Raw genomic sequence first — 56,655 nt, 5'->3', positions numbered from 1 at the left:
ATGAGGGGTGAAGCCGGCTTCCTGGAAAATGGAATCGACCAGAGAGCGGATCGTGGATTCCTTGTACATCAGGACAAAGGGTTCGTATTTAAAATGTGAGATGTCTATGACGGAATGCTCGGAAGCTGTGGGGATGGACAGCTCAGCAAGCGGATAATTCCTGGGGATCGCCAGGATGATCTCCTCCTCCGCAATGTCTATGTAGTGGTCGTTCGTCTTATCATTGTCCCGGAGAGTCATAAAACCGATATCTAAATTCCCCTGGGCGATCAGTTTCTGCTGGTTGTGGACACTCAGCTCCATCGGCTCCACGATGACATCCGGATAGGCATGGTGGAACGCAGGGTAGACGGCAGAAAACATGGCGACGCCCCTTCCGGGTGTAAATCCTACCGACAGAGAGCCTTTTTTGCTCTCTACAATGTCGTGGATCCGGTTGAATGCCTCCCTCCTCATGCGCAGCATCTCCCGGGCAGTCTCCAAATAGATCTCACCGGCCTCCGTGGGGCGGCAGTCTCCGTGAGAACGGTAAAATAAAGGCGTGCCAAGGGAACGTTCCAGCTTTAAAAGCTGCTGGTTTAAGCCGGACTGGGTGAGAAAAAGCTTTTCAGCGGCGCGTGTGATATTGCGTTCCTCCGCGATAGTGACGATATACTCGATTTGTTTTAAATCCATAAAAGGACTCCTTTCTGCGGCAGTGTGTTAGAAGTAAAAGTAAGAGAAAAAGAAAAACTAGTAATTTTACATACTGATATATATGGTATATAATAGCACCAGTTAAGAAAATGTCAATAAAGAAATTCATTAACAAAGGAGAGGTAAAGGTATGAAAAAAAGGTTTTTATGTCTGGTGATGGCGGCGGCGCTTGCATGTACCACAACCGCATGCGGAGGAAGCTCTAAGGGAACAGAAAAGGCATCCGGCACGGAAAGCGCGGCAGGCGATGCGGCGGCAGAAGTAAAATGGCCTAAGAATGTGGAGATCATCGTGCCGGCCAGCGCCGGAGGCGATACTGATTTCAATGCGAGGCTTCTGGCACAGAAGCTGTCTGAGAAGCTGCCTGCAAACTTCGTGGTATCTAACGTAAACGGAAACGGCGGTGCCACCGGAACCCGCCAGGTGAAGGACGCGGAGCCGGACGGAAGCTCGGCAGTATTTTACCATACGGCGTTTCTGGTAAACAAAGCGTGCGGGGCGACCGACTACGGCCTTGACGCTTATAACTTTGCGGCGATCGCAGGCCAGAGCGCAGGAAACGTGGTGACGGTCAACTCTTCACTGGGCATCAATTCCTTAGAAGAGCTGATGGAGTACACCAAGAGCCATCCGGGCGAGTTAAAGATGGCGGCGCAGACCGGTGCAACTTCCTATGCGGTGGCAATGCAGATGAAAAATGCAGGATTTGACATCAATATCGTAGATGCAGGTTCTGCCGCAGACCGTCTGGCTGCACTGTTAGGCGGACATGTGGATGTGATCCTGGCTGCTTACGGATCGATCAAGGATTATGTAAAAGAGGGAACCCTGGTCCCGCTGGCGATGGATGGAGAGATGGATCTGGTAGTTGCGGATGAGGGCATCGATATCAAAGCGATCCATAACCTTGGATATGAGGAGATCAAGCTTCCGTTCTACTATTTCATCGCATTCCCGAAGGGAACGGACGATGCTCTGGTGAGCCAGTTCAACAATGCGCTGAAAGATATCATCGAGAATGATAAAGAGTATCAGGATCAGATCTATGCATCCTACTATCAGGCACCCACATTCCTTCCTGGAGAAGAAGGGCTGGCAAAATATGCCGAGATAGATGAGCTGCTCAAAAACGTTGATTTCTCTGCAAAATAATTAGGGAATGATGATTCCGGCAGGTGGGAAATCTGCCGGAATTATTTTTAGGAGAGGAGAGAAACATGAGTACAAAAAAGTTGTCAGAGGTCATACTCAGCATGGTTTTACTGATCGCAGGGATTGCCCTGTGGTTTGCTTCGCAGAGCATTGAAGTAGGCGCGGCGATGGGACAGGGCGGGGATTTCATGCCCAAGCTGTGCAGTACTGTGTGGGTGCTGATCAGTGCGCTCCTGCTGGTTTCCAACATCACCATGAAGGATGATGGGGAGAAAGAGGCGGGCATCAATCTCAAAGGTTTTTTCGCAACGCTGGTCCTTTTGTTCGTTTATGTATTTATGCTGAAACCCATAGGTTTTGTCATTTCTTCCATGGTGTACATGATGATTCAGATGCTTTTGTTTGTTCCGGCAGAGTACAGGAGCAAAAAGAATTATATCCTGTTTGTTGTGTTGTCGGTTGTGATTCCTGTTGCAGTCAATGCATTGTTCGTCAATGTATTTTCATTGATCCTGCCGACAGGCATACTATAAGGAGGGATTGGATATGGCAATGGAAGGATTGATTTCAGTATTGAATATTAGCACGGTCAGTGTTATATTGATCGGAGTTGTGATCGGTATTATTTTTGGCTCCATCCCGGGGCTGACCTCTACCATGGGCGTTGCGCTGTGCCTGCCTCTCACCTTCTCCATGTCCCCGCTCAACGGCATCTCCATGCTGGTGGCGCTGTATGTGGGCGGTACGTCAGGCGGCCTGATCTCTGCGATCCTCTTGAAAATACCGGGAACGCCGTCGTCGGTTGCGACTACCTTTGACGGTGCTCCGATGGCGGAACGGGGAGAAGGCGGACGCGCGCTTGGCGTTGGGATCCTGTATTCTTTTTTAGGTACGATCCTCTCTATCGTCGCGTTGATCTTCATCGCCCCGTCCCTGGCAAAGATCGCGCTCAAGTTCGGACCCTATGAGTATTTTGCGATCTGCCTGTTTGCGCTGACCATGATCGGCGCCATGGTGGGGGACAATCTTTTAAAAGGACTGATGAGCGGTATTGCAGGGATCACCTTTTCTCTGTTTGGAATTGCATCCATCGGAGGAGCGGAGCGTTTTACATTTGGCATCCAGGATCTGGAAAATGGGTTTCAGTAGCTTCCCGTCATGATCGGCCTGTTTGCGGTGGCTGAGATCCTGAAGGTGGGAGCCGATGGGATCAAGGCAAAGGAATCCACGGTGATGAGCTGTAAGATCAAAGGCTTTGGCATCACCATGAAAGAATTTAAGGAACAGTTCGTAAACTTTATCCGCTCCGCACTGCTGGGGATCGGAATTGGCATCCTGCCTGGCATCGGCGGCGCTACGTCCAATATTGTGGCGTACAGTGTGGCAAAGCAGCAGAGCAAACATCCGGAGAAATTCGGTACCGGTATTATTGACGGTGTGATCGCTACGGAGACGTCCAATAATGCGTCCATCGGCGGCGCGCTGATCCCGCTTCTGACCCTGGGTATCCCGGGAGATACGGTCACTGCGATGATCCTGGGAGGATTGACCCTGCACGGGATCGCTCCTGGTCCGCTGCTGTTTAAGAACAGTGGAAAGCTGGTATACGGAATCTTTGCTGCGTTTCTGATCGCAACGATCCTGATGCTGATCGTGGAATACGGCGGAATCCGTCTGTTCATCAAGGTGCTGGCTGTGCCGAAGTATATTCTTCTGCCGGTGGTACTGGTGCTCTGTATAGTGGGTACATATGGAACAAACCACAGCATGTTTGATGTGTGGACATCCTTGATCTTCGGTGTGATCGGCTTCTTTATGATGAAACACAAATTCCCCCAGGCGCCGATGATCCTTGGATTTGTGCTGGGGACGGTAGTAGAGGAGAACCTGATCCGTGGGCTGATGTACTCCAACAACAGCTTCTGGGCATTTTTCAAATCTCCGATCGCGGCAGTATTCCTGGTATTCACCATGTTCATGGTGGCATGGACTGCGTATAAACAGATAAAAGGCGCCCTGGCAAAACGCACAGCGGCATAAAGCAGAACGATAGGGAGGATAAACTTATGAAAGTAACATCAGGAGGCATGGTCACCAGGCTTTTGGCGGACACGCCCATACCCAGAATGTTCCACGCAAGACAGGACTTCCCGCGGGATGTGATCCCGGCAGATGAGATTCCCGGTGTGATCTATGAGCAGATGGGGCAGGAGCAGTTCTCCTCCCTGATAAAACCCGGTATGACCATTGCGGTCACCGCAGGAAGCCGCGGGATCCGCAATGTGGATATCATTACCAAAGCCATCGTGGATTTTGTAAAAGAAAAGGGCGCGCATCCGTTTATCGTTCCGGCCATGGGAAGCCACGGCGGCGCGACGGCGGAGGGGCAGCTGGAGGTCTTAGCCAGCTATCAGATCACGCCCGAGACCATGGGCTGTCCGATCAAATCCTCCATGGAGGTAGTAGAGCTGGGCGTTTCCGAGCGTGGAAAGAAGGTCTATCTGGACAAACATGCATATGAGGCGGACGGTATCATCGTTTCCTGCCGCTTAAAACCCCATAATGCATTCCGCGGTCCCTACGAGAGCGGCCCCTGCAAGATGATGACGGTCGGCCTGGGGAAACAGGCGGGCGCGTCCTTAGTCCACGGCGACGGCATGGATGTGATCGCACAGAATATCCCGACCATGGCAAAGGTGGTCCTTGAAAAAGCCAGGATATTATTTGCGGTCCCCTGCATTGAAAATGCTTACGACGAGACATGCAGGATTGAGGCGATCCTGGCAAAGGATATTCTAAAAAGAGAACCGGAGCTTTTAAAATACGCTTTTTCCAATATGCCGAAGCTGATCGTGGGAGAGACAGATGTGCTGGTGGTAGATGAGATCGGTAAGAATTACAGCGGGACCGGCGTGGACCCCAATATCACGGGAACCTTCTCGACCCCCTATGCATCCGGCGGGATTAAGGTACAGAGAACCTGCTTTTTGAACTTAAGCGAAGCCTCCCATGGCAATGCACTTGGCTGCGGGCTGGCCTCCGCCATCACCAAAAAGATCTTCGACGAGATGGACGTGGAGAAGATGTACCCCAACTGCATCACCAGCACGGTACTGGCTTCCGCCCGGATCCCCTGTGTTGTGGCAAATGACAAGGAGGCCATACAGATCTGTATCAGGACCTGCAACAAGATTGACACGGACCATGCCAGAGTGGTCCGCATCGCCAACAGCCTCCACATCGATCAGATCATGTTGTCCGAATCTTACTACGAGGACGTGAAGAACGGGAAATATCCGGGCATTGTGGCCCTGGATGAGCCGCAGGAGCTTGCGTTCGATGAAAAAGGGAACCTGCTGACCCCGGTCAAGTCCTGTTCCTGAGATACAAGATGCCCCCAACCGCCGCTACAACCCCTTCCGTCACCGGAACCGCCAGCCATACCCCGGTGGTTCCGGCCAGAGCGGCCAGGATAAAGGCGGCGGGTATGATCAGGAAGAATCCTCTCAGCAGAGAGACCACCTGGGCCGGAATGGCTTTTTCCGCCGAGGTGAAGAACATGGAAAGCACGATATTGAACCCGGCGAAGGGTATGGAGATAAAATACAGTTTTAGTCCCGCCTCGGCGATCTGCTGAAGCTGCATATCATTTTCGCTGTTAAAGACCGCGGTGATCGGCCCGGCAAATAGAAAGACAGCCAGGTAGATACTGCAGGAGAGGAGCAGCAAAGTGCATACCGCATATTTCAGGACCTGGTGCATCCCCTTTTTGTCACCATGCCCGTAAGCGCGGCTGGTGATCGGCTGCATCCCCTGGGCGATGCCGGTACAGATGGATGTGATCACAAGGGACAGATTGGCGATCACACCGTAGGCGGCGACGCCGATATTTCCCTCGATCCCCATGATCAGTACATTAAATATGATAATGACAATACCGCCCGCTACCTCCGTGATCAGGGAAGGAAAACCCAGGGAGAGGGTCTGGACGGATAAGGACCTGGACAGAACTGCTTTCGTATAATGAAAGCAGTTCTGTTTTTTGATCCGGTGGATGGAGAGGACGCCCATGCTGATGACCGGGGCGAACCCGGTTGCCAGTACCGCGCCGAAGATGCCCATGCCAAAGGGGAAGATAAAGATGTAGTCCAACAGGATGTTGGACATGCTCCCGGCCAGCATCGCGGTCATGGCAAGTCGTGGATTGCCGTCATTGCGCACAAAGCAGATCAGGACGTCGTTCATCATAAAAGCCGGGGCGAATAAAAGGACGACCTTCAGATAGATCCTTGTCATATCAAAAATCTCTGCATTGGCCCCAAGAAGCGCGGTGATGGTCCCGGGCAGGAACAGGCCCGCCACAACAAATACCGCAGCCAGAGCTGCGGTCAAATATACGGTATTGGTAAACACCTGATCTGCGTTTTTATACGCCTTCTGTCCCCGGAAAACAGAATATTTGGTAGAGCCGCCGATACCGAACATCAGGCCGCTTCCGTGGACGAAGCTGTAGATCGGGATCGCCAGGTTGAGTGCCGCAAGCCCGTCCGCCCCCAGCCCCTTTGCAATAAAAAAAGTGTCGGCCAGAATGTAGCAGGACAGGCCGATCATGCCTATGACGTTGAGCGCCGCGTACCGGGCGAACTCGCTGAAATTTGATTTCTGTTTGATTTTTGTTACCTCCTGAAAGCGGCATTCTCATGCCGGATATTTCTTCGCCGGGCGAGTGGATTTTGCGCCGGATATTTCTTTGCTGCACGGATGCATTCTCACGCCCAGTATTCTTTCGCCAACCGGATGAATTCCTTGGCGCCGGAGCTTAAATATGCGCTGTAGCTGTAGCTGACAGCCATATCCCAGGTGGGATGGCCGGTCAGGGAAAAGCAGGCGACCCCGGGCGAGGGGGTGCGCACATAGTAGCCGGGGATGATGCCGCAGCAGAGGGTAGATTCCACCATGGACACGATACCTCCGGTATTGTTGGTCTCAAACAGGATGTTGGGAGCAAAGCCCGCCCGGTCAAATATGGTGTCACATACAGCCCGCAGGGTGGAATTCTTGTCCATCAGCACAAACGGCTCATATTTCAGCTCCCGGATATCAAGTGTGGCAAACGGTTCCCCGGCAGGGGCCGCTTTGGAGGCCACCGGATGACCAGAGGGGATGATCAGCATCAGCTCCTCGGTGCCCAGATTGACATAGACGTCGTTGGTCCGGTCTTTTTCATGGAGCGTCATAAATCCCACATCGATCTCCCCTTTGGCGATCGCCGTCTGCTGGGCGCGCACCCGCATCTCGATTGGCTTCACCTCCAGGTTGGGGTAGCTGCGGTGCAGCTCCGGATAGATCGCTGTGAACATGCGCAGTCCCCTGCCGGGGGTCAGTCCGATGGACAGATGGCCCCGTTTTGCGTTGGCGACATCGTAGATCTGGTTGTAAGTGGTCTTCTTGATCTGGAGGGCGGCCTTCGCCCCTTCCACATAGATGCGTCCCGCCTCGGTCAGCCCCCAGTTGGCGCGGGAACGGTGAAACAGCGGGGTGCCCAGTTCCTTTTCAAGCTTTAAAAGCTGCTGGTTTAGGGCGGACTGGGTGATAAACAGTTTTTCCGCCGCTTTGGTGATGTTATTTTCTTCTGCAATCTTTAAGATATATTCAATCTGTTTTGTATCCATGGAACACCTCCGCGTTTATCTTGTGAACCTGCCGTCAGGGAGGCCCGTCCGTCATGCAGCGGTTGCGGCCTGTCAGGGCTGCCTGGTCAGCGAGTAGTTCTCCGCCATATAAGGCTGTTCGGTATTTAACTTAAAATAATCCAGAATAAATTTCATAAACAGCTTTTCAGGCTCGTTCTGTACCCAGCCCTTCCGGCAGATGACCACGTTCAGCCGGTAGAGAGCCGGGGACATGGAGTAGTATGCGATATGTTCCCGGTCCACGGAGCAGGATTCCCCGATAAAGGCCACGCCCGCATTTTTCGCGATCATATTCCGGGTGGCGGAGATGCTGTTGGTCTCGCAGAAGGCGCTGGGGGAGAAGCCGCAGGAGTCAAATACCTGGTCGCTAAGGAGCCTTAAAGAAGATCCTTTTTTTGATAAAAGGAAATTGTCCCGGGAAAAATATCCGGTTAAGTCCTCCAGGGTCATGATGCCGGAGGGGTGGCTCTGAGCGTAAGGATGCACACGGGGGATTGCAAAGAACACTTCCTCTTTGCGCAGCACCTGGGTCTGGCTCTCAAACGGCACCTGGTTCACCTCGGCGGCGATCCCCAGGTCAATGCTCTCCTCCATCAAAAGCTTTTTCAGTCCCGGAAGATTGGTCTCCGTGATCTCAATGGTGACTTCCGGGTACTGCTGCCGGAACTGGGGGATGATCTCCGAGAGCATCCGCAGGCCGAAATTGGAGGTGACGCCGGCTGTGATATGCCCGCGCTGGTTTAAGCTGTCAATATTCTGATACAGCTCCTTCTGGATCTTTACGACCTTTTTTGCAGCTTCCACATACAGTTCCCCTGCGGGAGTCAGGCTCAGTTCGTTCTTATTGCGGACAAACAGCGGGGTCCCCAGTTCCTGCTCCAGCCTGGAGATGTACTGGCTTAAGGAGGACTGGGAGACAAATAAGTCCTCCGCCGCCTTTGTCATGTTACGCCGTCCGGCAATCGCCAGAACATAATTTAAGTACTTAACATCCACAACCGTCACCTCTGGATTGATCTCTTGACCTGTCTATAAGCAAATGTGATTGTTCCAATCAGATATAAATATTGGATTAATTACCGGTAAACTTTTATTATTATGATACCAGGGGCAAAAGGTCAGAAGTCCGATGCAAGCTTGCTTGCAAGAGGACTTCTAACCTTGGGACCCGCCAAAAACATGAATAAGCAGCCATTTTTCGTAGAAAAATGAGCGGATTATGAATGTTTTTGAGGATTACGGAAGTACGAAGTGCGGAGTAATCCGGTATCATAGGGGTCAAAAGACTTTTTGACCCCAACATCATTATTATATCAGATTTTAACAGTGAAGTAAAATGATTCAGGAGGATTGGAAAATGGAAAAAGGAACCCCGGCCGTAACGGAGATGCAGGTCATCCCGGTTGCCGGCTATGACAGTATGCTTATGACTTTGAGCGGAGCCCACGCCCCGTACTTTACCAGGAACTTAGTGATCCTAAAAGACAGCGCGGGACATACGGGCATCGGCGAGATCCATGGAGGAGACTACACCTGCGACGCGCTGAAAAGCTGTATCCCCCTGGTAGTGGGACAGCCTGTGGGCAGATACCGGGCGATCCTTGACAGCATCCACAAGGCGTCCACGCGGGCCGAGGAGGATGATGGGGAAGGGATCCAGAGCCTGGATATCAGTAAGCTGAAATTTGTGGTAAAGGCTGAATGGGCCATTGAGTGCGCGCTCTTAGACCTGCTGGGACAGTACCTGGATCTCCCCATGTGCGAGCTGTTGGGCGATGGGAAACAGCGGGACAAGGTGGAGACCCTGGGCTATCTTTTTTATGTCAGCGATAAGGAAAGGGCAGAAGCTCTTGACTATTTGGATGAAAGCGGCAGCAGCGACGCCTGGTTCCGTCTTCGGAGACAGGAAATGCTGACCCCGGAGCGCATTGTGGAGCAGGCCTGTGTGCTGAACGAAAAGTACGGGTTTAAGAATTTCAAGTTAAAGGGCGGTGTCTTAAAAGGCGCGGAGGAGATGGAGGCGGTCCGGGCGCTGAAAAAGCAGTTTCCGGAAGGACGGATCAATATCGATCCCAACGGGGCCTGGAGCCTGAAGGAAGCCATTGAGATCTGCAAGCCCATGGAAGGGGTGCTGACCTACATAGAAGATCCCTGCGGCCCGGAGTCCGGCTTTAGCAGCCGTGAGGTCATGGCGGAATTTAAGAATGCCGTAAACCTTCCGGTGGCTACCAACATGATCGCTACAGACTGGCGGCAGTTTTACCATGCGGCAGCCTTAAAATCTGTGGATATCGTGCTGGCTGATCCGCATTTCTGGGGATTTGGCGGCAGCGTGAGGATGGCCCAGATCTTAAATGACTGGGGCCTGACCTGGGGCAGCCATTCCAACAACCATTTTGACATTACCCTGACTGCCTTTGCCCATGTGGCAGCGGCGGCGCCCGGTAATCCGACGGCTTTGGACACCCACTGGATCTGGCAGGATGGCCAGAACCTCCTAAAGGATACGCCGCAGATCGCAGACGGATATCTTGAGGTTCCCCAAAAACCGGGGCTGGGTGTGACCATCGATATGGACCGGGTGATGGAAGCCAACCGGCTTTATAACCGGCTTCCAGATCATGACCGGGACGACGCCATGGCGATGCAGTATCTGATTCCGAACTGGAAGTTTGATTCCAAAAAGCCCGCATTGGTGCGGTAAAATTCGCTTAAAATAATTAAGAGAAAGCTAAATATCATTAATTTTACTTCTTATAAAAACTGTGATACATTAGCAGCAGAGAAAATAATTGAAATTCTGCAACAGGGAAAGAGACAGAAATTCAATAAGAAAAGGGGATGGAAACATGTTTTTCAAAAAGTATGGTGACATCGTGGTAGGGATATTTTTTATGGTGTTATCTGCAATCATGATTGTTATGGCGCAGATGCTTCCAAAGTCAAAGGTCATGGACATCGGGCCTGATTTTATGCCGATGGTCATCGGGGTGATCACATTCGTTCTGGCGGCGCTCCTGCTGTTTTTGAGCATTAAGAACTTCAAGGTGAATGTGAAGGAGATCGATGCGGCGTCCATACCGGACTGTGATTACAAACGGGTCCTGGCAAGTATCCTGCTGGTACTGGTCTACGTGTTTATGCTGCAGCCGGTTGGATTTATCGTCTGCACGCTGGTGTTCCTCCTGCTCCAGATGCTGGTATTATCTCCGGATGATGAACGGGGTAAGAAAGATATCATTAAACTGGCAGTGATCGACGTGATATTTACCCTGGTAGTATTCTTCTTGTTCCGTTACGGATTCAAGATCGTGCTGCCGGCCGGTATATTTACCATCAACATTTAAGGGGGAGGAGAAAGATTATGCAGGCATTAGGACTTTTAGGCAACGCTTTTGTAGGTATCATGAATCCGGCTTCCATCCTTCTGATGATAGCCGGTGTGGCGATTGGTATTGTATTTGGCTCCATCCCGGGACTGTCGGCCTCTATGGCTGTGGCGCTGATGCTGCCGCTGACCTTCAGCATGACCCCGTCCCTGGGAATGAATACGCTGGTGGCTGTTTATATCGGCGGTATCTCCGGAGGACTGATCTCGGCGATCTTACTGAACATGCCGGGTACGGCTTCCTCCATTGCAACCTGTTTTGACGGACATCCCATGGCGAAGAAAGGCGAGGCTATGAAGGCCCTGGGACTGGGCATCGTGTTCTCGGCGCTGGGTTCCATCTTCTCATTCCTGATCCTGACCTTCTGCGCGCCGCTCTTAGCGGATATTGCGCTTAAGTTCACTCCGGCTGAGAACTTTGGTATCTGCTTTTTCGCTCTGACCATGGTAGCGGTCCTGTCTTCGGGAAATATGCTCCGCGGTCTGCTGGCCGGACTTTTCGGCCTGATGTTTACCTTTATCGGCATGGCGCCCATCGACGGAACCGCCCGTTTCACCTTTGGCTCCGCAAACCTGATGGCAGGCTTCGACACGCTGCCGACCCTGATCGGTATCTTCGCGATCTCCGATATCCTGTGTACCGCAGAGCAGATGGGACACGGCAAGCTGGAGACCATTCCGATCAAGAAAGTAAAAGGCTTCGGTTTTAGCGTCCAGGAGTTTATCTATCATCTGCCGAACTTCCTGCGTTCCGCTCTGATCGGTACCGGGATCGGTATCCTTCCGGGAATCGGCGGGTCCACCTCCGGTATGCTGTCCTACGTAACAGCCAAAAACATGTCCAAGCATCCGGAGGAATTCGGGACAGGCTGCCCGGACGGTATTGTAGCTACGGAGTCCGCCAACAATGCGACCATCGGCGGCGCTATGATCCCACTGTTAGTACTTGGTATCCCCGGCGACGGCGTAACGGCCATGATGCTGGGAGGCTTCCTGATCCACGGTCTGTCCGCAGGCCCCCTGCTGTTTGTGAAAAATGCGGACGTGGTTTACGGGATCTTCGCTGCATGTATCCTCTGCACGCTGATCATGCTGGTGGTGGAATGGACCTGTATCAAGGGCTTTGTACAGGTACTGAAGGTGCCGAAGCACATCCTGCTCCCGCTGATCCTGGTGCTGTGCTGCGTAGGCGCTTATGCCACCAACAACCGGATCTTCGATGTGCAGTCCATTCTGATCTTCGGTGTCGTAGGCTATATCTACCACAAGTTCAGCCTGCCCACTACGCCGTTTGTGCTCTGCTTTTTGATCGGCGAGATGCTGGAGACTTATCTAAGACGCGGCATCATGCAGTACAAATCCTTTGGGGCATTTTTCCAGAGGCCCATATTCGACGTATTCTTCTTTATCGCCGTGGGTGTGCTGGTATGGTCTGTGATGAAAGAATATAAAGCCTTTGTTGCTAAAAGAAAGGCGTAGCAAAATTTAAATTGACAGGAAACAACAGGATATATGCTCTCGCTTGGGCGAGGTTATATATAAGGGAGAACAGGGTGCATGAAGCATCCGGAAAAAGAGAAGGAGAGATATCTATGAAAAAGAGAGTGTTAGCAACAGTATTGGTTGGCGCAATGGTAATGGGGCTTGCAGGATGCGGCGGATCTGATAAGGCAGCAGCCACCACCGCGGCAGCAACTACGGCAGCAAAAGCGGAGGCTGGCGATGCAGCAGGCGCGGCTGAGGCCACGGCAACAGCCTGGGAGCCTAGCACGACTGTTTCCATTGTGGTTCCGGCAGGAGCAGGCGGCAATACGGACCTTTCCGCCCGAGTTTTCGCACAGTACGCAAAAGAGCTTACAGGCCATGACTTTATCGTTGTAAATGCAAACGGCGCAGCCGGTTCCGTAGCGGCAAACCAGGTCCTTTCCGCAGCGCCGGACGGACATACCTTCCTGTACGGGCACAATCTGGTAAACGTTGCCAATATCGCCGGCGTTACAGATTACAACTACACCGCGTTCAAGCTGGGACCGACCTTTGCAAAGGACCCGGCACAGCAGTTGTATGTGAATCCGGAGAAATATGCAGACTTAAACGCATTTATCGAGGCAGCGAAAGCGGCTCCGGGCCAGTTAAAGGCCTGTACCGAGGTTGGCGCTTATACATACTATGAGATCCTGGAGTTCGAGAAACAGGCCGGTATTGATCTGGATATCGTGGACGTGGGTTCCAACTCTGACAAGATCGCAGCGATGCTGTCCGGTCAGGTTGACTTGATGCCGGGCGCTTACATCAACTGTAAAGACTATCTGGCAGCAGGCCAGTTCGCATGCCTGGGCGTGCCTTCTGAGGAGAGATATGACCTGATCGCTGACATCCCGACCCTCAAGGAGCAGGGCGTTAACCTGGTGTATCCGGACTGCGATTTCTCCTTCTATTTCCCGAAGGATACTTCTGACGATGTGATCGCTTTCTATGAGAACCTGGTTCAGCAGATTCTTGCAGACCCGACCGCTGCAGAGGCAGTTGCCAACGTGGATATGATGCCTTACTACTTAAGCGCAGCAGATTCCGCTAAGAACGACGAAGAGATCTTCAACACCATCAAAGGGATCGCAGACGCGCTGGCTCAGTAAGCGGCATTCTGTAAAATGGATTGGAAAATAGTTAAAGAAGAGTAAAGCAGAATAAAGCAGTAAAAATAAGCAGTAAAAAACAGTAAAATCAAATAGTGAAATCAACAGATAAGCACAGTTCTATTGAATTAAAATAGGGCTGTGCTTATATTGTTATCTGATAATAAAGCGCTTTATAACATAATAAACAAATAAAAGTGCGTGTTAAGAAAAATAAACAGATAATTACACCTCCTTTATACCACCTTAATTGAACGCAAAACGGCTATAGGATATAGTAAAAAAAGAGCGTGGGAGCTCTCAAATATACAAGGAAAAAGGAGAGAAGGAGATGTTTTTTAAAAAGTATGGAGACATCGTAGTAGGGGTATTTTTCATGATTCTGTCATCCGCGCTGATCGTGATGGCAAAGATGCTTCCCAAGTCAAAGGTAATGGATATCGGGCCGGATTTTATGCCGCTGTGCATCGGCAGTGTGACGCTTGTGCTGGCGGCGCTTCTGACATTTTTAAGCCTGAAGGAATTTAAAACAAGGGTAGCCGCCCTGGATGCGTCTGATCTGCCGGACTGTGATTACAAAAGGGTGCTTTTAAGCATTATCCTGGTACTGATCTATGTGTTTATCCTTCAGCCGGTTGGGTTCATTATCTCAACACTGGCGTTTTTGATGCTGCAGATGCTGGTGCTTTCTCCGGACGATGAGAGAGGAAAAAAGGATATCTTAAAGCTGGCGGTCATCAATGTGATCTTTACAATGGTCGTGTTCTTTTTGTTCCGGTATGGATTTAAGATCGTGCTTCCGGCAGGGATCTTTACGATTAACTTATAGGAGGGATTGAGATATGCAGGCATTGGGTCTTTTGGGAAACGCGTTTGTTAGTATCATGCATCCGACCTCCATCTTTTTGATGGTAGCCGGTGTTGCGATCGGTATTGTATTTGGTTCGATTCCGGGGCTGTCGGCCTCCATGGCGGTGGCGCTCATGCTGCCCCTGACCTTCAGCATGACCCCGTCCCTGGGGATGAACACGCTGGTGGCTGTTTATATCGGCGGTATCTCAGGCGGACTGATCTCCGCGATCCTGCTGAACATGCCGGGGACCGCGTCTTCGATCGCCACCTGTTTTGACGGCCATCCCATGGCAAAGCGGGGGGAAGCCATGAAAGCCCTGGGGCTTGGAATCGTGTTCTCCGCCCTGGGCTCCATCTTTTCTTTTATCATATTGACGTTCTGCGCTCCGCTTTTAGCGGATATCGCACTGAAATTCACTCCGGCGGAGAACTTCGGCATCTGCTTTTTCGCCCTGACTATGGTGGCGATCCTCTCCTCCGGCAATATGCTGCGGGGGCTTTTAGCCGGACTGTTTGGCCTGATGTTCACACTGGTAGGCATGGCGCCTATCGACGGCACCGCCCGTTTTACCTTCGGCTCTGCGAACCTGATGGCAGGATTTGACACACTGCCGACCCTGATCGGTATCTTCGCGATCTCCGATATCCTGTGTACCGCGGAGAGCATGGGGCATGGCAAGATGGAGACCATTCCGGTGAAAAGGGTAAAAGGCTTTGGCTTCAGCATACAGGAATTCATCTATCACCTGCCCAACTTCCTTCGTTCGTCCCTGATCGGCACAGGGATCGGTATCCTTCCGGGGATCGGCGGTTCCACCTCCGGGATGCTGGCCTATGTGACTGCCAAGAATATGTCGAAGCACCCGGAGGAGTTTGGCCGCGGCTGTCCCGACGGCGTGGTAGCCACCGAGTCCGCCAACAATGCAACCATCGGCGGCGCCATGATCCCGCTCCTGGTGCTTGGCATCCCCGGTGACGGCGTTACAGCCATGATGTTGGGCGGCTTCCTGATCCACGGGTTGTCCGCAGGACCGCTGCTGTTTGTGAAGAACGCGGACGTGGTATACGGGATCTTCGCAGCCTGTATGATCTGTACGCTGATCATGCTGGTGGTGGAATGGACCTGCATCAAGGGATTTGTGCAGGTGTTAAAGGTGCCGAAGCACATCCTTCTTCCGCTGATCCTGGTGCTGTGCTGCGTGGGCGCTTATGCCACCAACAACCGGATCTTCGACGTGCAGTCCATCCTGATCTTCGGTGTCGTAGGCTATATCTACCACAAGTTCAGCCTGCCCACCACGCCGTTTGTCCTTTGTTTTTTGATAGGCGAGATGCTGGAGACCTATCTGCGGCGCGGGATCATGCAGTATAAGTCCTTCGGTGCATTCTTTAAGCGTCCGATCTTCGACGTGTTCTTCTTTGTGGCGATCGGTGTGCTGGTGTGGTCGGTGTATAAAGAGGTGAAGGCGCACCGGGCAAAGAAGGCGGCATAGTTTTAAAGCTTATTTCATCACGGCATCCGCCACCCGCAGCAGATAGGGCAGCTCCGGAAAGGGATTGGTGGAAAGGATCCTGGCGGTCATCTCCGTCCGTCCCGGAATATGGTAGGTGAACAAAAACCGGCTGCGGATAAAGATACGCAGATGTCCTCCGGAAACCTGGACGCACACCTCGCCGGGGGTGTATTCGCTTAAGCGGTGAATGGCCTTCTCCGCCTCAGCAGAAATCTCCGGTGCGTCCCTGCCGGGCTCCCAATAGAGCAGAAAAGCATCCGATAAAAGCCCCGGAGCCGGAGCTGCAGTTTTCTTGGAAAAATAATGCTCTCTGCTCTTTTCCGGCAGCAGTGCCTTCGGCCAGAGGATAAAGTCCCCGCCATCCCCCCGGAGCCGGATGTCAAAATAGCAGCCGGACATAAAATCCACCATGGCCTTTTCAGACCCGTTCGCCTGACTTTTAAAAGACTTGAAGTTGGTAGTCACGTCGGTGAGGAACACGGGCATAGCCTGATAGTCACCCTGGACCGTATCGCGGATCAACAGGTTTTTAGGAGTCTCATTAGGGAGGAGTCCCGCACCCAGGATCAGGCTGCCGTCGATGCCATCCTTCCTCTCATAAGAGATATTTTTCAGAAAAGGCCGCAGCCCCTCCTCCAGCATGGCCTGCTTCACAGCCTGACGATAAGCCTTGGTCATCTGCCGGAATAGCAGCAGATAGACAGCGATCAGCGCCAGGGTCAACATAAAACCAGTGACAGGTTTTGCAGACAGCAGGAAAATGATAACGACTCCGCAGACCACAAAGAAGATACTAAAGATCTGAAGCTGCTTTTTTAATTTGCTCAGTGCGGCAAGTTTTTCGTTCATGAAATGACCATCCTTTTAAAAATAATTTGTCGAGAAGTGTCACTATTATATCAGTTTTGAGGGCGGAAGTAAACTGACCGGCTTCGCTGCTATTGCTGAAAAATGCGGAAACCACCTCCGGCCTGCGAATCTCACAATAAGAAATTCTAATGGAAATCTAAATACTATTAATTTTACTTATTTCATATCTTTGCTATAATGAAATCAGACAGGAAAGAGGAAACAAGATTTCATTATCAATTTCATCATTATGGAGGAGGATATTTTATGGTACCGACGATCACAAAAATGGAAGTTTACCCGGTGGCAGGCAAGGATTGTATGGAGCTGAACCTAAGCGGCGCGCATGCCCCATATTTTACCAGGAACATTGTGATCCTGCACGCGGATAACGGCGAGACAGGCGTAGGCGAGGTCCCGGGTGGCAAGAAGATCACGGCGGCGCTTGAGGAGTGCATCCCGCTGGTGGAAGGCACGAAGATCTCCGAGTACAAGAGCACTCTTTTAAAGGTTAAAAAGTACCTGGATGGGAGGGGCGAGGAAGATGTGAGAGGCAACCAGACATTCGATCTGCGTACCGGCGTCCATGTGATCACCGCGATCGAGGCTCCCTGCCTGGATCTGCTGGGCAAACATCTGGGGGTTCCGGTGTGCGAGCTTTTAGGCGACGGACAGCAGCGGGACAAGGTTAGGATGTTGGGTTACTTATTCTTCGTGGGCGACCGCAACAAGACCGACCTGCCTTACGATGCGGAGCCGGATGCAGACTGTGAGTGGTACCGCATCCGCCACGAGGAAGCGCTGACTGCGGATAAGATCGTGGCTTTTGCCAAGGCAACTCAGGAGAAATACGGCTTCCAGGACTTCAAGCTGAAAGGCGGCGTGCTTGCGGGCAACGAGGAGATGGATGTGATCCGAGCCATGAAAAAGGAGTTCCCGGATGCAAGGATCGACCTGGACCCCAATGGCGGCTGGCTCTTAGAGGAGGCCGTGGAATATGTGAAGGGCATGCAGGGCATCCTGACTTACTGTGAAGATCCCTGCGGCGCTGAGGGCGTATATTCCGGCCGAGAGATCATGAGCGAGTTCCGCAGACGCACCGGATTCCCGACCGCTACCAATATGATCGCCACCGACTGGAGAGAGGTGGGGCACTCCTTAGAGTCCCAGGCCGTGGATATCATCCTGGCGGACCCGCACTTCTGGACCATGAGCGGCTCCGTGCGCGTGGCGCAGATGTGCCATGACTTTGGCTACACCTGGGGCAGCCACTCCAACAACCATTTTGATATCTCCCTGGCCATGTTCACCCAGGTGGGCGCGGCGGTGCCGGGCGAGTACAATGCCCTGGATACCCACTGGATCTGGCAGGAGGGCTTGGAGCGCCTGACCAAAGAGCCTCTGCAGATCGTGGGCGGCTGCGTGGAGGTTCCCAGGAAGCCGGGCCTCGGCATCGAAGTGGATATGGATCAGGTGAAGAAAGCCCACCAGGTTTACTTAGATCACTGCCTGGGCGGCAGGGATGATTCCATCGGGATGCAGTATCTGATCCCGGGCTGGAAGTTTGATCCGAAGAAGCCCTGCCTGGTACGGTAATATAACTGCTTTGGCAATATAACTGATATAGCAATACAACTGATACGCAGCACAAATAGCAAAAAGCGCTGCCCCGTGATACAAGATCCTGACGATCTTCCATACCGGGCAGCGCTTTTTTATATGGATTCACAGGTGCACGCACTGTTTGTCTCCATGGATGTTCAATGCTTACAATGATTTTTGCTCTTTCTCCTTCGCACAGATATTCAGGAAATCAGCAGGATTTTTAGCAAAGATCTCCTCTAACTGATACGAGAGGGTAAATGGATCATAGTCGCTGAAAATATTGGGTATGTACTGATAAAGCTTACTGGCGATATTCTCTACGTGGTCGATCTCGGTACCAGTTAAGCTGTACAGTTTCTTTTCCGTAAATATCAGCAGCCTGACAATGAATGGGCCGCCTTTTTGGCCAACCTGGGCGCATGTCCAGCAGACTTTATCCCGGGGGATGGCCGTTACCTTTGACATGCCCCTCAGGCCGTTCTTTACCCCGCAGATCAGCAGATATGAGGGAGTCAAAATAATCTTTTCCCCGGACGCCTTCTTTGGATCTGTGAAGTGATCAATATATTCGTCAACCAGGATATTTCCCTCCAGGGCTTCCGTATCAATGATGTCTGCCGCAGCGGCCTGTGTCGTCTCCTGATAAGGAAGATACAGGTTGCTGCCGTTTTGGGCAATCCGTCCGGTGGCGATCAGCTTGACCGCGCAGAGGGCCAGTGAGATCCCAATTAAAACAACAAGAAATAATACAATTGAGCCGTAGGACGGATCATTAAGATTAAGAGCGTCCTTCCCAAAAAAGTAGACTGCCAGGAAACATATTTCCACCGCCATCAATTTACAGAGGGTCTTTCGCGCGGACATATTCACTCGTTCCGATTCTCGTGCCAGAAATCCTTGTACCATGTGGTTTGCCTCCCTGGGAATTTATTTTATTACAACCTATTATATAGGGTTTTAGCCAGCTGTACAAGTTAATTCTGCGGAAAGAAATACCGGGGAAGCCCAGCGCTGTGCTTCCCGTATTCGATAGCTTCTACAGGACACCGGCAGATACAGGCCATACAGTGGGTACAGTCCTTCCCCCATATGGGTTTCCCCTCCTCCAGGTGAATATTGTTAAGGGGACAGAGTTTCGCACATTTCCCACAGGAAATGCACCGGTCCGTGGCGTAAAACTTCCGGGCATGTACAAACAGCGGGTAAAACAGATCGTTGACGACGCCGCTGTTTAGCCGGTCCGTAACGGTGAGCTTTGGTTCCGGTATGGTTTTCCCCTCCCGGATCAGGCAGGCGGCAGCTGTGATGGATGCTTCTGCCTGGTCGATGATAGACAGGGCTTTATCCCGGGTGGGCGTATCAAAAAGCGCGATATAGTTCTCCGGCATAAGGATGGAGGCACATCCCTTGTAGGAAATGCCTTTCCGGCGGCAGAGCTTTTTTAAATAAGCCCCCGCATTTCCGATGTTGCCGCCGCAGGTCATGACAAAATAGATCTCTGTGCTGCCTTCCAGGCTGGTGCGTTCCAGCCAGTCCTGCAGGATGCGCGGAATCCGCCAGGCGTAGGTGGGGCAGACGATGACCCACGGTTTATCAGAATACACATGAGAGAAATCTCTGCCCCGGATCCGCTCAAAGAGATCCATGGTTTCGTCCTGTATTTCGGCTCCGATCCGTTTTGCCGTATATTCGCTGTTGCCGGTTCCTGAAAAATATAAGATCATAGGTCTGCTTCCTCCTGACTGATGCTTTCATAGATAAGATTGACCAGATTGACGATATTCTTCCACTGGGTCTTATCGGCGCTGATATAATAATAATTCCTGGTTCCTTCTTTTCGCATATTGACAATGCCTGCTTCCTTGAGGATCTGCAGGTGATGGGAGACGGAGGGCCTTGTCAGATGGGTCTTCTTTGCGATCTCACCAACCCGTATGCCGGACAGATCGCTTTCCAAAAGTACGGACAGGATCAACTGCCGCGTCTCATCCCCAATGGCGGTGAACGCGTTTTTGCATTCACGAAAGCCGTCTGCGATTTTTTTCAGGCGTATTTCACATTCCCGTTCCATGTCCTGCCTCCTTGCATGTTGTGTTTCACAGAGTTACAGATATTTCACATCCAGCGGCTCCTTCTGGGCAGCCCGCAAAAACTTCACCCGGGGATACCCCAGGACCAGGGTGGCGGCGGCTTTTTTCCCTTTCGGGATGCCCAGGGCTTTTTTTAATTTCCGCGATATATTGGCGGCAGTGGAAAAATAGCCGCTGAACAGTACTCCTAGGCCGTGGGCTTCCGCAACAAATTCCATGTTCTGTGCAGCCAGGATCCCGTTGGTCTTATCCCTGGCAAGGATGACGATGACTATGGGCGCTCCAAAAAAGAAGAAATGGTCGTCGATCTTATTGATCCGGGCCATCGGGCTGATTAGATCGATCAGTGGTTTTACCTTCCGGAACAAAGAGACGGCTATCTGCTCCGCCGCCCGCTTTTTACGGTCAAGGACAATGAAGGATACATCCTGGAGGTTCTTGGCTGTATGGGTCAGCCGTCCCGCTTCCAGGATCTGTCCAAGAACTTCTCCGGGGATCTCTTTGTCCTGGAACTGCCGCACGGTCCGGCGGAACCGGATGACATCCAGCACGTCCTCCGGGTTTAAGCGCACCTTTTTTTCCTGTGGGACAGGGGGCTTATCATAACCGCTTATGGTTACGGCTTCCTTCGGACAGACTGCTGAACAGTGTCCGCACATAACGCATTCATCCAGTATCGTGTGCGCTTTTCCGTTTTTTATGATAATATTGTGGGCAACGCAGTCTTTTGCGCATGATCCGCAGCCGATGCATACTTCCGGGTCTATATTTACTCTGTGTTTTGCCATGATAGAACTCCTTTCGTTAATGTTCTTTAACCATTATAACAAAAGAAGGCCGGAAATCAACATTGGTAAAGAAAGAGGTTACCATTGTAAAATGACAGAGCCTCAGTGCCTGGCCGGCTTCATCTGCAGCCCGACAAGCCCTGCCATGAACATTGCGGTCCCGCCGATGATATACAGCGTGATCTTCTCATGAAAGAACAGCACACCCCAGAGGATCGCGAAGATCGCCATGGTGCTCTGGATGATCGGTACCATATAAAATGGCACCAGCGGGATCGCCTTGGCATTTAGGTAAAACCCGATCCCGGTGATGGAGCCGAAGGCCAGGATCGCCAGGATGCAGGGCAGGTCCGGGCGCAGGCCGGCGAGGGCGCCGCCCGCGACGGAAGGGGCCAGGGGAAGGGCTGCAAGCACGGCGGAGACTGCAAAGATCGATAAGTTGCTGTCGATGATATCCATACGGTCTGCGATCATTTTCTGGGACAGCACGTGGCAGCCGGCGCACATGCCAGATAAGACAAACAGTCCGGTGAGCAGGACATTTTCCTGAAAAAAGACTTCTAAGGAGCGTCCGTTCCAGGAGATGCACAGGACGCCCGACATGCAGAGGACGATGCAGAGCACCTTCCTGAAGGGCAGTTTTTCTCTGAACAGGAACACGCTTGCCAGAGTCAGAAAGATGGTCTGGGCAGGCTGGGTTACGATATTTCCATAAGAGGGACCGTGGGACAGGGCGTAGTTTTCTGTAAGGTATGCGAGCCATTTGGAAACCGCGCCGAACAGGATCCAGCCGCCGAGCATTTTAAGGGCGGCGCCCATGTCCCTGCGGAAATGCTGGCGGAGCGCCAGCTTTAAGAGCAGCAGGCACAAGACGCCCACGGCGAAGCGGAAAAAGGTGATATAGCCCGGGCCGAAGTACGGGCTGATCAGTTTCACACAGGTACCTCCGAAGCTGAACATCAGTGCGACGCAGAACAGATATAAATATCCCATGACAGATTTTCTCCTTCTGAAACGTTTTATTAGCCAATGCATTCCATTATAGCAAATACCCGGAAAATATGGTATATTATTTTCATGATAAAGTTGTTATCTGATGGGAAAGGTAGCCGTTAGTGCAGAAAAGATTGGAATATTATGAAGAAAATATTTACTTATTATCTAAGACCCTACTATCTGCGGATGGCTCTGGGGTTTTTCATTAAATTTTCCGGGACGCTTTTAGATCTGTTCCTGCCCTGGACGCTGGCTTACATGATCGATACTGTAGTCCCGGCGGGGGAGAGGGGGCAGATCCTTTTATGGGGGCTGTTTATGGTGGCCTGTTCCATCCTGGCGGCGGCCTTCAGTGTCCTGGCAAACCGCATGGCATCCCGGGTGGCAAGCGATGCCATCTATACGATCCGGAAGGATCTGTTTGCAAAGGTGATGTACCTTTCCAACCGTCAGGCGGATGTGTTCACCAGGCCGTCCCTGATCTCCAGGCTGACCTCGGATACCTACAATGTACATCAGATGCTGGGCAGGGTGCAGCGGCTGGGAGTGCGCGCTCCGATCCTGCTGGTGGGCGGGATCGTGATGACGCTGCTCTTAGACCCGGCGCTGGCCTGTGTCCTCCTGGCAACCCTGCCGCTCCTGGCAGTCCTGGTCGTGACCGTGTCCAGAAAGAGCATCCCGCTGTTCGCAGCCGTCCAGGAGAGCGCCGACCGCTTCGTGCGGCTGGTCAGGGAGGATATTGCAGGAATCCGGGTCATCAAGGCTCTTTCCAGAGAGCCTTACGAGAGCCGGCGTTTTGAAAAGATCAACCGGGAGGTGGTAGAGCGGGAGCGGAAAGCGACCGTGACGACCGCCATCACCAGTCCGTCCATGAATGTGCTTTTGAACCTGGGGCTTGTGGGCGTTGTGCTCGTCGGTGCGTTCCGGGTTGACCGTGGTATCTCAGAGGTGGGGAAGATCCTGGCTTTCATGACATATTTTACGATCATATTGAACGCTCTGATGTCCATTTCCAGAATGTTCATCGTTCTCTCCCGCGCGGCAGCGTCCGCAGCGCGTATCGATCTGGTGCTGGAGTCGGAGGATGAGCGGGAACTGTTCCAGCTGGCAAAGACGTGGGAGCAGGACGGCGGAGAGGGGCGGCAGGAGCAGACGAAAGCCTCAGATGCATTCCCTTCGTCCTCAAAAGCTCCTCACATAGAATTCAGCCACGTAACCTTTTCTTACAATAAAGTGGCGGAAAACCTGCATGATATTTCGTTTCAGCTGAACCGTGGGGAGACGCTGGGGATCATAGGAGCCACAGGTTCCGGCAAATCCACGGTCGTAAACCTGATGATGCGGTTCTACGATCCGGACCAGGGAGTGGTGCGCATTGACGGACAGGATATCCGGACCCTGGACGTGCGCGCCCTGCGGGAGCGGTTCGGAGCCGTATTTCAAAATGACGTGCTGTTTGGTACCAACATATACGAGAATATCAATATGGGAAGGAATTTGAGCGAGGAACAGGTCCAGGAGGCGCTTTTGTATGCCCGGGCAAAAGAGTTTGTGGATAAAAAAGGAGGCACAGCCGAGCACCTGGATATCCGCGGAGCCAATTTAAGCGGCGGGCAGAAGCAAAGGCTTCTTATTGCCAGGGCACTGGCATGCAGGCCGGAGTTTCTGATCCTGGATGACTCCTCCAGCGCTCTGGACTATAAAACTGACGCGGCTCTGCGGGGAGAACTGCGGGAGCATTTCGCAGATACGACCTGCATTGTGATCGCCCAGCGTATCAGCTCTGTCATGAACGCCGACCACATCCTGGTATTGGACGAGGGGCGTACACTGGGGTATGGCACCCATCAGGAACTGATGGAGAGCTGTGAGGCGTACCGTGAGATAGGTAAGTCCCAGATGGGGATCTAAGCTTAGAATGTGTCAGATGGTTGAGCAGTGAAGGAAAAAGGAGGCGGACTGCCATGGCTATGGGCGGGAGAACGGATGGCGTGGAGACGTCGGATTCCGCGTTACTATATATAAAGAAAAGAAAGCATACCATACGGCGGCTGGGCGGGTATCTGATGCAGTACCGGTTCCTGCTTTTTTGTGCTCTTTTCATGACGATTGCCAGCAATGTCTTTGCGCTGGTCGGTCCCATGCTGTCAGGTTATGCCATCGACGCCATCGAGCCGGGGCTGGGGCGCGTGGATTTTCAGCGGGTGTTTTATTATGCCAAATGGATGGCGGTTTTTTATGTGCTGTCTGCGGCGCTGTCTTATGCTCTTTCCGTCCTGATGATCACGATCAGCCGGAAAGTGGTCTTCCAGATGCGGCGGGATGTCTTTGATAAGATGCTGGCGCTGCCGGTCGGCTATTTCGACCTGCACCAGACCGGGGATATCATCAGCCGGGTTTCCTATGATATTGATACGGTCAATGAATCCCTGTCCAGCGACTTGATCCAGATGCTGACCACGGTGATCACAGTGGCCGGGGCGCTTTACATGATGCTCATGATCTCGCCCAGGCTGGTGCTGGTGTTTGCATTTACGGTCCCGCTTTCCGCCATGATCACACGCTATATCACCGGAAGGACCAGGCCTCTGTTCCGCGCCCGGTCTGCCAGTCTGGGCAGGCTCAACGGCTTTGCGGAGGAGATGGTCTCGGGGCAGAAGACGGTAAAAGCGTACTGTGAGGAGGAGGAGGTCATCCGGCAGTTTGAGGAAAAGAACCGGGATGCAGTGGAATCCTACTATAAGGCGGAATATTATGGCAGCATGGTGGGACCGATGGTGAATTTTATCAACAATTTGTCCCTTTCGCTGATCAGCGTGTTCGGAGCGTTCCTCTACCTGTTCGGACTGATGCGTATCGGCCAGATCTCTTCGTTTATTTTATATTCCAGAAAATTTTCCGGGCCGATCAACGAGGCGGCTAATATATTCAGCGACCTGCAGTCCACTATTGCGGCGGCTGAGCGGGTGTTTGCACTTATGGATGAGCTGCCGGAGCCGGAGGACGCGGCGGGAGCTGTCGAACTGGGAAGCGCAGTAGCGTCCACACCGGCCGACAGATCTATTGCGTCTAAGGTCGTCTCCGGTACCGCAGAGGCAAAGCAGAACGGCTCTGGTCCGCGGCGAGGTGGAGCTTTCCCATGTGGACTTTGGTTATGAACCGGGCCATACCATCCTTTACGATCTGTCCCTGCACACGGAACCGGGACAGATGGTTGCGGTGGTGGGGCCGACCGGAGCCGGGAAGACCACGCTGATCAATCTGCTGATGCGTTTTTACGACGCAGATGCGGGTGAGATCCGGGTGGATGGCAGGGATGTCCGCGGTGTCACGAGAAAAAGCCTGAGAAAATCCTACGCCATGGTGCTGCAGGATACCTGGCTGTTCCATGGCACGATTCTGGAGAACCTTGCCTACGGGCGGGAGGATGCGACCCTGGAGGAGGTGACGGCTGCGGCAAAGGCAGCGCACATCCATTCCTTTATCATGCAGCTTCCGGAAGGCTACAATACGGTGCTTAAGGAGGATGGGACGAACATCTCCAAAGGCCAGAAGCAGCTTCTGACCATTGCCCGCGCCATGCTCCAGGAATGCAGGATGCTGATCCTGGATGAGGCCACGTCCAATGTGGATACCCGCACGGAGATCCGTATCCAGGAGGCCATGCGCCGCCTGATGGAAGGAAAGACCTGTTTTGTGATCGCGCACCGTCTTTCTACGATCCGCGGAGCTGACTTAATCCTGGTGGTGAACCACGGCGAGGTGGTGGAGCAGGGGGCCCATGAGAGTCTGATGGAGGCCGGAGGGTTCTATTATCAGATGTACCAGGCCCAGTTCCAGTGATGGAGAAATTCCAGCGACGGAGAAATTTTGGCAGCGCAGAAGGGAGGCGCAGACTATGATCATCAATACAGGAAGCCGTACAGATATTCCCGCATATTATGGGGAATGGTTTTATAACCGGATACGGGAAGGCGGCGTGATGGTGCGCAATCCCTACTATCCGGACCAGATCACCCGCTACAGGCTGTCGCCGGATGTGGTGGACTTAATTGTGTTCTGTACCAAGAACCCGGAGCCGATGCTTGACCGGCTTGAGGAGCTTCAGGAATTCCGGCAGTTCTGGTATGTTACCATTACGCCGTATGGAAGAGAGATCGAACCAGGCGTTCCGGATAAAGATCGGGTCATGGAAGCCCTGAAACGCCTTTCCGTAAAAAACGGCGTCCGGTCCACGGTCTGGCGTTACGACCCGATATTCATCTCAGAACGGTATCCGCTGGATTTCCACGTGGAGCAGTTTGGATATATGGCGCGGACGCTGGAAGGATACACGGACCAGTGCGTCATCAGTTTCATTGACCTCTATGAGAAGGTCAGACGGAATTTTCCGGAGGCTCGGGAAGTGGCGGGAGCGGAGCGCCTTGCGGTTGGAGAGGCGTTTGCCCGGATCGGTAAGGAACATGGCATCCTGGTGCGCACCTGCTGCGAGGGGACGGACTTAGAGACTTTTGGGATCGACTGTTCCGGATGTATGACCCGGGAAGTGTTTGAGCGGGGGACCGGGATAAGCCTGCAGGTCCCCGGCGGACAACACGCCGCCCGGGAAGGCTGCGGCTGCCTTCTGGGCAATGATATTGGAGCCTACAATACCTGTTCCCATGGCTGCGTTTACTGTTATGCGAATTACAGTGGAGAGGCAGTCTGCCGAAACCGTATGGACCACATCGCAGATTCCCCGCTTCTCGTGGGGGTTCCTGGTCCTGGTGACCACATCCACGATGCAAAACAGGTGTCCTGGACAGATGGACAGCTGAAGCTTTTTTTCTGACTAAATTCCTCGTTAAATAAATATAAAATTTTTATAATGTCTATTGACAATATGACAGGGTGTCATTATAATTGGTGACATGTTGTCACGAAAAAGTGACAGCTTGTCATATTTGTTTTGCACGTTTTTCTAAGGCGTGGATGACAAGAACTACAGTATAAATAAGGAGCATGAAAAGCAGACGTGGCGCAGGACGCGTCACAGGAGAGGGGGAGAGAGTATATGCCTACGGAACGATTTTACCGTCTGCCGGAAGCGAAGAAACAGCTCATTCGGGAAGCTGCCATCAAAGAGTTTTCCAGAGTGCCGTATGAGCGGGCGTCCATAAACCAGATCATACACAACGCAGATATTTCCCGGGCAGCTTTTACACATATTTTGAAGATAAGCAGGATGTGGTACAGTTTTTATTTGAGGATAGCTGTAATCAGATGAAAGACATCTGTGATCAGGAGCTGGCCGAAAACGGCGGAGATTATTTCGCTATGCTTAAGCGGATTTTTGAAGTATTTGTGGAAAAATTGCAGGAAACCAAGAGTATGATGGATGTGGTAAGGAATGTGTTCTCTTATCAGGAGAATGCGAGGCTTATGGGATTTGGCGGACTGCCAAGTATATCGCCTGTCATATCAGAGACAGAGGACCTGCCGGTCCAGTGGGTGTTTGAGCGGGTTGACAGATCCAGGTTCCGGATCCAGGATATTCAGGATTACCGGTCGCTGATGAGCCTGGGGATGATATCGCTCATGTTTGCCCTGAAGCAGTTTTATGAGTATCCGGATGAACTGGATGCAGTCCGGGAGACCTTGGATAAGTCCCTGGATATACTAAAGCACGGCGTATATCAAAATTAAGACTATAATATGAGGAGACAGCAATGAAAAAAGGTGTAATTATCGCAGGTGTAGTAGTGGTAGCGGTAGCGGCAGCCGTGATCGTGCCGCGGGTATTAAAACCAAAAGCAGTGGTGGAGGAAGCTCCGATCCCGGTCGTGGAGGTGCAGACGCCCCAGAACGGGACCATCGAGCTGTTCCGTGACTTAGTCGGCAAGGTAGAGCCGTCCGACGTGGTCTATACATATCCGAAGATGGCGGGTGAAGTGCTTGAGGTCTATGTAAAGGCCGGAGACATAGTAAAGGAAGGCCAGGCGCTCTGCAAGATCGATACCAAGCAGGTAGACAGCGCCAGATTGTCCTTAGAGTCCGCTCAGCAGGCTTTAAGTGATGCAAAGACCAACTTATCGAGACAGCAGGCCCTGTTTGCGGCAGGCGATATCGCCAGCGCGGTATTCGAGCAGGCTCAGACCCAGGCGAAAAATGCCCAGATCAATTACGAGAATGCAAAGATCAATTATGACAATCAGATGGAGTACAGCAATATCACCGCGTCCATAGGAGGGAAGGTGGAGATCTTCGACGTGGAGGTCCATGACAATGTATCCTCCCAGAACCTGATCTGTGTCATCTCCGGCGAAGGCAGTAAGGCAGTGAACTTCTCCGTTCCGGAAAAGATCATGAAGCAGCTGAATGTGGGCGATGTTGTGACCATTGAAAAGAGCGGCAGCAGGTACGAGGGAAATATCACGGAGATTAGCAGCATGATCGATGCAGCCACCGGCCTTTTCAAGGTAAAAGCATCTGTGGACAGCGGTGATGCGCTTCCCACAGGTTCCACGGTGAAGCTTTATGTGACCTCCGACAAACAGGAGAATGTGATGACCCTGCCGGTTGACACGATTTACTATTCCGGCGGAGACGCATACGTTTATACATATGACAATGGTACGGTCCATCAGGTACCGGTAGAGGTTGGTATCTATGATTCCCAGCTGGTCCAGATCCTGTCCGGAATCAGTGCGTCTGATCAGATCATCACCACATGGAGTTCCGAGCTTTTTGAAGGCTCCAAAGTGCAGCTGCCGGGAACGGCCGGACAGACTGAGGACGCAGCGCAGACCACAAGTGCAGAGTAGAGTTAGGAGGAGACAGCAATGGGATTAACTAAATCAGTCCTCAAACGACCGGTCACAACCGTCCTGGTGATCCTGTGCCTGATTGTGTTTGGACTTCAGTCCGTCTTAGGGGCAAAAATGGAGCTGATGCCGACCATGGATATGCCGATGCTGATCATCAGCACCGTCTACCCTGGCGCCAGCCCGGAGGATGTGAACGACCTGGTAACTACGGAGATCGAAGATAATATCGGCTCCTTGAGCGGTATCAAAAAAGTACAGTCCACATCCATGGAGAACGTTTCTATCGTGGTGGTCCAGTACCAGTACGGTATGGATATGGACGACGCGTACAATGATCTGAAGAAAAAGATGGACCGGGTAGAGACGGATCTTCCCGATGACTGCGAGACACCGATGGTGGTGGAAATGAACTTGGACGATATGGCAAGCGTCTACCTGTCAGTCAATCATAAAACAGAAGCGAATCTTTACAACTATGTTAATAATAAGGTGGTTCCGGAGTTTGAGAAGATATCCACCGTAACGGATGTGGACGTGAGCGGCGGCCAGGAGGAGTATGTGAAGGTGGAGCTGATTCCGGAGAAACTGGAACAGTATCGCCTGAATATGAATTCCATCGCCACCTCCATAGGAAGCGCAAACTTTACTTACCCGGCAGGGGATACGATCGTGGGAGGCCAGAAGCTGTCTGTCAGCGCCGGTACGGAATACGACACGGTGGATCTGCTTAAGCAGATACCGATCTCCCTCGGCAACGGTAACGTCATCTATCTGGAAGATGTGGCCAATGTAGGCAATGCCCTGGAGGATGTCAGCGGTATAGCACGGTACGACGGTAAGGATACGATCTCCATCGGACTCAAGAAACAGCAGAGTGCAACGGCCATGGAGGTTTCCAAGGCCGCCCACGAGGCCATTGACAGGTTGATGGCCAGCGATCCGAATCTGGAGATCGTGGTGGTAAACGATACCAGTGATTCCATCCAGAGTTCTTTAAAGAGCGTAATGCAGACGATGGTCATGGCGGTCATCGTATCTATGATCATTATCTTCCTGTTCTTTGGGGAAATCAAGGCATCCCTGATCGTCGGCACATCCATACCGATCTCGATCCTGGCGGCGCTTATCATGATGCAGATCATGGGCTTTACGCTGAACGTGGTTACATTGAGTTCCCTGGTTCTCGGCGTAGGTATGATGGTAGATAACTCGATCGTAGTATTGGAGAGCTGTTTCCGCTCAACGAAAGGGAAGGGCATCGTCGGATACCGGGAAGCGGCACTGGAAGGAAGCGGTATTGTCATCCAGTCCATCATCGGTTCCACGGCGACAACCTGCGTAGTATTCCTGCCATTGGCACTGCTGCAGGGTATGACCGGACAGATGTTCATGCCTTTGGGCTTTACGATCATCTTCTGTCTGGTAGCGTCCCTGATCAGCGCCATGACGATCGTTCCCCTGTGCTACTGCATGTTCCGTCCGCAGGAGAAGGAAAACTCTCCGGCTGGCCCGCTGGTAAGGGCTATGCAGGACGGATACCGCAGCCTGATGAAGGTGATCCTTCCAAAGAGAAAGACGGTCATGCTGGCATCTGTGGCTATGCTGGTGTTCTCCTTCTGGATGGCTACACAGCTTCGGATGGAGCTAATGACTGCGGATGATACGGGGACTATCTCTGTTTCTATTGAGACCCGGCCGGGCCTTCAGGTGGAGGAGACCGATAAGATCCTGCAAAAGGTAGAGGCGATCGTTTCAGCAGATGAGGACCTGGAGTCCTACATGCTGACCTCCGGCGGAAGCGGTATGAGCCTTGGCGGCGGCGGAGCCAGCCTGACGGCTTATTTAAAGGATGACAGGAAACGGGAGACCGATGAGGTTGTAAAAGAATGGAAACCATTGATGAATCAGGTAATTGGTGCTAATATAACCTTGGAAGCATCTTCCTCCATGAGCATGATGTCTACGTCCGGCGGTGTAGAATACATATTGCAGAGTACCCAGTATGACGAGCTGAAGGCAGCGTCCGACCATATTGCGAAGGAACTGCTGACCCGTCCTGAGGTTACCAAGGTACACACCACCCTGGAGAACGCGGCGCCGGTTGTGAAGCTGGATATTGATGCGGTGAAGGCTAACGCGGAGAATATCACTCCTCTGCAGATTGCCGGAACGGTCAACAGCATCCTGGGCGGCACCGAGGCGACCACCCTGGATGTGGACGGCGAGGAGATCAGTGTTCAGGTGGAATATCCGTCGGATGAGTACGACACCATTGACGAGCTACAGGGAATTGTCCTGACCAACAATGCAGGCGGTTCCGTGGCGCTGACCGATGTGGCGGACATCAAGTTCAAGGACAGCCCGACCAGTATTACGAGAAAAGATAAACAGTATGAGGTAACCATCACAGGTGATGTGATGACCGATGACCCGCGTGAGCAGGATGCGATCGAGAAAAAGCTGTATGATGAAGTGGTGATGAAATACATGACCCCGACTATCAGCCGTGCAGCCAACGCGATGGATACCGCCATGGCGGAGGAGTTCGCAAACCTGTTTGGAGCCATTGCGACGGCAGTGTTCCTGGTATTCGTAGTAATGGCGGCCCAGTTTGAGTCACCGAAGTTCTCCCTGATGGTCATGACCACGATCCCGTTCTCCCTGATCGGTTCGTTTGGCCTTCTGTATCTTGCAGATGTATCCATCAGCATGACTTCCCTTCTGGGATTTTTGATGCTGTCTGGTACGGTAGTAAACAACGGTATCCTTTATGTGGATACGGTGAACCAGTACAGGAATAGTATGGATTTGAATACTGCCCTGATCGAGGCGGGCGCAACCCGGCTGAGGCCTATCCTGATGACGACCCTGACCACGATCGTGGCTATGATCCCGATGGCGTTTGCCTACGGTGACAGTGGTAAGTCCATGCAGGGCCTGGCTCTGGTAGATGTGGGCGGACTGATCGCTTCTACCGTACTCGCGCTCCTGATGCTTCCGGTTTATTATGCAGTGATGAACCGTAAGAAAAAACCGGAGCCGAATTACGATTAAGTCTCCCTGTCCGGGAGACCGGGAATGAGTATGAGGGCATATGTAACTGATAACCGGCTGGCAACAGTGATATATGGAGGAACAGCAATATGAAAATGTTAAAACGCGCACTGCCTCTGAGTCTTGCAGGCCTGATGCTTGCAGCGGCGCCGCAGGCGGCGCTCGCCGCCAGCCCGGAGTTTGCCCGGACGGCGGAGGAATGGGCGAAGCTTCGGGATGACGTGATCGAGTATGATGAGCTGGAGGATTTGATCGGGGAGTACAACACCACCGTCCAGACCAACCAGCTGGATTTAAATGAATTCCGCAAGAAATACGGCAGCACGAAGGAGGATGTATCCCAGAAGTACCGGGATATGGCAGATGAGATCTATTCCAGCATTGAGTACCCGGATTCAGATGACCCGATGTACGGATATGTGGTTCCGTCGGTCCTGGCTGCCGAGGTGCAGGCCAAGAACATGGAAAAGCAGGCGGATGACAACCTGGAGGATGCGGATATCATCTACTGGAATTATAAGCAGGCGGAGAAGACCCTGGTGACCCTGGCGCAGACCAATATGATCTCTTATGAGAAGAACCAGCTGGAGCTTCAGCAGGCCAGGATCGCAAAGCAGCAGGCTGAGCTTGCCCTCACAAGCGCACAGACCAGGCTGTCCAACGGGACCGGCACCCAGGTGGATGTGCTGAATGCCCAGGAGACCCTGCAGAATGCAGACAGAGCCATCACATCGACCCAGACGAGCATTGATACGGTCCGCCAGAAGCTGCAGGTCATGCTGGGCTGGAGATACGACGCTGCCCCGGAGATCCGGGAAGTGCCGGCATCTGATTTTAGCCGGATCGACCAGATGGACCCGCAGGCAGACTTGGAAAAAGCGATTGAGAACAACTACACGGTGATCGTCAATAAAAAGAAGGTGGCCAATGCAGAGAGCAGCGATACGGTCAATACCCTGAACAAGACCATTGAGGACAATCAGAGGAAGATCAGCTCTGCACTGACAACCAATTATCAGAATGTTCTGTCTGCGAAGCTGGCATACGACCAGGCAGTGGCGGAGCTGGACCTGGAGAACCGCAATCTGCAGACCATCCAGACCCAGTACCAGCAGGGGACAGCCAGCAAGAACCAGCTTGACAACCAGCAGTACACGGTCCAGAACAAGCAGCTCGCAGTCAAGGTCGCGGACTTGAACCTGTTTCAGACCATGGAAACCTATGACTGGGCAGTCAACGGACTTGCCAGCACCTCATAACCGGGAGGTGGGAAAATGAGACGAAATAAAAGCCTGATCGCAGTAACACTGGCGGGCATCATGGCAGTAACGGCATTTCCTGCATTTGCGGCGCCTACAGGACCTGGAGCCACCCCGGAGCCGGACAGCTATGACGCTGAGACCCGCGCGAGGTTGGACGACAACACTCTGGAATATGATGAGATCGCCAACCGGGTACACGAGTACAATCCGGACATGTCCAGGGCGTGGGACAGCTATATGGATTCTAAAGAGGATTATAAAAATATCCTTACAGAGCTGGAGAGCCGGTATCCGGGCATCAAGGATACGGCGGACGGCTATGTGACCGCCGGAAAGCTGACTGGAAACGACGTTCTGGTCAAGACCGGACAGGGACTCGACAGCGCCTATAAGAGCACGATGCAGTCCATGCGCGATACCGTGAACTCATGGGATAACAACAGAAGCAACACAAGACAGCTCAAAAAAGCAGAAAAGCAGATCACGTCGGGCGCCCAGCAGGCCTACATCGGTTATGAGACCATGCGGAAGAATATCACGACCCTGGAAAAGATGGTAGAGCTCTACGAGCGCCAGAGCGCCGCAGTACAGCGACAGGTGGAACATGGGCTGGGCACCCAGAAGGATCTTTTAAGCGCCCGTTCAAGCCTGCTCTCGGCACAGTCCCAGTTGTCCTCCCTGCAAAGCCAGATGGACAGCACCAGGCGGACTCTTTGCCTGCTGTTGGGCTATGACCCGGACAGTGATCCGGTGATCGCCCCGGTGCCGGAGTTTGACATGGACCGTCTTGCGGGCATGAACTTAGAGCAGGATACCACAAAGGCCATCGGCAACAACTATACGCTGATCGACCAGCGCAGTTCCGGCGGGAACCAGAATACCAATGCCCAGACAGAGAACCGCTTAAAGGCGATCGACGAGGGTGACCAGAAGCTGACCATCGAGATGAACCGCCTGTACCAGGATGTGATGGATAAAAAGGCGGCCTATGACGCGGCGGTGACCGGGTTTACGGCGGCGCAGGCGAGCTATGACGCGGCGGGCCGGCAGTTTCAGGAGGGCCTTACGTCGGAAGTCCAGTATATCGGTCAGCAGCTTGCATACTACAAGAAGCTGGCAGAGAAGGAGTCGGCTAACTTAAGCCTCCTTCAGGCGATGGAGACCTATGACTGGGCAGTTGACGGTCAGGCGACTGTAGAGTAACCGGCTTTAAAACAACGGAAGGAAACAATTTAAAACGGATTTCAACATCAGGGCGGTTATCCTCCAGTGCGAGGTAATCGTCCTGATTCAGTGTTTCCTGAAGAACCTGCCTGCTTTCTTCCGGCACCTCCGTGCAGGCGGCGTCTACAAAGCAGAAACGCGGGTAGAGGACACACCACCAGTTATGCCCCTTTCCCTTGCCGAGGATAATGCGGGCAGCGTCATAGTTTCCGCAGGGAATCACCATCCGGTCGTAGGCGCGGGTGGGGAAATAGCAGTTTGTCAGCTCCAGCCTTGCCTGATAGTCAAATCCGTTCCGGGCAAGATAATCATTGGCTGTGCTCTCGATCGCAGCCCGGTGGTCTTCCATGTATTGGATCGTCTCGGCCTTGCCGGATGACGCGCTCAAATGTTCCTGCATATAATCCAGTATCAGGCTGCGCACCTCCAGCTTGATCTCCTGGTCGGCATTTTTGTCGCTGTTGGCGAGGATGTGGAACCGCAGGATAGACGGAGCCAGCCGTGCAGCCAGCGCCTCCTGCCGTGAACGGACATTGCCGAAAAATAATAGCAGCGCCAGCAGGAAGAACGCCAGGCAGAGCGTGAGATTGTGGTAAATGCTGTTTCTGGTTGGTTTCATATATGTTTCCCCCATAAATGTGTTCTTTTTATGTTTGTAATTATTGCCAGATGTGATATAATTAATCGGAAATTTTAAGATTTTCCAGGAAAGCACGATCTGCAATGAAAAAGCCACAAATTCAGTATTGTGGGCAAAATGTGCCATATATAATGATAGAAAGTATTTTATAATAATCCAGCGCGTGAAGGCGCTTGCGGGAGGAGATCATGGATAATAGAAAGATGGATAACAGGGAGACAGAGAGTAAGGTGACCGGCAGGAAAAAAATAGCGGTCCTGTTCGGCGGGCAGTCGTCCGAGCATATTGTATCCTGTATGTCAGCAGCGAACGTCACAGCCCAGATCGACACAGAGCGTTACGAGCTGGTCCTGATCGGTATAACGGAAGAGGGCCACTGGGTCAAAGCAGAGTCTGTGGAGGATATAAAGTCCGGCGCATGGCGGGAGAGCCGTGTGGAGGCGGTGATCTCACCGGATGCCACGAAGAAATGCGTGATCTTCACGGAGGATGAAAAGATCTGGGAGGAGCAGATTGACGTGGCGTTCCCTGTGCTCCATGGGCTTTACGGGGAGGACGGCACCGTCCAGGGACTGTTTGAGCTGGCGCAGATCCCTTATGTGGGCTGCGGCGTTCTGGCATCAGCAGTGTCCATGGATAAGCTGTACACAAAGATCATTGTGGATGATCTGGGCATCCGTCAGGCGGACTATGTGCCGGTCATGAGCTGGAGGATGAAAAAGGATATGGAGGCGGTGGTGAAGCAGGTGGAGGATAAATTCGCCTATCCCGTGTTCGTTAAGCCGTCCAATGCCGGTTCCTCCAGAGGCGTGAGCAAGGCGGAGAATAGGGAGGAACTGGTCGCAGGCCTTTGGGAAGCGGCCCGTCACGACCGAAAGATCCTGGTGGAAGAGACCATCGTCGGACATGAGATCGAATGTGCGGTGCTGGGCGGCGGGCAGAAGCCGGTTCAGTCCTCCGGCGTGGGTGAGATCCTGGCTGCGGCTGAGTTCTATGATTTTGAGGCAAAGTATTATAATGAGGAGTCCCGCACGGTGCTGGACCCGGAGCTTCCAGGCGGTGCGGCAGCCCGCGTGCGCAGGGCGGCGGAGCAGATCTTCAACGCGGTGGACGGCTATGGTTTGGCTCGCGTGGATTTCTTTGTGAAACAGGACGGAGAAGTGGTGTTCAATGAGATCAACACCCTGCCGGGCTTTACGGCGATCAGCATGTATCCGATGCTGTGGGAGGCCGCCGGGATTCCCAAAAAGGAATTGATCAATCGGCTGATCGAGCTGGCGTTTGAGCGGTAAAGGAGTCAGGATGGATAGCATGGATAGCACAGAAAAAGCAGAAAATATGCAGGCAACGGCAGCCCTGTCCCGTCCGGACCGGAACGCCCCGGTAGGGGTTTTTGATTCCGGCGTGGGCGGACTGACTGTGGCGCGGGAGATCATGCGGCAGATCCCGGAGGAGCGCATCATCTATTTTGGAGATACGGCGCGGGTGCCTTATGGGAGCAAATCAAAGGACACGGTCCTCCGCTATTCCCGGCAGATCATCCGCTTTCTGCGCACCCAGGGGGTGAAGGCCATCGTCATCGCCTGCAACACGGCAAGCGCCTACGCCCTGGATACGGTGGCGGCGGAGGCGGATATCCCGATCATCGGGGTGATCAATGCGGGCGCCCGCACGGCAGTGGGAGCCACCCGCAACGGCAGGATCGGTGTGATCGGCACGGAGGGGACCATCGGCAGCGGCATTTACACCGATGTGATGAAGCGGATGCGGCCGGATATTGAGGTGACCGGCAAGCCGTGCCCGCTCTTTGTACCGTTAGTGGAGGAAGGGCTTCTGCACGATTCGGTGACGGATGAGATCGCCTCCCGGTATTTAAGCGAGCTGAAGGGCAGATACATTGATACGATGGTGCTGGGCTGCACCCATTACCCGCTTCTGCGCTCCACCCTGCGGCGGCTGATGGGGGAGGATGTGACGTTAGTAAACCCGGCGTACGAGACGGCCATCGAACTGAAGGCGCTTTTAAAGGAGCAGGGACTCAACCGGGATCCGCAGGCCACGTTTGAGGGTGAGAAATACCGGTTTTTCGTCAGCGATCTGGCGGAGAAATTCACCGATTTCGCCACGTCGATCCTGCCGGGCGAGGTGAAGGAGACACGGAAGATTGATATTGAGAACTATTAGAATTGAGGAATGAGTTTATATGACAAGAGACGTTCTGATAAGAATCAGCGGACTCCAGGCCATGGATGGAGAGAATGATAATGTAGAAGTGATCACCACCGGAGATTATTTTCTAAAAAACGGCAGGCACTATGTGATCTACGATGAGGTGATGGAGGGCTTTGAGGGCAATATCCGCAACATGCTCAAGATCTCCCCGGACAAGCTGGATGTCCGCAAGAATGGCGCGGCCAATGCCCATATGGTATTTGAGCAGGACCGGAAGAACCTGACCCGCTATGTGACTCCCATGGGAGAGATGATCGTGGAGGTCAGTACCAACCGGATTCTGTTGGATGAGCAGGAGGACAGCCTGAAGGTGTCGGTGGACTATTCGCTTGACATCAACTACAGCCATGTATCGGACTGCAATATCACGGTGGATGTGTGTTCCAGGGAGAATGCAAGGCTGGAACTGCAGTCCTGATCATAGAAGCTGTGACGGAGGGGAGCAGGATAATGGAATTACCATTTCAGATAGATTTAGCCGGACAGGCCGCAGTAGTGACCGGTGGAAGCGGCGTGATCGGCGGTGTCTTCTGCCGGGCGCTGGCGGCGTGCGGAGCGAAGGTGGCGGTCCTTGGAAGAACAGTTGAAAATGCAGAACCAGTAGTGTGGGAGATCACGGCGAATGGCGGTGAAGCTATGGCCGTGGCAGCCGACGTGCTTGATAAGGCCAGTCTTTTGCGTGCCAGAGAGATCATTCTGGATCGCTGGGGAAAGATCAATATTCTGGTAAACTGCGCAGGCGGCGCGGTGAAGGGCGCCACAATTCCACAGGATCAGTATGCGGATCTTGAAGCGATGGAGGATGGTACTCAGAGCTTTTTCAACGTGGACGCAGAGTTGATGCACAAAGAATTTGACCTTAATATTTACGGTACGATCCTTCCAACCCAGATCTTTGCGGAATGCATGGTGGGGCAGGAGAATGCCAATGTTATCAACATATCCAGTATGGGAGCCTACCATCCCATGACCCGGATACCGGGTTATGCAGGGGCGAAAGCTGCGGTCAGCAACTTTACGGAGTGGGCGGCCACTTATTTTGCCAAAAGCGGCGTGCGGGTCAATGCCATTGCGCCGGGGTTCTTTCAGACGCCCCAGAACCGCAGCCTCCAGTTCAACCCGGACGGCACGCCCAGCGCCCGGAGCGCCAAGATCTTAAGCAGCACGCCCATGGGACGTTACGGCGTCCCGGAGGAGCTGGTGGGGGCGTTATTATTTCTTGTCAGCCCCAAGGGAAGCGCTTTTGTTACTGGGATAACCCTGCCGGTGGATGGGGGATTCCACTGTTATCTGGGAGTGTGATCAGTCGGGTTGGATGGCAATATGGTGTGTGGAAGTACCTTCGTTCAGCAGAGGTACTTCCATGACCAGGCTGTGTCCCTCCAGATATATGGTAAACCGTTCGCCAGCCACACGATCTTGAAATTCCTGGTCTATGGGGTCCGCGTCCCCTGTCAGATAGAGCTTGTAACCGTCCTGAGTCTCATACAGATAAAACCAACAGAAGCTGCCGTCATCCAACTTCAGGCCGACGCCATCATCAAAGGGCAGAGTTATTCTTTCACCGGCCTGCAGCCGCTCGCCCAGGATTTCCTGATAAGCATCCGACAGGTGGAGCATGTCAAAACTTCCAGAACCCTCGCTAAAATATCTTGTTTCTACCGTGAAACATTTTCCCGTTGTTTTTGATCGCAGAGTGTATATTGCATTACAGGAATCGATCACATTTTTATCTGCCAGTTCCAGTATATCTTCATACTTCGCTTCATAGTGAGGGATAATATATCCTTCATTGTAAACCTTAGATCCCCAGTCGTGATGAAAAACATAACCGGAACCGTTGACAAACAGGTTCCAGGCAAAATAGCTGCATAGGCTTATAAGCAGCAGGAGCAGAGGGGGCAAAAATGTTTTCCAGCGGATGCTCCTGTGGCGGAATATGGAAAATACGGCAAGTATCACGGCCGCAGGGGGAAAGAGGAAGATGGCGGCAAGGATAAAGAGCAGTAGTAACAGGAAAATGGATCCTATCAGTACGGCAGCTCCGGTGTGCAGCAATTGACCTATGCTTTGTAACGTAAAAATACCGTCTGCGCTGCTGGCAGATGGGGAGGCGCTGCCAGGAACCGCCGACATTCCAAAAAGCGAGCCTGCGCATAGCAGTATGAGAATGAGGCATACGAGGCAAACCAGTATAATCAGCAATTTGCGTTTGCGTTTCATGGGCAAAGGTCCTCCTGTCTGACCTGTCTAAAAGAGCATTGTTTCTTCATTGGAATTCTTTCATATACTTCTTGTCATTTTACCATATCCCCATAGAAATATCTACGCGTATCTCGTGAATTGCAGGGAGCCTCGCAGCTGAAAAACATCTCGAAATGTAATATTGTTACATTTTAAAAGAAATATAAAATAAAGCTTGTAATTTCATTACATTTGTGATATGATACAAATATAAGCGCTTATCCAACAAAAATATGTGAAAAATGTTCAAAGGAGGTATCATATGCAGGAGATTTCTGTACTGGTCATTTTACTATTGATTGTATACACCGTGATCGCGGTGACTGACCAGATTTCAATTCAGTGTGGTATTTACACCCCGCTTTTTGCGGCAACCTTTACGGGGCTTTTACTGGGGGATCTAAAAGTGGGCCTTACGGTTGGAGCTACCTTACAGCTTATGACCCTGGGCGTGGCGACCTATGGCGGGGCTACGGTCCCGGATTATCTGTCAGGAGCGATCATGGGTACGGCATATGCGATCATTTCCGGGCAGGGCGCGGAGTACGGTATTGGCCTGGCTATCCCGATCGGCCTTCTGCTGACCCAGATGGATATCCTGGGCAGGATGAGCAACTCCTTCTTCCAGCATTATGCAGACCGCTGTGCAGAGAAGGGAGACTGGCGCGGCGTGGAGAAAGCGAATCTTCTGGGCCTGATCCCGTGGGTGCTTTCCCGTGTGATCCCGGTGGCTTTGGGCCTGATCTTCGGTCAGGTAGTTGTAGAGGGTATCAATGCGGTCATCCCTGCATGGTTTATGACCGGATTAAAGACCGCAGGAGCGATCCTCCCGGCCATGGGTATGGCGATCCTGATGCGTTACCTGCCTCTTAAGAAATACTATCCGTATTTTATCATCGGCTTCGTGCTGATCGCATTTGGCGGCGGCAACTATACGGTGATGGCGGCGGCACTGGTGGGACTTGCACTGGCAGCCCTCCATTTGAGCAGGACAAAAGACAGACCGGCTATGGCAGCCGCAGGCGCTGCGATGACAGATGACGAGGAGGTGGAGATCGATGGGTAATCAGGATAAGAAGACACTCACGAAGCAGGATATCAATAAAGTTTACTTCCGCAACCTGTTTGCATTACAGTTTGGATGGAACTATGAAAAGATGCAGGGCCTGGGCTACGCATATATCATTATGCCGGTCTTAAGACGGCTCTACGGCGATGACTCGGAGAAGATGAAAAAGGCGCTGAAGATGCATCTGGCATATTTCAACACAACTCCGGCCATGTCTCATCTGATCGTCGGCGCGGATATGGCATTGGAGGAGGAGCTGGGCCTGGAGTCTGAGGAAGTGGTCATGGGCATCAAAACCGGCCTTATGGGACCGTTTGCAGGTGTGGGCGATACGCTGTTCATCGCGATCTACCGTGCGATCGTATTTTCCATCTCCGCTTACATAGCACTCCAGGGGAACCCGGTTGGGCTTCTGATCCCGCTGATCACCTGTGCAGGCGTGCTCTGGGCGCGTTACAAGTTCACTTTTATCGGCTACAATTCCGGGCGGAAGCTTGCCACTGGTTTTGCGGACAGCATTGCACCGATCACCGAGGCAGCCAGCATCCTGGGCCTGACTGTGGTGGGAGCGCTGATCCCGTCTGTGATCAATTATAAGACCAACCTGCAGTTCGCCTTTGGCGAAGTGACCTTTGCGCTGCAGGATATGCTGGATAAGATCCTTCCGTCCCTGCTTCCTCTGGGCATCGTGATGCTGTCCTACTGGCTGCTGGGCAAGAAAAAGGTGAATTCTACCAGGCTGATCTTCATCCTGATCGCCCTTGGCATGGTGCTCGGCAACCTGCAGGCCATGCTGACAGCACTTGCAGGCTTGTTTTAAAGGGAGGTTTACGGTATGATAGGGATAATAGTAACTGGACACGGGCAGTTTGCCACGGGACTGGTCAGTGCGCTGAAGCTGCTGGCCGGTGAGCCGGAGGCTCTGCTGGCGGTAGACTTTGAGGCAGGGGACGATATCGGGCGGCTGGAGGAGAAGCTGAAGGCCGCCATAGAAAGCCTCGGCGGCGAAGCCTGTGAGGGAATCCTGGTGATGACAGACCTGCGCGGAGGATCCCCCTTTAACGTAGCATCACGTCTTTCCATGGAAAATCCTGAAGTAGAAGTACTGACCGGCACCAACTTGGGAATGCTGGTGGAAGCATATATGGCCCGTCAGATGGCCCCGGACGTGAAAACGCTGGCTGTTTCCACGGCGGCTTCGGGGAAGGATCAGGTCGGATATTTTGAAAAAGAGCTGGTGGGTTCCGCGGACGATGAGGATGAGATCGAGCTGGATTAGGCAAATGAGCAGCGGTTTAGATGAGGAGGAACAGAGAATGGCAATAGTACATGCAAGAGTAGATGAGCGCCTGATCCACGGTCAGGTGGCGATGGTCTGGACCAACACGGTGGGGGCAACCCGTATTGTTGTGGTGAACGACGCGGCTGTAAAGGACGAGATGATCATTGCGGGCCTTAAGATGGCAAAGCCGGCGGGAGTGAAGTTGTCCATCCTCTCCAAAAAGAGGGCGGTGGAGAAGTTCGCGGAGAAGGCCTACGAGGGAGAAAATGTATTCCTGATCACAAAAAACGTTGGGGATATGGCGGAGCTGGTTGCCGCCGGGATGGAGATCCCGTCTGTGAATGTAGGCAATGTGGCGCAGCGGGAAGGCTCTAAACAGATCAAAAAATCCGTCAATTTAACGGAGCAGGATATTGTGGAGATCAAGGATATCATCGCGAAGGGGATTCCGGTTACGGCACAGATGATCCCCAATGAATCGGATCAGTCCATTTTGAACTATCTGGCTTAAGGCCAGGAATGCCCGGTAGGGGCGATCAGGCAGAAACGTGCAGAAATTAGCCGGGTAACCGGTGAAGAACAGACAGGAAAGACGAGGAGACTTCATGGAAAATATCAAGCTGGAAATCCGGGAAAAGTACAATAATATGAGCAAGGCGGAGAAAAGGATCTCGGATTTTGTCCTTGCCAATGTATCGGACTGTCTTGGGATGACAGCGGTGGATATTGCAAAAAACAGCGAGGTTTCCTCGGCGTCGATCATCCGCTATGTGCAGAAGCTGGGATTCGACGGGCTGGAGGGATTTAAGCTGGCCCTGGCTGCCGCCAATTCCCAGGACAATGACTGGAATATGGTAGATCCGATCATTTCTAAGAATGACAGCCTGGAGCTTTTATGCAGTAAGATGGAAAATCTGGTGGAAGGGGCGCTAAAGGATCTGTTCTACCAGTTGGATTATCAGGAACTGGGTCGGGCGATCCGGGCGGTTAAGGGAGCCAGACGGATCTATCTTTTGGGGATCGGCGCATCCATGCTGCCTGCGTATGACCTGTTTCACAAGCTGAAACGGGCGGATTATGACGCCAGCTATTATTTTGATTTAAATATGATGGTGGAATTTCTCCATTATATTGATGAACGGGATGTGATTATCGCATTTTCCTACAGCGGACAGTCCAAGGAGGTTTTATATCCATGCAGGATTGCCCGGAAGAACCATGCGACCATCATTGCTGTGACCCGGAATGGGGAGTCGCCTATACGGGAGCTGGCGGATATTCCCCTGCTGGTCCCGAATAAGGAAGCGGTGATGCGGATCGGCGCATTTACATCAGTGCATACGTCGATCATTATGGGGGACCTTCTCTATATGGGGGTGATCCAGGAGGCTCTGGAGGAGACAGAGGTAAACCTGATGAAGACCAGGAAGCTCGTTGAGGGCCTCAAGACGAAGGATGGTTTCTGACAGGAGGGTGCGGGAAAAGAGGAGAATATAGGATGGTAAATATAGACGGTCTTACGACAGAGACAGTCAACGAGGCTACAAAAGAGATTGACCGGCTGGATTCCCTTGGGATCGTGACGCTGATCAATCAGGAGGATAAAAAGGTTGCTGAGGCGGTGGAAAAGGAACTGCCCCAGGTTGCCAGGGCAGTGGACGCCATAGCGGAGCGGTTTGCAAAAGGCGGGCGGATCATTTACTGCGGAGCAGGTTCTTCTGGGAGAATGGGGACACTGGATGCGGTGGAGCTGACGCCGACCTACAGCGTGCCGCCGGAGCGGGCATTTGGGCTTCTGGCTGGCGGAGAGCAGGCCATGTACAAGGCGGTGGAAGGCGCTGAGGACTCCAGAGAGCTGGCGGTGGAGGATTTAAAAAGAGCCGGCGTGACTGCGGACGACTGTGTGATCGGCATTGCCGCCAGCGGACGCACCCCGTACACTGCGGCTGCGCTTGAGTACGGCAACCAGGTGGGGGCGCTGACCATTTCCGTGACCTGCAACAGCGGCAGTGAGATGGCAAAGCTTGCACAGATCTCCATTGCACCGGTAGTCGGAGCTGAGGCGATCAGCGGTTCCACCCGCATGAAAGCGGGAACCGCACAGAAGATGATCGTCAACATGCTGTCCACAGCAACCATGGTGAAGCTGGGCAAGGTCTATCAGAACTACATGGTGCACGTGCAGCCGACCAATGAAAAGCTGGTGGTACGCGCGGCCAATATGATCGCCGAGATCACCGGAGCGGACCGGGAGACGGCGATGGAGATGCTTGAAAAAGCACAGATGAAGGTGCCGGAGGCGATCATTATGCTGGAAGGCGGTTGTACCTTAGAGGAAGCGGCGAAAGCGCTGGCTGAAACGAAGGGGAATGTGCGGGATGCGATCGGCATTGTGAAACAGTAAGAAAGCATGCGGGGAAGCCGGCAGGTGTGCGGCACGGAAACGTGCAGAGACAGGCACCGTGGTAATCGCCGGTGCAGTTATGAGGAATGATAAAATGAGCGACACGTGGAATGATACCGTGGAGCAGATGCGGGAATACCTGGACAGTATGGTGGAAACCGGAATACTGTGCGGGTATTCCTGCGCCTGGGCCACAAAAGAGAGCCGTCAGCTTGCATGCGGCGGATATCAGGGCGTAATGGAGCCTTACGCTTCCCGCCCGGTCCTGCCGGGCATGTACTATGATCTGGCGTCCCTGACCAAGGTGGTGGGGACTTCCAGCCGGGTCTTACAGCTTGTGGAGGCGGGGAAGCTGTCCATGGATACTCCGGTAAAGGATATTCTGGAACGATTTGCGTACCCGCAGATTACGGTGGGCAGTCTGCTGCTGCATAACAGCGGCCTGGCAGCGGAGGTGGCGGGAAAAGAGACCCTGACAAGGGAGAATATTCTGGACCGGGTTTATGAAACCTGCCCGGTACAGGACCCAGGATCGGGTTTTTTGTATTCAGATACGGGATTTATCCTGCTGGGATTGATCATACAGAAGTTAGATGAAATGTCCCTGGAGGAGAGCTTTCAGAAATACGTATTTGGCCCGCTTCACATGCTTCACACCTCTTACCGGACGGATCGGGCAAAGGAATGGTATATCCCGACGGAGGTGCGCCCGGACCGCGGCTGTGTCTGCGGGGAGGTTCATGACGGGAAAGCATATCTACTGGGGGAGAGCGGGAGCGCCGGTTTGTTTTCTGCGCTGGAGGATATGACAGCGTTTGCAGACGCTTATTTGAGAAGGTCAGAGAAGCTTTTTACAGCGCGGATGTATGAGCGGCTGTGCACGGAAAGCTCCTTCGGGCGGACCTGTGGATGGAGCTGCGAATACGGTCCCGGTACCCTGTATCATACAGGGTTTACAGGGACTTCCATGCTGCTGGATCTAAACCGTGACCGGGCCTTTGTGCTCTTGACCAACCGGGTCCATCCAACCAGGGAGAATCCGGGGTTTTTGGAGGGGCGGAAGGTTTTAAACGAAGTGTTTATGGGATAAAACGACCGTCAGGCCTGGATTTTCATACTTTGCAGCGGCGGGCGGGGATAGAAGTGACATCACTTTTACTCCCCGCCCGTTGTCTGTTTCCACAGAACAACCGACACTTCAAATGATGCGTCGAATCTGATCATGAGGCAGGAGAGATCGTAGCTATCCATGCGGGAACAAAAAGCGGCTATAAGTTTGCCGGATGGACTTCCTCCATTCATTCCTTACGCGGGCGCAGGGCAGCCAAAGGGCGGCTGGTTCTACTTTGATGAAAACGGAACGATGAAAAACGGCTGGTTCCTTGATGCGGACGGCTATGAAGTCAACGAGGCGGGCGAGTAGATCGTGGATGGAGTGGTGCAGACGAGATAAAATATTTCTTGCCATGCCCGAGGCCATATATTATAATAAAAGTACGAATAGAATGACTGCCGCTGCCGCATCGGAAAGGCAGAACTATGGCAGAGAATAAAGCGTTTTATCAGTTACAGTTTCGGGATGCATTTATGTTTGCAGCTACGATGGAGGATGAAGAGATCTGTCGTGGAGTGCTGGAGCGGGTGATGGGGATCCCGATCCGAATGGTAAAGGTTGTGGGAGAGGCAACTTTGCTTGTCAATCCGGACTACAGGGGAGTGCGCCTGGATGTCTATGCGGATGATGAGAAGGGATCGGTCTATAACGTAGAGATGCAGACCACGGATAAGAAGAACCTTCCCAAACGGAGCCGTTTCTACCAGGGACAGATGGACATGGTGGAGCTGAAGCCGGGGATGGATTTCAACGAGCTTCCTAAGAGTTTTGTCATTTTTATCTGTACGTTTGATCCTTTTGGACATGGACTGTACCGTTACACCTGTATGAACCGGTGCAGCGAGACCGGAGAAGAACTCGGCGATGAGGCCTATAAGGTGTTTCTAAGCACGAAGGGGCAGAATGACGCTGAGGAAGCTCCGGAGTTGATTCGTTTTCTGAAGTATGTGGACGGCATGTCCACAGCGGAAGAGAGCCAGTCGGATGAACTGATCCAAAGGATTGAGACCAGGATAACGGAGATCAAGCAGAGCCGCGGAATGGAGGTAAGATACATGCTGTTCAGTGAGATGCTTAGCGATGAGCGGAAGGAAGGCAGACAGGAAGGCCGCGATAACCTCTTTCGGCTCATGGATCTGATGGAGGCTAACGGAGAAGCAGATAAGATCCCGCTTCTTCGCAAAGATGCCGGATTCCTTCAGGAGATGTTTGAGAAGTATCATATAGAGGCGTGATGAGTCAGGCTTCGCTGCCGCCGGTGTCTAAACCGGCGGCAGGAATCTAAGAAATATCAGGAATTAATCTTTTATCTTTTAATTCCGACAGAGATTATAAACAACAAAAAGAATGGCAATGGATTACATGATAATCACATGATAAAGGGTGTATTGGCAGCCGCAGTTCTATTCGTCTCAGTTTTATCTCTTTTGCTGTACAAATTTTCAATCATGCGGTATACTCTTGAATGAAAAAGTTTAAAACAAAGGAGAAAAGAAAGTGAATCAGGAAGAAAAACAGCCGGGAAACCAGGGCGCAGAATATGATTTTTATGGAAAGCTTTCGCTGAAAAAAGCAATTCCGCTGGGATTGCAGCATGTACTTGCTATGTTTGTAGGAAACTTGACGCCGCTGCTTATTATCACTGGCGCCTGCGGTCTTGCAGGCGGTGAGTTTGGTCATTTGCAGGTGGATCTTTTACAGAATGCTATGCTGGTTGCAGGTATTGTAACTCTGGTACAGCTGTTCGCCATCGGTCCGGTCGGAGGAAAGGTTCCGATCATCATGGGAACCAGCTCTGGATTTATCGGTGTATTTAACAGTGTTGTCAGCGTTATGGGCGGCGGGATTTTGGCGTATGGCGCGATCATGTGCGCATCGATTATCGGCGGTCTGATGGAGGGTGTGCTTGGATTTATGCTGAAGCCGCTCCGCAGATTTTTCCCGGCGGTGGTAACCGGTACCGTGGTGCTGTCGATCGGTCTTTCGCTGATCGCGGTAGGTGTGAATTCCTTTGGCGGCGGAAACAACGCAAAGGACTTTGGTTCTGTAGAGAATCTGATGCTGGGAGCTGTGGTGCTTTTGGTGATCGTGGCGCTTAAGCACGGCACAAAGGGAATGACCAGCGCAGCATCTATTTTGATCGGTATCATTGTGGGTTATATCATTGCTGCAATCATGGCTATGGTGCTTCCCACTACGGCGGTGACTGCAGATGGTGTTGAGTACACAAAGGCATGGGTGCTGAACTGGGAACAGGTGAAAAGCGCTTCCTGGTTCTCGATCCCGAAGCTTTTGCCGGTGCCGCTGGTGTTTGACTGGAGAGCGATCCTGCCGGTGCTGATCATGTTTGTTGTGACGGCTGTGGAGACGGTAGGTGATATTTCCGGCGTTATGGAAGGCGGTATGGGGAGAGAAGCCACCGATAAAGAGCTGTCAGGCGGTGTGATCTGCGATGGCCTGGGATCTTCCTTTGCAGCATTCTTCGGCGTGCTGCCCAATACCTCATTCAGCCAGAATGTTGGTCTGGTGACCATGACAAAGATCGTGAACCGGACAGCTCTGGCAACAGGTGCTGTTTTCTTGATCCTGTGCGGCCTGTTCCCGAAGCTGGCGGCGCTGATCTCCATTATGCCCCAGTGCGTGCTGGGCGGGGCGGCAGTTATGATGTTCTCCTCGATCGTGGTCAGCGGTATCCAGCTGATCACCAAGGAGCCTATGACTGGAAGGAATATTACCATTGTGTCTGTGGCGCTGGGACTGGGCTATGGGATCGGCTCCAACAGCGGGGTGCTGTCTCAGCTTCCCACCGCAGTCCAGTTGATCTTCGGCGGTTCCGGTATTGTTCCGGCGGCGCTGGTGGCGATTGTTTTAAATATTTTGATTCCGAAGGAAAACGGGAAATAAGTACAAAGTAGAGTGCAGAGAAAAATGACTGGAATGAAAAGACGTTTTATGAGCCTGTTCCTTGTGGCGGTACTGGCATTGACAGGGGTGACAGGATGCGCAAACGCGAAGACTGGAGGCGGAGAGTCTGGAAGCGCTGCGGAGACAGAAAGCAGTATGGAGACTGTGAGCGCTGCAGCAGCTATCATGCTCACCGACCAGGCCGGACGGGAAGTAACTCTGCCTGCTCCGGCCAAAAGGCTGGTATCCTCCTATTACATTTCCACGGCAATCCTGATCGCCCTTGGGTGTGAGGACAGGCTGGAGGGGATTGAGATGAAGGCGGATACCAGGGAACTGTATAAGCTGGCTGCGCCGCAGCTTTTGGAGCTTCCGGCAGTCGGTTCAGGCAAGGGGATCAATGTGGAGGAGACCGCGGCGCTGAAGCCGGATCTGGTGATCCTTCCCCTGCGGCTCCAGGACAGTGTTAGCTCCTTTGAAGAACTGGGCATTCCGGTGCTGGTGGTGAATCCGGAGACGCAGGAGGATTTTGAGGCCTGTGTGGAGCTGCTTGGAAAGGCTGTCGGCCAGACGGAGCGCAGCGGCGAGCTGCTTGCCTATTATCATGAGCAGATGGAGAAAGCGCAGGAGTTGACAAAGGATCTGGACAGGCCGAAGGTATATCTGTCTTCCGGTTCCGATTACTTGAGGACTGCCACCTCCAAAATGTATCAGAACGATCTCATTGAGATGGCGGGTGGAGAAAATGTATCTGCCGGGCTGACAGAAGGTTACTGGCAGACGGTTTCACCGGAACAGGTTCTGGCCTGGAATCCGGAGTATCTGTTTGCGGTCAGTTATGCGGAATATAGTCTGGAGGATATTCTTTCCGATGAAAGCCTTGCCAATGTGCAGGCAGTTAAGGACAATAAGGTTATGACCTTTCCCTCTCAGATAGAGCCGTGGGATTATCCTACGCCCTCCTCGGTGCTGGGGGTGCTGTGGCTGACTTCCAAGCTGCACCCGGAGGTGTACAGTGAAGAAGAATATCTGGAAGAAGCAAAAGGATTTTACGAGAGATTTTTTGATGTATCCGTGGAAGAAGAGCTGCTGAGTAAATAGCTGGTAAGCAGACAGTGAAACGGATATGGAAGCACATATGGAAACAGATGAGGAGAAACCCATGAAAAGGCGAAGATTCTGGTGCATGATCCTGCTGCTTTTTGTGACGGCGGTTATGAGCTGCGGCATTGGCAGATATCCTCTTGCGCCGGAAGATCTGTTCAGGATTCTGTCAGGGGGCGGGGATCCCATGGCGCGGGATGTGCTGTTTAAGATCCGGCTTCCCCGCCTGGTGTTTGCGGGAATGTCCGGCTGCGCTCTGGCGGTGGCGGGTATGGTCTATCAGGAATTGATGCGAAATCCACTGGTATCCCCGGATATTCTGGGAGTGAGCGGCGGCGCCTGTGTTGGCGCCGTATTTGCGATTCTGGCGGGCCAAAGCGCGCTGTTTGTACAGGGTTCTGCCCTGGCTGGAGGCATCGCAGCGGTGGCGCTGACCGTATGGCTGTCCGGTCTGATCGGCAGGAGCGGCCGCATCAGCCTGGTCCTGGCGGGTATCGTGGTCAAGGCGCTGATGGATGCGGTGCTGATGGCGTGCAAGTATTTTTCTGACCCCACAAGCCAGCTGGTGGCGATCGATTATTGGATGATGGGGAGTTTTCACGCGATCCATTGGAGTGATGTATGGCTTACCCTTCCCATAGGAGCAGTAAGTTTTCTGGTTTTGTGGCTGCTTCGCTGGAAACTGCAGATCCTCTCCTTTGGAGAGGAGGAGGCAAAGAGCCTGGGCGTGCCGGTCAAGACGGTCAGATACCTTGCTGTCGGGGCTGCGACGCTTCTGGTGGCGTCCACGGTTTCTGTGAGCGGAGTGGTGGTATGGACCGGGCTCATCGTGCCTCACATGGTACGCCAGCTTTTAGGTTCCAACTTAAAGGATCATCTGGGGCTCTGCGGCTGTGCTGGCGCTGTTTTCATGATCCTGATGGATACGCTGGCAAGAAGCCTTACGGCGGCGGAGATCCCCGTCAGTATCCTGACCTCGGCGGCGGGCGCAGTCTTTCTGACTGTGATCCTGATCCATAGAAGATGCAGGGGAGGTGAGGAAATCCTATGACGGAGCGTAAACGCCCCCTGGGGCTGCAGGTTCAGGATCTGAGTGTATGGATGAAGAAACGCTGCATCGTGGAAAACGTCAGTTTTTCTCTATGCTCTAGCATTACGGCGATCCTGGGAGAGAACGGAGCCGGTAAAACCACACTTCTGCGGGGGATGCTGCACCTGGCAGACCGGCAGACCGGGCAGGTCAGGCTGACAGTGGAAGCGCATAAAGATTCGCAGGTGGATCAGGGGAAGCAGCAGAACGCGCCGAAGGAGTCTCTGGCGCTGTCTCAGATGTCCCATAGGGAGCGGGCAAGATATCTTGCCTATGTGCCGCAGGAACTGCAGTCCGGTATCCATGCCAGCGTGCTGGAATTTGCGGTGATGGGCAGGACCCCGTATATGGACCTTCTGGACACGCCGAAAAACTCGGATTATGAGCTGGCTTATGAGGCCCTCAGAGAGCTTGGTATCGCTCATCTGGCGGACCGTATGCTGGATCAGTTAAGCGGCGGCGAGCGCAGGATCGCCTACCTGGCGCGGGCGCGTGTGCAGGGCGCCTGTTTTATGCTGCTGGACGAGCCTCTTGCAGGACTTGATTACGGCAGGCAGCACCAGTTTTTTCAAGTCCTGCAAAAATATGGAAAGCACACCGGGACCGGGACGCTCCTCACCATCCACGATCCGGTGATGGCGTGGACTTACGCGGAGCAGATCCTGGTGATGTCCCAGGGAAAGCTTAAGCAGGCGCTGAACAAAACGGATCCGGATTTTGAAGAAAAATATCTGGAACAAATGGAACAATTGTACGGAATGCAGGCCGGTTTCGCAGATACGGAGCTGGGAAGAACACTGGTATGGAGGGAACAAAAGAAGTGCTGAAGATAAAGGAATATGTAAAAGCGGAGAGCATGGAACATGCTTGGGAGCTGAACCAGAAGCGGAGCGCGAAGATCCTTGGCGGGATGCTGTGGCTCAAGATGAGCAGCCAGAATATACAGACGGCGGTGGATCTATCCGGGCTGGGACTGGACCAGATCGAGGAGACAGAGGATGCATTTACGATCGGCTGTATGGCGACCCTGCGCCAGATGGAGCTGCATCCGGGCCTCGCGGCGTATACGGCCGGCGCCATGGCGGAGAGTGTGCGCCATATCGTGGGCGTGCAGTTCCGTAACCTTGCCACGGTGGGAGGCAGCTTGTTTGGACGGTACGGATTTTCTGATGTGCTGACCATGCTGCTGGCTTTGGATGCGGAGGTGGAGCTTTATAAGGGCGGCAGGATGTCCCTGGCAGACTTTGCTAAACGTCCCATTAGCAGGGATGACAGAGATATCCTTGTGCGCGTGATCATTCATAAGACTCCTTTAAAATGCATCTATCTGTCTCACCGCAATACCAGGACGGATTTCCCGGTATTGACCTGCGCGCTCACCTGTTTTGCGAATTCTGGCTGGGCCGTGGTGGGAGCGAGACCGGCAAGGGCGCGCCGCTATCCGCTGCCGGAGGAGCTTTGTTCAGGCCTGTGGAAAGGAAATGCCGCCGCCGGGGAGATTGCCGCCTGTGCAGAGGATCTGAGCAGACAGATTTTAATGGAAAGCAATATGCGCGCAAGCGCGGCGTACCGGACGCACCTGGCTGAGGTACTGATCCGCCGGGGATTGACCGGATTACAGGATATAAAAAAGGGGGGCGGCGTGAAATGAGGATTTCAGTGATATTAAATGGGAAAAAGACAGAGGAAGAGATAGCCGCAGACCTGCTCCTGATCGATTTTGTCAGAGCTCATGGCTGCAAGAGCGTAAAGCGGGGGTGCGAGACCTCAAACTGCGGGCTTTGCACGGTGTTTATGGATGAAAAGCCGGTGCTTTCCTGTTCCGTGCTGGCGGCAAGGGCCGACGGACACCGGATCGATACGCTGGAGGGACTACAGAAGGAGGCGGAGGAGTTCGGAGCGTTTATCGCGGGTCAGGGAGCCGAGCAGTGCGGTTTCTGCAATCCCGGTATGATCATGAACGCCATTGCCCTGTTCCGGGAAAATGAAGATCCCACAGACGAGGAGATCAAAGAATATCTGGCAGGAAATCTGTGCCGCTGTTCCGGATATGAGGGGCAGCTTCGGGGAATCCGGGAATATCTGGCATGGAAGAAGGGAGGACGCTCATGAAGCTTGTGAACCAGCCGGTGATGAAGAAAGACGCCATGACGCTTGTGACAGGAAAACCTGTATTTCTGGACGATATCACACCGAAGGATTATCTGGTGGTCAAGGTACTCAGAAGTCCTCACGCCAATGCCAATGTGATCTCTGTCAAAACCGACGCGGCCAGGAAAATCCCGGGGATCGAGGGGGTCTATACCTGGGAGGATGTGCCCCAGGAGCGTTTTACCATGGCAGGGCAGACCTACCCGGAGCCCAGCCCCTATGACCGTCTGATCCTGGACTGCCATGTCCGCTACGTGGGAGACCCGGTGGCGATCGTGGCGGGAACCAGCGAGGCGGCGGTAGATCAGGCGCTCCGGATGCTGAAGGCAGAATACGAGGTGCTCCCGGCGATCCTGGATTTCCACAAAGCGAAGGATCAGAAGCCGCTTGTCCATCCGGAGGAGAACTGGAAGGCGCTCTGCCCGGTAGGGGCGGACAATCAGAGGAATCTATGCGCCAGCGACACATCTGGCTCAGGAGACGTGGATGCGGTCCTGGCAGACTGTGATGTGGTGGTGGAGCACACCTATCACACAAAAGCCAACCAGCAGGCCATGATGGAGACCTTCCGGACGGCGTGCAGTATTGACGCATATGGACGGCTGAATATTGTCAGCTCTACTCAGATCGTCTTCCATGTGCGCAGGATCATTTCCAATGCACTGGGGATCCCCAAGTCAAAGATCCGGGTATCCAAGCCGCGGATCGGCGGTGGATTTGGCGCAAAGCAGACCGTGGTGGCAGAGGTATTTCCGGCGTTTGTCACCTGGAAGACCGGGAAGCCATCCATGATGATCTTTACGAGGGAGGAGTCCCAGACCGCATCCTCCCCCCGTCACGAGATGGAAGTGACCGTGCGGGCCGGGGCGGACCAGGACGGACGGATCCGTGCCATTGATGTCTATACGCTGTCCAACACCGGCGCATACGGCGAACATGGTCCCACCACCGTAGGTCTTTCCGGACACAAATCCATTCCTCTGTACGGAGAACTGGAGGCGTACCGGTTCGCCTACGATGTGGTATATACCAACACCATGTCCGCAGGAGCTTACCGCGGCTACGGGGCCACCCAGGGGATCTTCGCTGTGGAGAGCGCGGTAAACGAACTGGCCGCCAGGCTCCACATAGATCCCATAAAGCTGCGTGAGATGAATATGGTGCGCCAGGGCCAGGTGATGCCTGCCTACTACGGAGAGCGTACGGAGAGCTGTGCTCTTGACCGGTGCCTTGCCCGGGCAAAGGAAATGATCGGCTGGGACGAAAAATACCCCTGCCGGGATATGGGAAACGGAAAAGCCAGGAGCGTAGGCATCGCCATGGCCATGCAGGGCTCCGGTATCTCCGGTGTGGATGTGGGATCTGCCACGATAAAATTGAATGAAGACGGGATCTATACCCTGTCCATTGCGGCAGCTGATATGGGAACCGGCTGTGACACGATCCTGGCGCAGATGGCGGCGGAGTGCATGAACTGCAGTCTTGACCAGATCATGGTATCAGGAGCCGATACCGACACCTCCCCCTATGATTCCGGTTCCTATGCCTCCAGCACCACCTATATCACGGGAAAAGCAGTGGAAAAAGCATGTCAGAGGCTGCAGGAGAAGATCCGCCTGCTTGGGGCGCAGATCTTACAGGTTCCGGAAGATGAGACCGAGTTTGACGGCGCCGCCGTGAAACATCTCCCTACTGGAACTGCCGTGGACTTAAAAGAGATCGGGACCAGATCTATGTGCGGCAGCACAGAAGCCCTGCAGGTGACAGAGACCAACAGCTCCCCCGTTTCCCCGCCCCCCTTCATGGCAGGAGCCGTGGAGGTCGAGCTGGACAAAGAAACCGGCGCAGTAGAGATTTTGGACTATGCCGCCGTGGTGGACTGCGGCACTGTCATCAACCCCAATCTGGCGAGGGTCCAGACTGAGGGCGGTATCGTGCAGGGGATCGGCATGGCGCTCTATGAAGATGTCCAGTACTCAGCAGATGGACGCATGAAGAACAATTCCTTTATGCAGTACAAGCTTCCCACCCGCCTGGATATGGGAAAGCTCCGGGTAGAGTTTGAGAGCAGCTTCGAGCCCTCCGGCCCCTTTGGCGCCAAATCCATCGGAGAGATCGTGATCAATACCCCGGCCCCGGCCCTGGCCCACGCGATCTTTAACGCCACCGGCGTCTGGTTCAGAGAGCTTCCCATCACCAGTGAAAAGATCGCCATGGCATTGCTGGAGAAAGAAAAGAAATGAATATAGCAGTGATTTATCTGGCGGCGGGAAGCGGCCGGAGGTTCGGCGCCAATAAGCTGCTCCACCCATATCAGGGAAAGCCCCTGTATCTCCATGGCCTGGAAAAGCTGATCCGGGTGTGCAGCACCCGGGAAAACCGGAAGCTGTGTGTGGTAACCCGCTATAAAGAGATTCTGGATAGGATGGAGCACTTTTCCGTGGCAGCTGTAGATTCCCCCGACAGTGAAAATGGGATCTCCCACTCCGTCCGAGCCGGAGTGGAGTGGGCGGAAACTGTAGAGCCGGCAGATGCATGTGCATTTTTTGTGGCAGATCAGCCGTACCTTTCAGAGGAGACCATGGATCATTTTCTCAGCCGGATGGAGCAGGAGAACGCACAGCTTGGCTGTGTCCGCTGTGATACTCATCTGGGAAACCCTGCCTGGTTTTCCTCCGCTTATTTTTCACAGCTCAAATCCTTAAAGGGTGATGCAGGCGGACGGAAGATATTAAACCAGCACCCAGGACAGGTCCGCCTGTACCAGGTAGAGAACCCGGAAGAACTTAAAGATATTGATATCCAGGAGGACTGCCGGGACTGGAAATAAATTTGGAACCGTACTATCCCCTATTTTTAAAAGAAATACTTGCAAAGCGATGCATGCCGAAGTACAATAAAAAAATATCAGTAGATTGCGGAGGACACCAAAGATGCAGTTGTTGAAAGACAGGATCCGGAAGGACGGAAAGATCAGACAGGGAAATGTTCTGAAGGTAGACAGTTTTCTGAACCATCAGATGGATGTAAGCCTTTTCCGGGAGATTGGAAAAGAGTTCCGGAGGAGATTTGAAGAAGATGAGGTTACAAAGATTCTGACCATCGAGGCGTCCGGCATTGGGATCGCATGTGTAGTGGCAGAGTGTTTTGATGTGCCCGTGGTGTTTGCGAAGAAGACACAGACGAAGAACATTGACGGCGATGTGTACACTACAAAGGTAGAATCCTTTACCCATGGCCGTGTCTATGACATTATCGTTTCTAAAGAATACTTGAGGCCAGAGGACAAAGTGCTGCTGATTGATGATTTTCTGGCGAACGGGAAGGCGCTGCAGGGCCTTGCGAGTCTGGTGCGGGATTCCGGTGCGACTCTGGTGGGAGCCGGTATTGTGATAGAAAAAGGATTTCAGACAGGAGGAGATATCCTCAGGGCAGAGGGCGTGCATTTGGAGTCCCTTGCGATCGTAGAGAGTATGGATCCGGCTACAGGTGAGATCGTATTTCGTGGTGAATAATAAACGTAGTGATAAAAAGGCCAGGATAAGCAAGCATGTCTTATCCTGACCTTTTTATATATTTGATCCAGTTTTCGATCATGACTTCTTTAGCTGCTCAGGCAAGCCTTATTCCACTCCCCAGGCAAACTGCGAATTATACAGTCTGCTGTAGCTTCCATTCTGAGCCATAAGGCTTTCGTGGGTACCCATCTCGGCGATGTCTCCATTTTCCAATACCAGAATCAGATCGGCATTCCGGATCGTAGACAGGCGGTGGGCGATTACGAAGCTGGTCCGGTCCTTCAGTACAGTGTACAT

The 56,655-nt window shown here is 52.9% G+C and carries 55 protein-coding genes and 1 pseudogene (2 of these 56 running past the window's edge); 43 read left to right on the top strand and 13 right to left on the bottom strand.

Going from position 1 to position 56,655, the window contains the following annotated elements; all coding sequences use genetic code 11:
- Positions 1–675: the 5' portion of a LysR family transcriptional regulator gene (locus tag AB1I67_RS00485; protein ID WP_367027860.1), read on the bottom strand. The gene continues 234 nt to the left of window position 1, outside the view; the window shows 675 of its 909 coding nt (coding positions 1–675); the start codon lies at positions 673–675; the stop codon falls past the left edge of the window.
- Between the two features lie 151 nt (positions 676–826).
- Here AB1I67_RS00485 and AB1I67_RS00480 point away from each other — a divergent pair, with 151 nt between their 5' ends.
- The 4 genes and pseudogenes from AB1I67_RS00480 to AB1I67_RS00465 all read left to right on the top strand — a co-directional run bounded on the left by AB1I67_RS00480 (position 827) and on the right by AB1I67_RS00465 (position 5,232).
- The gene (locus AB1I67_RS00480; RefSeq protein ID WP_367027859.1) at positions 827–1,849 is read left to right on the top strand and encodes a tripartite tricarboxylate transporter substrate binding protein; all 1,023 of its coding nucleotides are present in this window, start codon (positions 827–829) and stop codon (positions 1,847–1,849) included.
- A gap of 65 nt (positions 1,850–1,914) precedes the next feature.
- Positions 1,915–2,382, top strand: a complete 468-nt coding sequence (locus AB1I67_RS00475) for a tripartite tricarboxylate transporter TctB family protein (protein WP_367027858.1) — start codon at positions 1,915–1,917, stop codon at positions 2,380–2,382.
- 13 nt (positions 2,383–2,395) lie between these two features.
- Positions 2,396–3,889 (top strand): annotated as a pseudogene (locus tag AB1I67_RS00470) (tripartite tricarboxylate transporter permease).
- Positions 3,890–3,915: 26 nt separating this feature from the next.
- Entirely contained in the window at positions 3,916–5,232 is a 1,317-nt protein-coding gene (locus AB1I67_RS00465; RefSeq protein ID WP_367027857.1) for a lactate racemase domain-containing protein, read from the top strand.
- Here AB1I67_RS00465 and AB1I67_RS00460 read toward each other — a convergent pair.
- From AB1I67_RS00460 to AB1I67_RS00450, 3 genes are all read right to left on the bottom strand, one after another.
- A complete protein-coding gene (locus AB1I67_RS00460; protein WP_367027856.1) occupies positions 5,216–6,460 on the bottom strand; it encodes an MATE family efflux transporter in 1,245 nt (414 codons plus the stop codon). The two genes, AB1I67_RS00465 and AB1I67_RS00460, sit on opposite strands and share 17 nt — an antisense overlap.
- Positions 6,461–6,618: 158 nt before the next feature.
- Positions 6,619–7,521, bottom strand: coding sequence for a LysR family transcriptional regulator (locus AB1I67_RS00455; protein ID WP_367027855.1), 903 nt, complete (start codon positions 7,519–7,521; stop codon positions 6,619–6,621).
- A 72-nt stretch (positions 7,522–7,593) separates the two neighbouring features.
- The gene (locus tag AB1I67_RS00450; protein ID WP_367027854.1) at positions 7,594–8,547 is read right to left on the bottom strand and encodes a LysR family transcriptional regulator; all 954 of its coding nucleotides are present in this window, start codon (positions 8,545–8,547) and stop codon (positions 7,594–7,596) included.
- 352 nt (positions 8,548–8,899) lie between these two features.
- Between AB1I67_RS00450 and AB1I67_RS00445 the strand changes: the two genes are divergently transcribed.
- The 6 genes from AB1I67_RS00445 (at position 8,900) to AB1I67_RS00420 (ending at position 15,911) form a co-directional block, all read left to right on the top strand.
- Positions 8,900–10,246, top strand: a complete 1,347-nt coding sequence (locus AB1I67_RS00445; protein ID WP_367027853.1) for an enolase C-terminal domain-like protein — start codon at positions 8,900–8,902, stop codon at positions 10,244–10,246.
- A 145-nt stretch (positions 10,247–10,391) separates the two neighbouring features.
- On the top strand, positions 10,392–10,889 hold the full coding sequence (locus AB1I67_RS00440; protein ID WP_367027852.1) for a tripartite tricarboxylate transporter TctB family protein: 498 nt from the start codon (positions 10,392–10,394) through the stop codon (positions 10,887–10,889).
- Positions 10,890–10,906: 17 nt separating this feature from the next.
- Entirely contained in the window at positions 10,907–12,409 is a 1,503-nt protein-coding gene (locus tag AB1I67_RS00435) for a tripartite tricarboxylate transporter permease (protein WP_367027851.1), read from the top strand.
- A 113-nt stretch (positions 12,410–12,522) separates the two neighbouring features.
- Entirely contained in the window at positions 12,523–13,566 is a 1,044-nt protein-coding gene (locus tag AB1I67_RS00430) for a tripartite tricarboxylate transporter substrate binding protein (RefSeq protein WP_367027850.1), read from the top strand.
- Between the two features lie 331 nt (positions 13,567–13,897).
- Positions 13,898–14,395 (top strand): tripartite tricarboxylate transporter TctB family protein, encoded by a 498-nt coding sequence (locus AB1I67_RS00425; RefSeq protein WP_367027849.1) that lies wholly within the window; start codon positions 13,898–13,900, stop codon positions 14,393–14,395.
- Positions 14,396–14,408: 13 nt separating this feature from the next.
- Positions 14,409–15,911, top strand: a complete 1,503-nt coding sequence (locus AB1I67_RS00420; RefSeq protein WP_367027848.1) for a tripartite tricarboxylate transporter permease — start codon at positions 14,409–14,411, stop codon at positions 15,909–15,911.
- A 9-nt stretch (positions 15,912–15,920) separates the two neighbouring features.
- Here the strand turns inward: AB1I67_RS00420 and AB1I67_RS00415 are convergent, their stop codons facing one another.
- Entirely contained in the window at positions 15,921–16,781 is an 861-nt protein-coding gene (locus AB1I67_RS00415; RefSeq protein ID WP_367027847.1) for a hypothetical protein, read from the bottom strand.
- Between the two features lie 267 nt (positions 16,782–17,048).
- Here AB1I67_RS00415 and AB1I67_RS00410 point away from each other — a divergent pair, with 267 nt between their 5' ends.
- Positions 17,049–18,377: an enolase C-terminal domain-like protein gene (locus AB1I67_RS00410; RefSeq protein WP_367027846.1), complete on the top strand. Its 1,329-nt coding sequence runs from the start codon at positions 17,049–17,051 to the stop codon at positions 18,375–18,377.
- Between the two features lie 171 nt (positions 18,378–18,548).
- Here AB1I67_RS00410 and AB1I67_RS00405 read toward each other — a convergent pair whose 3' ends face one another.
- The 5 genes from AB1I67_RS00405 to AB1I67_RS00385 form a co-directional block, all read right to left on the bottom strand.
- Positions 18,549–19,292, bottom strand: a complete 744-nt coding sequence (locus AB1I67_RS00405) for a hypothetical protein (protein ID WP_367027845.1) — start codon at positions 19,290–19,292, stop codon at positions 18,549–18,551.
- 68 nt (positions 19,293–19,360) lie between these two features.
- Positions 19,361–20,110, bottom strand: a complete 750-nt coding sequence (locus AB1I67_RS00400) for an EFR1 family ferrodoxin (RefSeq protein ID WP_367027844.1) — start codon at positions 20,108–20,110, stop codon at positions 19,361–19,363.
- Positions 20,107–20,457: a metalloregulator ArsR/SmtB family transcription factor gene (locus AB1I67_RS00395; protein WP_367027843.1), complete on the bottom strand. Its 351-nt coding sequence runs from the start codon at positions 20,455–20,457 to the stop codon at positions 20,107–20,109. The genes AB1I67_RS00400 and AB1I67_RS00395 overlap by 4 nt, the downstream gene beginning before the upstream one ends.
- Positions 20,458–20,490: 33 nt before the next feature.
- Positions 20,491–21,264: a nitroreductase family protein gene (locus tag AB1I67_RS00390; RefSeq protein ID WP_367027842.1), complete on the bottom strand. Its 774-nt coding sequence runs from the start codon at positions 21,262–21,264 to the stop codon at positions 20,491–20,493.
- A 102-nt stretch (positions 21,265–21,366) separates the two neighbouring features.
- Positions 21,367–22,257, bottom strand: a complete 891-nt coding sequence (locus AB1I67_RS00385) for a DMT family transporter (RefSeq protein WP_367027841.1) — start codon at positions 22,255–22,257, stop codon at positions 21,367–21,369.
- 144 nt (positions 22,258–22,401) lie between these two features.
- Between AB1I67_RS00385 and AB1I67_RS00380 the strand changes: the two genes are divergently transcribed.
- The 10 genes from AB1I67_RS00380 (at position 22,402) to AB1I67_RS00335 (ending at position 34,585) form a co-directional block, all read left to right on the top strand.
- Positions 22,402–24,171 (top strand): ABC transporter ATP-binding protein, encoded by a 1,770-nt coding sequence (locus AB1I67_RS00380; RefSeq protein WP_367027840.1) that lies wholly within the window; start codon positions 22,402–22,404, stop codon positions 24,169–24,171.
- Positions 24,172–24,224: 53 nt separating this feature from the next.
- Positions 24,225–25,418 (top strand): ABC transporter ATP-binding protein, encoded by a 1,194-nt coding sequence (locus tag AB1I67_RS00375; protein ID WP_367027839.1) that lies wholly within the window; start codon positions 24,225–24,227, stop codon positions 25,416–25,418.
- The gene (locus AB1I67_RS00370) at positions 25,402–26,103 is read left to right on the top strand and encodes an ATP-binding cassette domain-containing protein (RefSeq protein ID WP_367027838.1); all 702 of its coding nucleotides are present in this window, start codon (positions 25,402–25,404) and stop codon (positions 26,101–26,103) included. The genes AB1I67_RS00375 and AB1I67_RS00370 overlap by 17 nt, the downstream gene beginning before the upstream one ends.
- Before the next feature lie 55 nt (positions 26,104–26,158).
- Positions 26,159–27,091, top strand: coding sequence for a DUF1848 domain-containing protein (locus AB1I67_RS00365; protein ID WP_367027837.1), 933 nt, complete (start codon positions 26,159–26,161; stop codon positions 27,089–27,091).
- 222 nt (positions 27,092–27,313) lie between these two features.
- Positions 27,314–27,526, top strand: a complete 213-nt coding sequence (locus AB1I67_RS00360) for a hypothetical protein (protein ID WP_367027836.1) — start codon at positions 27,314–27,316, stop codon at positions 27,524–27,526.
- Positions 27,523–27,945: a hypothetical protein gene (locus AB1I67_RS00355; RefSeq protein ID WP_367027835.1), complete on the top strand. Its 423-nt coding sequence runs from the start codon at positions 27,523–27,525 to the stop codon at positions 27,943–27,945. Before AB1I67_RS00360 ends, AB1I67_RS00355 begins: the two co-directional genes overlap by 4 nt.
- A gap of 23 nt (positions 27,946–27,968) precedes the next feature.
- On the top strand, positions 27,969–29,063 hold the full coding sequence (locus AB1I67_RS00350; RefSeq protein ID WP_367027834.1) for an efflux RND transporter periplasmic adaptor subunit: 1,095 nt from the start codon (positions 27,969–27,971) through the stop codon (positions 29,061–29,063).
- Between the two features lie 18 nt (positions 29,064–29,081).
- Positions 29,082–32,120: an efflux RND transporter permease subunit gene (locus AB1I67_RS00345; RefSeq protein WP_367027833.1), complete on the top strand. Its 3,039-nt coding sequence runs from the start codon at positions 29,082–29,084 to the stop codon at positions 32,118–32,120.
- Positions 32,121–32,209: 89 nt separating this feature from the next.
- Entirely contained in the window at positions 32,210–33,379 is a 1,170-nt protein-coding gene (locus AB1I67_RS00340) for a hypothetical protein (RefSeq protein WP_367027832.1), read from the top strand.
- 15 nt (positions 33,380–33,394) lie between these two features.
- Positions 33,395–34,585, top strand: coding sequence for a TolC family protein (locus AB1I67_RS00335; protein ID WP_367027831.1), 1,191 nt, complete (start codon positions 33,395–33,397; stop codon positions 34,583–34,585).
- Here the strand turns inward: AB1I67_RS00335 and AB1I67_RS00330 are convergent.
- Positions 34,515–35,225 (bottom strand): stage II sporulation protein R, encoded by a 711-nt coding sequence (locus tag AB1I67_RS00330; RefSeq protein ID WP_367027830.1) that lies wholly within the window; start codon positions 35,223–35,225, stop codon positions 34,515–34,517. The two genes, AB1I67_RS00335 and AB1I67_RS00330, sit on opposite strands and share 71 nt — an antisense overlap.
- A 209-nt stretch (positions 35,226–35,434) precedes the next feature.
- Here AB1I67_RS00330 and AB1I67_RS00325 point away from each other — a divergent pair, with 209 nt between their 5' ends.
- The 4 genes from AB1I67_RS00325 to AB1I67_RS00310 are packed head-to-tail and all read left to right on the top strand — an operon-like array spanning position 35,435 to position 38,780.
- The gene (locus AB1I67_RS00325; RefSeq protein WP_367027829.1) at positions 35,435–36,538 is read left to right on the top strand and encodes a D-alanine--D-alanine ligase family protein; all 1,104 of its coding nucleotides are present in this window, start codon (positions 35,435–35,437) and stop codon (positions 36,536–36,538) included.
- Between the two features lie 19 nt (positions 36,539–36,557).
- Entirely contained in the window at positions 36,558–37,430 is an 873-nt protein-coding gene (gene murI, locus AB1I67_RS00320) for a glutamate racemase (protein ID WP_367027828.1), read from the top strand.
- 19 nt (positions 37,431–37,449) lie between these two features.
- Positions 37,450–37,896, top strand: a complete 447-nt coding sequence (locus AB1I67_RS00315) for a DUF1934 domain-containing protein (RefSeq protein WP_367027827.1) — start codon at positions 37,450–37,452, stop codon at positions 37,894–37,896.
- Between the two features lie 32 nt (positions 37,897–37,928).
- A complete protein-coding gene (locus AB1I67_RS00310) occupies positions 37,929–38,780 on the top strand; it encodes an SDR family oxidoreductase (protein ID WP_367027826.1) in 852 nt (283 codons plus the stop codon).
- On the opposite strand, the gene AB1I67_RS00305 is transcribed toward AB1I67_RS00310, so the two are convergent.
- Entirely contained in the window at positions 38,781–39,701 is a 921-nt protein-coding gene (locus tag AB1I67_RS00305) for a hypothetical protein (protein ID WP_367027825.1), read from the bottom strand.
- Between the two features lie 283 nt (positions 39,702–39,984).
- Between AB1I67_RS00305 and AB1I67_RS00300 the strand changes: the two genes are divergently transcribed.
- The 18 genes from AB1I67_RS00300 (at position 39,985) to AB1I67_RS00215 (ending at position 56,355) form a co-directional block, all read left to right on the top strand.
- On the top strand, positions 39,985–40,788 hold the full coding sequence (locus tag AB1I67_RS00300) for a PTS sugar transporter subunit IIC (RefSeq protein ID WP_367027824.1): 804 nt from the start codon (positions 39,985–39,987) through the stop codon (positions 40,786–40,788).
- Positions 40,781–41,611 (top strand): PTS system mannose/fructose/sorbose family transporter subunit IID, encoded by an 831-nt coding sequence (locus tag AB1I67_RS00295; RefSeq protein ID WP_367027823.1) that lies wholly within the window; start codon positions 40,781–40,783, stop codon positions 41,609–41,611. Before AB1I67_RS00300 ends, AB1I67_RS00295 begins: the two co-directional genes overlap by 8 nt.
- 15 nt (positions 41,612–41,626) lie before the next feature.
- On the top strand, positions 41,627–42,070 hold the full coding sequence (locus AB1I67_RS00290; protein WP_367027822.1) for a PTS sugar transporter subunit IIA: 444 nt from the start codon (positions 41,627–41,629) through the stop codon (positions 42,068–42,070).
- A 37-nt stretch (positions 42,071–42,107) separates the two neighbouring features.
- Positions 42,108–42,584 carry a PTS sugar transporter subunit IIB gene (locus tag AB1I67_RS00285; RefSeq protein WP_367027821.1) on the top strand — a complete coding sequence of 159 codons (477 nt, stop codon included), beginning with the start codon at positions 42,108–42,110 and terminating at the stop codon, positions 42,582–42,584.
- Between the two features lie 94 nt (positions 42,585–42,678).
- Positions 42,679–43,539 carry a MurR/RpiR family transcriptional regulator gene (locus AB1I67_RS00280; protein ID WP_367027820.1) on the top strand — a complete coding sequence of 287 codons (861 nt, stop codon included), beginning with the start codon at positions 42,679–42,681 and terminating at the stop codon, positions 43,537–43,539.
- Between the two features lie 32 nt (positions 43,540–43,571).
- Positions 43,572–44,477 carry an N-acetylmuramic acid 6-phosphate etherase gene (gene murQ, locus AB1I67_RS00275; protein ID WP_367027819.1) on the top strand — a complete coding sequence of 302 codons (906 nt, stop codon included), beginning with the start codon at positions 43,572–43,574 and terminating at the stop codon, positions 44,475–44,477.
- Between the two features lie 94 nt (positions 44,478–44,571).
- Entirely contained in the window at positions 44,572–45,567 is a 996-nt protein-coding gene (locus tag AB1I67_RS00270) for a serine hydrolase domain-containing protein (RefSeq protein WP_367027818.1), read from the top strand.
- Positions 45,568–45,726: 159 nt separating this feature from the next.
- Positions 45,727–45,900 carry a hypothetical protein gene (locus AB1I67_RS00265; RefSeq protein ID WP_367027817.1) on the top strand — a complete coding sequence of 58 codons (174 nt, stop codon included), beginning with the start codon at positions 45,727–45,729 and terminating at the stop codon, positions 45,898–45,900.
- A gap of 116 nt (positions 45,901–46,016) precedes the next feature.
- Positions 46,017–46,826, top strand: a complete 810-nt coding sequence (locus tag AB1I67_RS00260) for an Rpn family recombination-promoting nuclease/putative transposase (RefSeq protein ID WP_367027816.1) — start codon at positions 46,017–46,019, stop codon at positions 46,824–46,826.
- A 262-nt stretch (positions 46,827–47,088) separates the two neighbouring features.
- Positions 47,089–48,495: a nucleobase:cation symporter-2 family protein gene (locus tag AB1I67_RS00255; protein WP_367027815.1), complete on the top strand. Its 1,407-nt coding sequence runs from the start codon at positions 47,089–47,091 to the stop codon at positions 48,493–48,495.
- 33 nt (positions 48,496–48,528) lie between these two features.
- Positions 48,529–49,596 (top strand): ABC transporter substrate-binding protein, encoded by a 1,068-nt coding sequence (locus AB1I67_RS00250; protein ID WP_367027814.1) that lies wholly within the window; start codon positions 48,529–48,531, stop codon positions 49,594–49,596.
- A 61-nt stretch (positions 49,597–49,657) separates the two neighbouring features.
- On the top strand, positions 49,658–50,650 hold the full coding sequence (locus AB1I67_RS00245) for an iron ABC transporter permease (RefSeq protein ID WP_367027813.1): 993 nt from the start codon (positions 49,658–49,660) through the stop codon (positions 50,648–50,650).
- Positions 50,647–51,516 (top strand): ABC transporter ATP-binding protein, encoded by an 870-nt coding sequence (locus AB1I67_RS00240; protein WP_367027812.1) that lies wholly within the window; start codon positions 50,647–50,649, stop codon positions 51,514–51,516. The genes AB1I67_RS00245 and AB1I67_RS00240 overlap by 4 nt, the downstream gene beginning before the upstream one ends.
- Entirely contained in the window at positions 51,492–52,340 is an 849-nt protein-coding gene (locus AB1I67_RS00235; RefSeq protein ID WP_367027811.1) for an FAD binding domain-containing protein, read from the top strand. The genes AB1I67_RS00240 and AB1I67_RS00235 overlap by 25 nt, the downstream gene beginning before the upstream one ends.
- Complete coding sequence (locus tag AB1I67_RS00230) at positions 52,337–52,801, top strand: 2Fe-2S iron-sulfur cluster-binding protein (RefSeq protein WP_367027810.1); 465 nt, start codon at positions 52,337–52,339, stop codon at positions 52,799–52,801. The genes AB1I67_RS00235 and AB1I67_RS00230 overlap by 4 nt, the downstream gene beginning before the upstream one ends.
- On the top strand, positions 52,798–55,083 hold the full coding sequence (locus AB1I67_RS00225; protein WP_367027809.1) for a molybdopterin cofactor-binding domain-containing protein: 2,286 nt from the start codon (positions 52,798–52,800) through the stop codon (positions 55,081–55,083). Before AB1I67_RS00230 ends, AB1I67_RS00225 begins: the two co-directional genes overlap by 4 nt.
- Complete coding sequence (locus AB1I67_RS00220; RefSeq protein ID WP_367027808.1) at positions 55,080–55,670, top strand: nucleotidyltransferase family protein; 591 nt, start codon at positions 55,080–55,082, stop codon at positions 55,668–55,670. Before AB1I67_RS00225 ends, AB1I67_RS00220 begins: the two co-directional genes overlap by 4 nt.
- A gap of 103 nt (positions 55,671–55,773) precedes the next feature.
- On the top strand, positions 55,774–56,355 hold the full coding sequence (locus AB1I67_RS00215; RefSeq protein ID WP_367027807.1) for a xanthine phosphoribosyltransferase: 582 nt from the start codon (positions 55,774–55,776) through the stop codon (positions 56,353–56,355).
- A 108-nt stretch (positions 56,356–56,463) separates the two neighbouring features.
- On the opposite strand, the gene AB1I67_RS00210 is transcribed toward AB1I67_RS00215, so the two are convergent.
- Positions 56,464–56,655, bottom strand: the 3' end of a protein-coding gene (locus AB1I67_RS00210; RefSeq protein WP_367027806.1) for an ABC transporter ATP-binding protein. 1,596 nt of this gene lie beyond the right edge of the window; 192 of the gene's 1,788 nt are visible here — the last part of the coding sequence; its start codon lies off the right edge, out of view; it ends in the stop codon at positions 56,464–56,466.

This window comes from Clostridium sp. AN503 (genome assembly GCF_040719375.1).
Classification (GTDB): domain Bacteria; phylum Bacillota; class Clostridia; order Lachnospirales; family Lachnospiraceae; genus Brotaphodocola.
This window is presented reverse-complemented; position numbering and strand designations above follow the sequence as displayed.

What these genes read in the sequence shown, in the direction of transcription:
- AB1I67_RS00315 (WP_367027827.1), top strand. Translation starts at nt 37,450, where the DNA reads ATGACAAGAGACGTTCTGATAAGAATCAGCGGACTCCAGGCCATGGAT.
- AB1I67_RS00475 (WP_367027858.1), top strand. Translation starts at nt 1,915, where the DNA reads ATGAGTACAAAAAAGTTGTCAGAGGTCATACTCAGCATGGTTTTACTG.
- murQ (WP_367027819.1), top strand. Translation starts at nt 43,572, where the DNA reads ATGGTAAATATAGACGGTCTTACGACAGAGACAGTCAACGAGGCTACA.
- AB1I67_RS00460 (WP_367027856.1), bottom strand. Translation starts at nt 6,460, where the DNA reads ATGATCGGCCTGTCCTGCTACATTCTGGCCGACACTTTTTTTATTGCA.
- AB1I67_RS00260 (WP_367027816.1), top strand. Translation starts at nt 46,017, where the DNA reads ATGGCAGAGAATAAAGCGTTTTATCAGTTACAGTTTCGGGATGCATTT.
- AB1I67_RS00250 (WP_367027814.1), top strand. Translation starts at nt 48,529, where the DNA reads ATGAAAAGACGTTTTATGAGCCTGTTCCTTGTGGCGGTACTGGCATTG.
- AB1I67_RS00235 (WP_367027811.1), top strand. Translation starts at nt 51,492, where the DNA reads ATGGAGGGAACAAAAGAAGTGCTGAAGATAAAGGAATATGTAAAAGCG.
- AB1I67_RS00445 (WP_367027853.1), top strand. Translation starts at nt 8,900, where the DNA reads ATGGAAAAAGGAACCCCGGCCGTAACGGAGATGCAGGTCATCCCGGTT.
- AB1I67_RS00465 (WP_367027857.1), top strand. Translation starts at nt 3,916, where the DNA reads ATGAAAGTAACATCAGGAGGCATGGTCACCAGGCTTTTGGCGGACACG.
- AB1I67_RS00300 (WP_367027824.1), top strand. Translation starts at nt 39,985, where the DNA reads ATGCAGGAGATTTCTGTACTGGTCATTTTACTATTGATTGTATACACC.
- AB1I67_RS00425 (WP_367027849.1), top strand. Translation starts at nt 13,898, where the DNA reads ATGTTTTTTAAAAAGTATGGAGACATCGTAGTAGGGGTATTTTTCATG.
- AB1I67_RS00245 (WP_367027813.1), top strand. Translation starts at nt 49,658, where the DNA reads ATGAAAAGGCGAAGATTCTGGTGCATGATCCTGCTGCTTTTTGTGACG.
- AB1I67_RS00395 (WP_367027843.1), bottom strand. Translation starts at nt 20,457, where the DNA reads ATGGAACGGGAATGTGAAATACGCCTGAAAAAAATCGCAGACGGCTTT.
- AB1I67_RS00305 (WP_367027825.1), bottom strand. Translation starts at nt 39,701, where the DNA reads ATGAAACGCAAACGCAAATTGCTGATTATACTGGTTTGCCTCGTATGC.
- AB1I67_RS00310 (WP_367027826.1), top strand. Translation starts at nt 37,929, where the DNA reads ATGGAATTACCATTTCAGATAGATTTAGCCGGACAGGCCGCAGTAGTG.
- AB1I67_RS00295 (WP_367027823.1), top strand. Translation starts at nt 40,781, where the DNA reads ATGGGTAATCAGGATAAGAAGACACTCACGAAGCAGGATATCAATAAA.
- AB1I67_RS00430 (WP_367027850.1), top strand. Translation starts at nt 12,523, where the DNA reads ATGAAAAAGAGAGTGTTAGCAACAGTATTGGTTGGCGCAATGGTAATG.
- AB1I67_RS00345 (WP_367027833.1), top strand. Translation starts at nt 29,082, where the DNA reads ATGGGATTAACTAAATCAGTCCTCAAACGACCGGTCACAACCGTCCTG.
- AB1I67_RS00270 (WP_367027818.1), top strand. Translation starts at nt 44,572, where the DNA reads ATGAGCGACACGTGGAATGATACCGTGGAGCAGATGCGGGAATACCTG.
- AB1I67_RS00350 (WP_367027834.1), top strand. Translation starts at nt 27,969, where the DNA reads ATGAAAAAAGGTGTAATTATCGCAGGTGTAGTAGTGGTAGCGGTAGCG.
- AB1I67_RS00285 (WP_367027821.1), top strand. Translation starts at nt 42,108, where the DNA reads ATGGCAATAGTACATGCAAGAGTAGATGAGCGCCTGATCCACGGTCAG.
- AB1I67_RS00400 (WP_367027844.1), bottom strand. Translation starts at nt 20,110, where the DNA reads ATGATCTTATATTTTTCAGGAACCGGCAACAGCGAATATACGGCAAAA.
- AB1I67_RS00435 (WP_367027851.1), top strand. Translation starts at nt 10,907, where the DNA reads ATGCAGGCATTAGGACTTTTAGGCAACGCTTTTGTAGGTATCATGAAT.
- AB1I67_RS00385 (WP_367027841.1), bottom strand. Translation starts at nt 22,257, where the DNA reads ATGGGATATTTATATCTGTTCTGCGTCGCACTGATGTTCAGCTTCGGA.
- AB1I67_RS00415 (WP_367027847.1), bottom strand. Translation starts at nt 16,781, where the DNA reads ATGAACGAAAAACTTGCCGCACTGAGCAAATTAAAAAAGCAGCTTCAG.
- murI (WP_367027828.1), top strand. Translation starts at nt 36,558, where the DNA reads ATGGATAGCACAGAAAAAGCAGAAAATATGCAGGCAACGGCAGCCCTG.
- AB1I67_RS00230 (WP_367027810.1), top strand. Translation starts at nt 52,337, where the DNA reads ATGAGGATTTCAGTGATATTAAATGGGAAAAAGACAGAGGAAGAGATA.
- AB1I67_RS00280 (WP_367027820.1), top strand. Translation starts at nt 42,679, where the DNA reads ATGGAAAATATCAAGCTGGAAATCCGGGAAAAGTACAATAATATGAGC.
- AB1I67_RS00265 (WP_367027817.1), top strand. Translation starts at nt 45,727, where the DNA reads ATGCGGGAACAAAAAGCGGCTATAAGTTTGCCGGATGGACTTCCTCCA.
- AB1I67_RS00390 (WP_367027842.1), bottom strand. Translation starts at nt 21,264, where the DNA reads ATGGCAAAACACAGAGTAAATATAGACCCGGAAGTATGCATCGGCTGC.
- AB1I67_RS00360 (WP_367027836.1), top strand. Translation starts at nt 27,314, where the DNA reads ATGCCTACGGAACGATTTTACCGTCTGCCGGAAGCGAAGAAACAGCTC.
- AB1I67_RS00290 (WP_367027822.1), top strand. Translation starts at nt 41,627, where the DNA reads ATGATAGGGATAATAGTAACTGGACACGGGCAGTTTGCCACGGGACTG.
- AB1I67_RS00325 (WP_367027829.1), top strand. Translation starts at nt 35,435, where the DNA reads ATGGATAATAGAAAGATGGATAACAGGGAGACAGAGAGTAAGGTGACC.
- AB1I67_RS00220 (WP_367027808.1), top strand. Translation starts at nt 55,080, where the DNA reads ATGAATATAGCAGTGATTTATCTGGCGGCGGGAAGCGGCCGGAGGTTC.
- AB1I67_RS00340 (WP_367027832.1), top strand. Translation starts at nt 32,210, where the DNA reads ATGAAAATGTTAAAACGCGCACTGCCTCTGAGTCTTGCAGGCCTGATG.
- AB1I67_RS00420 (WP_367027848.1), top strand. Translation starts at nt 14,409, where the DNA reads ATGCAGGCATTGGGTCTTTTGGGAAACGCGTTTGTTAGTATCATGCAT.
- AB1I67_RS00335 (WP_367027831.1), top strand. Translation starts at nt 33,395, where the DNA reads ATGAGACGAAATAAAAGCCTGATCGCAGTAACACTGGCGGGCATCATG.
- AB1I67_RS00480 (WP_367027859.1), top strand. Translation starts at nt 827, where the DNA reads ATGAAAAAAAGGTTTTTATGTCTGGTGATGGCGGCGGCGCTTGCATGT.
- AB1I67_RS00215 (WP_367027807.1), top strand. Translation starts at nt 55,774, where the DNA reads ATGCAGTTGTTGAAAGACAGGATCCGGAAGGACGGAAAGATCAGACAG.
- AB1I67_RS00455 (WP_367027855.1), bottom strand. Translation starts at nt 7,521, where the DNA reads ATGGATACAAAACAGATTGAATATATCTTAAAGATTGCAGAAGAAAAT.
- AB1I67_RS00355 (WP_367027835.1), top strand. Translation starts at nt 27,523, where the DNA reads ATGAAAGACATCTGTGATCAGGAGCTGGCCGAAAACGGCGGAGATTAT.
- AB1I67_RS00440 (WP_367027852.1), top strand. Translation starts at nt 10,392, where the DNA reads ATGTTTTTCAAAAAGTATGGTGACATCGTGGTAGGGATATTTTTTATG.
- AB1I67_RS00240 (WP_367027812.1), top strand. Translation starts at nt 50,647, where the DNA reads ATGACGGAGCGTAAACGCCCCCTGGGGCTGCAGGTTCAGGATCTGAGT.
- AB1I67_RS00410 (WP_367027846.1), top strand. Translation starts at nt 17,049, where the DNA reads ATGGTACCGACGATCACAAAAATGGAAGTTTACCCGGTGGCAGGCAAG.
- AB1I67_RS00375 (WP_367027839.1), top strand. Translation starts at nt 24,225, where the DNA reads ATGGCTATGGGCGGGAGAACGGATGGCGTGGAGACGTCGGATTCCGCG.
- AB1I67_RS00405 (WP_367027845.1), bottom strand. Translation starts at nt 19,292, where the DNA reads ATGGTACAAGGATTTCTGGCACGAGAATCGGAACGAGTGAATATGTCC.
- AB1I67_RS00380 (WP_367027840.1), top strand. Translation starts at nt 22,402, where the DNA reads ATGAAGAAAATATTTACTTATTATCTAAGACCCTACTATCTGCGGATG.
- AB1I67_RS00365 (WP_367027837.1), top strand. Translation starts at nt 26,159, where the DNA reads ATGATCATCAATACAGGAAGCCGTACAGATATTCCCGCATATTATGGG.
- AB1I67_RS00225 (WP_367027809.1), top strand. Translation starts at nt 52,798, where the DNA reads ATGAAGCTTGTGAACCAGCCGGTGATGAAGAAAGACGCCATGACGCTT.
- AB1I67_RS00330 (WP_367027830.1), bottom strand. Translation starts at nt 35,225, where the DNA reads ATGAAACCAACCAGAAACAGCATTTACCACAATCTCACGCTCTGCCTG.